Annotated in this window: 53 protein-coding genes and 1 riboswitch (1 of these 54 cut by a window edge); of the genes, 27 read left to right on the top strand and 26 right to left on the bottom strand. The window is 56.1% G+C overall.

Going from position 1 to position 56,464, the window contains the following annotated elements:
- Together BTJ39_RS16165 and BTJ39_RS16160 are read right to left on the bottom strand one after the other, a co-directional pair.
- Window positions 1-580, bottom strand: the 5' portion of a protein-coding gene (locus tag BTJ39_RS16165) for a response regulator transcription factor (RefSeq protein WP_078003726.1). 8 nt of this gene lie to the left of the window's left edge; only the first 580 of its 588 coding nucleotides appear in the window; it begins with the start codon at window positions 578-580; its stop codon lies beyond the left edge, outside the window.
- 215 nt (window positions 581-795) lie between these two features.
- Window positions 796-1,152, bottom strand: a complete 357-nt coding sequence (locus BTJ39_RS16160; RefSeq protein WP_078003725.1) for a protein YbgS — start codon at window positions 1,150-1,152, stop codon at window positions 796-798.
- A 296-nt stretch (window positions 1,153-1,448) separates the two neighbouring features.
- Here BTJ39_RS16160 and aroG point away from each other — a divergent pair, with 296 nt between their 5' ends.
- Window positions 1,449-2,501, top strand: a complete 1,053-nt coding sequence (gene aroG / locus BTJ39_RS16155; protein ID WP_078003724.1) for a 3-deoxy-7-phosphoheptulonate synthase AroG — start codon at window positions 1,449-1,451, stop codon at window positions 2,499-2,501.
- A gap of 211 nt (window positions 2,502-2,712) precedes the next feature.
- On the opposite strand, the gene gpmA is transcribed toward aroG, so the two are convergent.
- The 6 genes from gpmA to modE all read right to left on the bottom strand — a co-directional run bounded on the left by gpmA (window position 2,713) and on the right by modE (window position 9,425).
- Window positions 2,713-3,465: a 2,3-diphosphoglycerate-dependent phosphoglycerate mutase gene (gene gpmA / locus BTJ39_RS16150; RefSeq protein ID WP_078003723.1), complete on the bottom strand. Its 753-nt coding sequence runs from the start codon at window positions 3,463-3,465 to the stop codon at window positions 2,713-2,715.
- A 159-nt stretch (window positions 3,466-3,624) separates the two neighbouring features.
- The gene (gene galM, locus BTJ39_RS16145; protein ID WP_078003722.1) at window positions 3,625-4,659 is read right to left on the bottom strand and encodes a galactose-1-epimerase; all 1,035 of its coding nucleotides are present in this window, start codon (window positions 4,657-4,659) and stop codon (window positions 3,625-3,627) included.
- Window positions 4,653-5,801: a galactokinase gene (gene galK, locus BTJ39_RS16140; protein WP_078003721.1), complete on the bottom strand. Its 1,149-nt coding sequence runs from the start codon at window positions 5,799-5,801 to the stop codon at window positions 4,653-4,655. Before galK ends, galM begins: the two co-directional genes overlap by 7 nt.
- Entirely contained in the window at window positions 5,801-6,850 is a 1,050-nt protein-coding gene (galT, locus tag BTJ39_RS16135; RefSeq protein WP_078003720.1) for a galactose-1-phosphate uridylyltransferase, read from the bottom strand. The genes galK and galT overlap by 1 nt, the downstream gene beginning before the upstream one ends.
- Window positions 6,851-7,090: 240 nt before the next feature.
- A complete protein-coding gene (gene modF, locus BTJ39_RS16130) occupies window positions 7,091-8,566 on the bottom strand; it encodes a molybdate ABC transporter ATP-binding protein ModF (RefSeq protein WP_078003812.1) in 1,476 nt (491 codons plus the stop codon).
- A 76-nt stretch (window positions 8,567-8,642) separates the two neighbouring features.
- Window positions 8,643-9,425 (bottom strand): molybdenum-dependent transcriptional regulator, encoded by a 783-nt coding sequence (modE, locus tag BTJ39_RS16125; RefSeq protein WP_078003719.1) that lies wholly within the window; start codon window positions 9,423-9,425, stop codon window positions 8,643-8,645.
- Between the two features lie 135 nt (window positions 9,426-9,560).
- On the opposite strand from modE, the gene BTJ39_RS16120 reads away from it, so the two are divergent.
- From BTJ39_RS16120 to modC, 4 genes are all read left to right on the top strand, one after another.
- Window positions 9,561-9,716: an AcrZ family multidrug efflux pump-associated protein gene (locus BTJ39_RS16120; protein ID WP_078003718.1), complete on the top strand. Its 156-nt coding sequence runs from the start codon at window positions 9,561-9,563 to the stop codon at window positions 9,714-9,716.
- A gap of 145 nt (window positions 9,717-9,861) precedes the next feature.
- The gene (modA, locus tag BTJ39_RS16115; protein ID WP_078003717.1) at window positions 9,862-10,635 is read left to right on the top strand and encodes a molybdate ABC transporter substrate-binding protein; all 774 of its coding nucleotides are present in this window, start codon (window positions 9,862-9,864) and stop codon (window positions 10,633-10,635) included.
- A complete protein-coding gene (gene modB / locus BTJ39_RS16110; RefSeq protein WP_078003716.1) occupies window positions 10,632-11,327 on the top strand; it encodes a molybdate ABC transporter permease subunit in 696 nt (231 codons plus the stop codon). The genes modA and modB overlap by 4 nt, the downstream gene beginning before the upstream one ends.
- Window positions 11,327-12,385: a molybdenum ABC transporter ATP-binding protein ModC gene (modC, locus tag BTJ39_RS16105; protein ID WP_078003715.1), complete on the top strand. Its 1,059-nt coding sequence runs from the start codon at window positions 11,327-11,329 to the stop codon at window positions 12,383-12,385. The genes modB and modC overlap by 1 nt, the downstream gene beginning before the upstream one ends.
- Window positions 12,386-12,920: 535 nt before the next feature.
- On the opposite strand, the gene BTJ39_RS24895 is transcribed toward modC, so the two are convergent.
- Entirely contained in the window at window positions 12,921-13,079 is a 159-nt protein-coding gene (locus BTJ39_RS24895; RefSeq protein ID WP_176110341.1) for a hypothetical protein, read from the bottom strand.
- 35 nt (window positions 13,080-13,114) lie between these two features.
- A complete protein-coding gene (locus tag BTJ39_RS16095) occupies window positions 13,115-13,933 on the bottom strand; it encodes a pyridoxal phosphatase (RefSeq protein WP_078003713.1) in 819 nt (272 codons plus the stop codon).
- A 155-nt stretch (window positions 13,934-14,088) separates the two neighbouring features.
- Between BTJ39_RS16095 and pgl the strand changes: the two genes are divergently transcribed.
- Window positions 14,089-15,087: a 6-phosphogluconolactonase gene (gene pgl / locus BTJ39_RS16090; RefSeq protein ID WP_078003712.1), complete on the top strand. Its 999-nt coding sequence runs from the start codon at window positions 14,089-14,091 to the stop codon at window positions 15,085-15,087.
- 110 nt (window positions 15,088-15,197) lie between these two features.
- Entirely contained in the window at window positions 15,198-16,241 is a 1,044-nt protein-coding gene (locus tag BTJ39_RS16085) for a helix-turn-helix domain-containing protein (protein ID WP_078003711.1), read from the top strand.
- Here BTJ39_RS16085 and BTJ39_RS16080 read toward each other — a convergent pair.
- The 4 genes from BTJ39_RS16080 to bioA all read right to left on the bottom strand — a co-directional run bounded on the left by BTJ39_RS16080 (window position 16,180) and on the right by bioA (window position 20,370).
- Window positions 16,180-17,241, bottom strand: a complete 1,062-nt coding sequence (locus tag BTJ39_RS16080; RefSeq protein WP_078003710.1) for an alpha/beta hydrolase family protein — start codon at window positions 17,239-17,241, stop codon at window positions 16,180-16,182. The two genes, BTJ39_RS16085 and BTJ39_RS16080, sit on opposite strands and share 62 nt — an antisense overlap.
- A gap of 174 nt (window positions 17,242-17,415) precedes the next feature.
- Window positions 17,416-17,892, bottom strand: a complete 477-nt coding sequence (locus BTJ39_RS16075; protein WP_078003709.1) for a kinase inhibitor — start codon at window positions 17,890-17,892, stop codon at window positions 17,416-17,418.
- Between the two features lie 72 nt (window positions 17,893-17,964).
- A complete protein-coding gene (locus BTJ39_RS16070) occupies window positions 17,965-19,008 on the bottom strand; it encodes an NADP-dependent oxidoreductase (RefSeq protein WP_078003708.1) in 1,044 nt (347 codons plus the stop codon).
- A 42-nt stretch (window positions 19,009-19,050) separates the two neighbouring features.
- Entirely contained in the window at window positions 19,051-20,370 is a 1,320-nt protein-coding gene (bioA, locus tag BTJ39_RS16065; protein ID WP_078003811.1) for an adenosylmethionine--8-amino-7-oxononanoate transaminase, read from the bottom strand.
- 83 nt (window positions 20,371-20,453) lie between these two features.
- Here bioA and bioB point away from each other — a divergent pair, with 83 nt between their 5' ends.
- Genes bioB through bioD form a run of 4 tightly spaced genes read left to right on the top strand, consistent with a single transcriptional unit; the run spans window position 20,454 to window position 24,042 of the window.
- Window positions 20,454-21,485, top strand: a complete 1,032-nt coding sequence (gene bioB / locus BTJ39_RS16060) for a biotin synthase BioB (protein WP_078003707.1) — start codon at window positions 20,454-20,456, stop codon at window positions 21,483-21,485.
- A complete protein-coding gene (gene bioF / locus BTJ39_RS16055) occupies window positions 21,485-22,639 on the top strand; it encodes an 8-amino-7-oxononanoate synthase (RefSeq protein WP_078003706.1) in 1,155 nt (384 codons plus the stop codon). Before bioB ends, bioF begins: the two co-directional genes overlap by 1 nt.
- A complete protein-coding gene (bioC, locus tag BTJ39_RS16050; RefSeq protein ID WP_078003705.1) occupies window positions 22,623-23,378 on the top strand; it encodes a malonyl-ACP O-methyltransferase BioC in 756 nt (251 codons plus the stop codon). Before bioF ends, bioC begins: the two co-directional genes overlap by 17 nt.
- The gene (gene bioD, locus BTJ39_RS16045) at window positions 23,368-24,042 is read left to right on the top strand and encodes a dethiobiotin synthase (protein WP_078003704.1); all 675 of its coding nucleotides are present in this window, start codon (window positions 23,368-23,370) and stop codon (window positions 24,040-24,042) included. Before bioC ends, bioD begins: the two co-directional genes overlap by 11 nt.
- Before the next feature lies 1 nt (window position 24,043).
- Here the strand turns inward: bioD and BTJ39_RS16040 are convergent, their stop codons facing one another.
- Complete coding sequence (locus BTJ39_RS16040) at window positions 24,044-24,754, bottom strand: ATP-binding cassette domain-containing protein (protein WP_078003703.1); 711 nt, start codon at window positions 24,752-24,754, stop codon at window positions 24,044-24,046.
- A gap of 911 nt (window positions 24,755-25,665) precedes the next feature.
- On the opposite strand from BTJ39_RS16040, the gene uvrB reads away from it, so the two are divergent.
- The gene (uvrB, locus tag BTJ39_RS16030; RefSeq protein ID WP_078003701.1) at window positions 25,666-27,690 is read left to right on the top strand and encodes an excinuclease ABC subunit UvrB; all 2,025 of its coding nucleotides are present in this window, start codon (window positions 25,666-25,668) and stop codon (window positions 27,688-27,690) included.
- Between the two features lie 37 nt (window positions 27,691-27,727).
- Here uvrB and yvcK read toward each other — a convergent pair whose 3' ends face one another.
- Window positions 27,728-28,636: a uridine diphosphate-N-acetylglucosamine-binding protein YvcK gene (gene yvcK / locus BTJ39_RS16025; RefSeq protein WP_078003700.1), complete on the bottom strand. Its 909-nt coding sequence runs from the start codon at window positions 28,634-28,636 to the stop codon at window positions 27,728-27,730.
- Between the two features lie 212 nt (window positions 28,637-28,848).
- A riboswitch (molybdenum cofactor riboswitch) is annotated at window positions 28,849-28,983 on the top strand.
- Between yvcK and moaA the strand changes: the two genes are divergently transcribed.
- From moaA to BTJ39_RS15995, 6 genes are all read left to right on the top strand, one after another.
- Complete coding sequence (gene moaA / locus BTJ39_RS16020) at window positions 28,974-29,960, top strand: GTP 3',8-cyclase MoaA (RefSeq protein ID WP_078003699.1); 987 nt, start codon at window positions 28,974-28,976, stop codon at window positions 29,958-29,960. (Overlaps the previous riboswitch by 10 nt.)
- Window positions 29,961-29,977: 17 nt before the next feature.
- Window positions 29,978-30,493, top strand: a complete 516-nt coding sequence (gene moaB, locus BTJ39_RS16015) for a molybdenum cofactor biosynthesis protein B (RefSeq protein WP_078003698.1) — start codon at window positions 29,978-29,980, stop codon at window positions 30,491-30,493.
- 2 nt (window positions 30,494-30,495) lie between these two features.
- Window positions 30,496-30,981 carry a cyclic pyranopterin monophosphate synthase MoaC gene (gene moaC / locus BTJ39_RS16010; RefSeq protein ID WP_078003697.1) on the top strand — a complete coding sequence of 162 codons (486 nt, stop codon included), beginning with the start codon at window positions 30,496-30,498 and terminating at the stop codon, window positions 30,979-30,981.
- Window positions 30,974-31,219, top strand: coding sequence for a molybdopterin synthase sulfur carrier subunit (gene moaD, locus BTJ39_RS16005; protein WP_078003696.1), 246 nt, complete (start codon window positions 30,974-30,976; stop codon window positions 31,217-31,219). Before moaC ends, moaD begins: the two co-directional genes overlap by 8 nt.
- A 1-nt stretch (window position 31,220) precedes the next feature.
- On the top strand, window positions 31,221-31,670 hold the full coding sequence (moaE, locus tag BTJ39_RS16000) for a molybdopterin synthase catalytic subunit MoaE (RefSeq protein WP_078003695.1): 450 nt from the start codon (window positions 31,221-31,223) through the stop codon (window positions 31,668-31,670).
- Between the two features lie 123 nt (window positions 31,671-31,793).
- On the top strand, window positions 31,794-32,882 hold the full coding sequence (locus BTJ39_RS15995; protein ID WP_078003694.1) for a DUF1615 domain-containing protein: 1,089 nt from the start codon (window positions 31,794-31,796) through the stop codon (window positions 32,880-32,882).
- 136 nt (window positions 32,883-33,018) lie between these two features.
- On the opposite strand, the gene BTJ39_RS15990 is transcribed toward BTJ39_RS15995, so the two are convergent.
- Both BTJ39_RS15990 and BTJ39_RS15985 read right to left on the bottom strand, forming a co-directional pair.
- Window positions 33,019-33,840, bottom strand: a complete 822-nt coding sequence (locus BTJ39_RS15990; RefSeq protein ID WP_078003693.1) for a hypothetical protein — start codon at window positions 33,838-33,840, stop codon at window positions 33,019-33,021.
- 188 nt (window positions 33,841-34,028) lie between these two features.
- Window positions 34,029-35,978, bottom strand: coding sequence for a methyl-accepting chemotaxis protein (locus BTJ39_RS15985; RefSeq protein WP_078003692.1), 1,950 nt, complete (start codon window positions 35,976-35,978; stop codon window positions 34,029-34,031).
- 257 nt (window positions 35,979-36,235) lie between these two features.
- On the opposite strand from BTJ39_RS15985, the gene BTJ39_RS15980 reads away from it, so the two are divergent.
- A complete protein-coding gene (locus tag BTJ39_RS15980; protein ID WP_078003691.1) occupies window positions 36,236-36,946 on the top strand; it encodes a Bax inhibitor-1/YccA family protein in 711 nt (236 codons plus the stop codon).
- A gap of 57 nt (window positions 36,947-37,003) precedes the next feature.
- On the opposite strand, the gene BTJ39_RS15975 is transcribed toward BTJ39_RS15980, so the two are convergent.
- Genes BTJ39_RS15975 through BTJ39_RS15965 form a run of 3 tightly spaced genes read right to left on the bottom strand, consistent with a single transcriptional unit; the run spans window position 37,004 to window position 39,956 of the window.
- Complete coding sequence (locus tag BTJ39_RS15975) at window positions 37,004-37,957, bottom strand: lysylphosphatidylglycerol synthase domain-containing protein (protein ID WP_078003690.1); 954 nt, start codon at window positions 37,955-37,957, stop codon at window positions 37,004-37,006.
- Entirely contained in the window at window positions 37,957-39,198 is a 1,242-nt protein-coding gene (gene clsB, locus BTJ39_RS15970) for a cardiolipin synthase ClsB (protein WP_078003689.1), read from the bottom strand. The genes BTJ39_RS15975 and clsB overlap by 1 nt, the downstream gene beginning before the upstream one ends.
- Window positions 39,195-39,956, bottom strand: a complete 762-nt coding sequence (locus BTJ39_RS15965) for an endonuclease/exonuclease/phosphatase family protein (protein ID WP_078003688.1) — start codon at window positions 39,954-39,956, stop codon at window positions 39,195-39,197. Before BTJ39_RS15965 ends, clsB begins: the two co-directional genes overlap by 4 nt.
- Window positions 39,957-40,136: 180 nt before the next feature.
- Between BTJ39_RS15965 and BTJ39_RS15960 the strand changes: the two genes are divergently transcribed.
- The 4 genes from BTJ39_RS15960 to BTJ39_RS15945 all read left to right on the top strand — a co-directional run bounded on the left by BTJ39_RS15960 (window position 40,137) and on the right by BTJ39_RS15945 (window position 44,413).
- A complete protein-coding gene (locus tag BTJ39_RS15960; RefSeq protein ID WP_078003687.1) occupies window positions 40,137-40,535 on the top strand; it encodes a YbhQ family protein in 399 nt (132 codons plus the stop codon).
- 221 nt (window positions 40,536-40,756) lie between these two features.
- Window positions 40,757-42,121, top strand: a complete 1,365-nt coding sequence (rhlE, locus tag BTJ39_RS15955) for an ATP-dependent RNA helicase RhlE (RefSeq protein WP_078003686.1) — start codon at window positions 40,757-40,759, stop codon at window positions 42,119-42,121.
- A gap of 15 nt (window positions 42,122-42,136) precedes the next feature.
- Window positions 42,137-43,102: a tRNA dihydrouridine(16) synthase DusC gene (gene dusC, locus BTJ39_RS15950; protein WP_078003685.1), complete on the top strand. Its 966-nt coding sequence runs from the start codon at window positions 42,137-42,139 to the stop codon at window positions 43,100-43,102.
- A gap of 123 nt (window positions 43,103-43,225) precedes the next feature.
- On the top strand, window positions 43,226-44,413 hold the full coding sequence (locus BTJ39_RS15945; protein WP_078003684.1) for an MFS transporter: 1,188 nt from the start codon (window positions 43,226-43,228) through the stop codon (window positions 44,411-44,413).
- A gap of 21 nt (window positions 44,414-44,434) precedes the next feature.
- Here BTJ39_RS15945 and BTJ39_RS15940 read toward each other — a convergent pair whose 3' ends face one another.
- From BTJ39_RS15940 to BTJ39_RS15925, 4 genes are all read right to left on the bottom strand, one after another.
- Window positions 44,435-46,051, bottom strand: coding sequence for an inorganic phosphate transporter (locus BTJ39_RS15940; RefSeq protein WP_078003683.1), 1,617 nt, complete (start codon window positions 46,049-46,051; stop codon window positions 44,435-44,437).
- A gap of 214 nt (window positions 46,052-46,265) precedes the next feature.
- Complete coding sequence (locus tag BTJ39_RS15935; protein ID WP_078003682.1) at window positions 46,266-47,546, bottom strand: L,D-transpeptidase family protein; 1,281 nt, start codon at window positions 47,544-47,546, stop codon at window positions 46,266-46,268.
- A gap of 198 nt (window positions 47,547-47,744) precedes the next feature.
- Entirely contained in the window at window positions 47,745-49,559 is a 1,815-nt protein-coding gene (locus BTJ39_RS15930; RefSeq protein ID WP_078003681.1) for a glycoside hydrolase family 15 protein, read from the bottom strand.
- A 157-nt stretch (window positions 49,560-49,716) separates the two neighbouring features.
- Entirely contained in the window at window positions 49,717-50,307 is a 591-nt protein-coding gene (locus BTJ39_RS15925) for a DedA family protein (RefSeq protein ID WP_078003680.1), read from the bottom strand.
- 192 nt (window positions 50,308-50,499) lie between these two features.
- Here BTJ39_RS15925 and BTJ39_RS15920 point away from each other — a divergent pair, with 192 nt between their 5' ends.
- Window positions 50,500-51,087: a Yip1 family protein gene (locus tag BTJ39_RS15920; RefSeq protein WP_078003679.1), complete on the top strand. Its 588-nt coding sequence runs from the start codon at window positions 50,500-50,502 to the stop codon at window positions 51,085-51,087.
- Between the two features lie 163 nt (window positions 51,088-51,250).
- Complete coding sequence (gene pbpG / locus BTJ39_RS15915) at window positions 51,251-52,201, top strand: D-alanyl-D-alanine endopeptidase (RefSeq protein WP_078003678.1); 951 nt, start codon at window positions 51,251-51,253, stop codon at window positions 52,199-52,201.
- A 23-nt stretch (window positions 52,202-52,224) separates the two neighbouring features.
- On the opposite strand, the gene BTJ39_RS15910 is transcribed toward pbpG, so the two are convergent.
- The gene (locus BTJ39_RS15910) at window positions 52,225-52,749 is read right to left on the bottom strand and encodes a GNAT family N-acetyltransferase (RefSeq protein WP_078003677.1); all 525 of its coding nucleotides are present in this window, start codon (window positions 52,747-52,749) and stop codon (window positions 52,225-52,227) included.
- Window positions 52,750-52,936: 187 nt separating this feature from the next.
- On the opposite strand from BTJ39_RS15910, the gene BTJ39_RS15905 reads away from it, so the two are divergent.
- Together BTJ39_RS15905 and BTJ39_RS15900 are read left to right on the top strand one after the other, a co-directional pair.
- Window positions 52,937-55,393 carry a DUF3772 domain-containing protein gene (locus BTJ39_RS15905; RefSeq protein WP_422386043.1) on the top strand — a complete coding sequence of 819 codons (2,457 nt, stop codon included), beginning with the start codon at window positions 52,937-52,939 and terminating at the stop codon, window positions 55,391-55,393.
- Between the two features lie 518 nt (window positions 55,394-55,911).
- Window positions 55,912-56,340, top strand: coding sequence for a hypothetical protein (locus tag BTJ39_RS15900; protein WP_078003676.1), 429 nt, complete (start codon window positions 55,912-55,914; stop codon window positions 56,338-56,340).
- Window positions 56,341-56,464 lie beyond the last annotated feature (124 nt).

The raw sequence follows: 56,464 nt of genomic DNA, 5'->3' as shown, positions 1-56,464 counted from the left end.
GGGCTCTCCACAGCGCGGCTAAGCTGAGAAGCGAGCTGGCGCCGGTTTTTTCCATGATGTTTTTTTTATGGGTACTGACGGTTTTGTTGCTGATATGCAGCCGCTCTGCAATCTGCAAATTGGACAGGCCGCTGGCTAGCAGGGCCAGAATCTGCTGCTCTTTGCTGGTAAGCGGGCTGCTGCGGGCGTTCGTCGCGGTTTCCGGCGGGAAAACCGTTTCACCCGCCAGCACCGCCAGTATTGCTGAAACCAGCTTAGCCAGCGGCTGACGTTTAACAATATAACCTGCGGCCCCTGATTCGTGCGCCAGCCTTATCCATGAACGCTCTTCCTGCGCTGAATAGATTATCACCGGCGCGGCATGATGGCGGCGGATATACTTCAGCAGTTCAAGGCCGTTGCCGTCCGGAAGCCCGATGTCCAGAATCACCAACGCAGGCTGCTGGTCTTGCAACCACTGCTTAGCGCCGTGGCTGCTGTCAACGCAGTTCAGCGCGAAGCTAAGGGCGCTGCGCGCCAGCTCCGCCTCAAGCGCAACCTGCACCAGCGGGTGATCGTCAATTAACAGCAGTGAAATCATGTTTATCCTGCGCAGGGTTTCGCTTTACCGGGATTAAGAATAGCGGAATGCAGGCGTGAAGTAATCAGCAGAAAAGAGGGCCGTTGCGGACAAGAACGCTGAGATTCTGCAGAGATGAATAATTTGCGGGCAGTCTGAAAGCAATCTGAAAAGCAAAAAGAAGAGCCGGAGCTCTCCTTTTATATGGATCAGATAACAGTGAACCGATGTGCAAATTACTGCGTGGTGCCGTCGGTTTTGGTATCGGCGCCCGGACCTACTTTCTTATTCACGTTCGGACATTTGCCGTCTTTACACTGTGAGTTCTGGTCAATCTGATTAGCATCCATTTTTTTGCCGTGATGTTTCATCTTCTTGTGCGTTGAACTACCGGCGGTATTCTGGCTGCCTTCATTAATTTTACCGTTATCAACATGCTTCGGCGCCAGGGTCTGCTCAGAACCGCCGGACGCGGCACCAGCATCGGCTGCCTGGTTCGAAGTACCGTTGTTGCTGCCACCCTCGGCCAGTGCTGCGCCGCTACCCAATGCCATCGTTGCCGTCAAAATTGCAATTGCAAACTTATTCATCATTATGCTCCCGTTAATTAATGAAATCGTTTAGTGCTATACGAACCTGGTTACTGGGTTATAACGCCTTGCCTAACTAAGGCAAAATAAACCGCTGCATTTACTTATCTGGATGATATTTCCTTGAGGTAAATGCTTTTTTTTAAGTAGTTACGTATCAAAGTGTAGTAAGCAGCGGCGAAATATCAAATTTTCCGCGGCTAAATACGCGCGAACGATTTACACGCCCAGTCCGGACGGTTAAATTTAGACGGTTAAGCCGGGCCCATAGCCAGGTACCAAATCATGCTGGAATCGAAATGAATTATCAGAACGATGACTTAAGAATCAAAGAGATAAAAGAACTTCTGCCGCCTGTGGCGCTGCTGGAAAAATATCCATCAAGTGAGCAGGCCGCCCAAACGGTAGCGCGCTCTCGCCAGGCGATTCATCATATTCTTAAAAATAAAGATGACCGCCTGCTGGTGGTTATTGGACCTTGCTCAATTCACGATGTGCAAGCGGCAAAAGAGTATGGCGAGCGCCTGCTGAAGCTGCGTGAAGAGCTGAAGGGTGAGCTTGAAGTGGTTATGCGGGTCTACTTTGAGAAACCGCGTACTACCGTCGGCTGGAAGGGGCTGATTAACGATCCTCATATGGATGGCAGCTTCCAGATTAATGACGGCCTGCGCATTGCGCGCAAGCTGCTGCTGGAAATTAACAATACCGGGCTGCCGGCTGCCGGTGAATTCCTTGATATGATCACCCCGCAGTACCTGGCTGACTTGATGAGCTGGGGAGCGATTGGCGCCCGTACCACGGAATCTCAGGTACACCGGGAACTGGCTTCCGGGCTATCCTGTCCGGTTGGTTTTAAAAACGGCACGGATGGCACCATTAAAGTGGCCATCGATGCGATCAATGCTGCCAGCGCGCCGCACTGCTTTCTCTCCGTAACAAAATATGGTCATTCGGCGATTGTCGAAACCAGCGGCAATGACGACTGCCATATTATTTTGCGCGGCGGCAAAGAGCCTAACTACAGCGCCCATCATGTCAGTGCGGTAAAAGCCGGATTGGAAAAAGCGGGCCTGCCAGCGCAGGTGATGATCGATTTTAGCCATGCAAACAGCAGCAAGCAGTTCCAGAAGCAGCTAACCGTGGCCGACGATGTTGCCGGGCAAATCGCTGGCGGCGAAAAAGCGATTATTGGCGTGATGATTGAAAGTCACCTGGTGGAAGGCAATCAAAATCTGGAGAGCGGCGAAGCGTTGGTGTATGGCAAAAGCGTTACCGATGCCTGTATTGGCTGGCAGGACACGGAAAACGTGCTGCGCCAGCTGGCTGACGCGGTGAAAACCCGGCGCGGCTGATTCCAGTCAGTTGTCTTTCGGCTGGTCGTCAGCGGTAGTAAGAAACAGGGCAAGCCTCCGTTAGCGGGTTCTTCAGCTTGCTGACAACGGGGGCATAGCCGTTGCCCGTCGTCTGCTGCAGGAGCATTCCTCAACCGTTAAAAAGCTTTTTCAACTACGCTGCGGCAATAAAAAACGGCCCGGATGGGCCGTTTGGTCAGTCAGCGCAGGGTTACTTTGCTTTACCCTGATTGGCTACCGCAGCCGCTTTGGCGGCGATTTCGTCGGCGTCGCCGAGATAGTAACGCTTGAGCGGTTTGAAGTTTTCGTCAAACTCATACACCAGCGGTACGCCAGTAGGAATGTTGAATTCGAGAATTTCTTCTTCGCTCATATTATCGAGATATTTGACCAGCGCGCGCAGCGAGTTGCCGTGAGCGGCGATGATGACTTTTTCGCCTTTTTTCATGCGCGGCAGAATGCTGTCATTCCAGAAGGGCAGTACGCGATCGATGGTCAGCTTCAGGCTTTCAGTGGTCGGCAGCTGGCCGGCAGTCAGCCCGGCGTAGCGGGGATCGTGGCCGGGGAAACGCTCGTCGGTGCGGTCCAGCTCTGGCGGGGTAACGGCGAAGCCACGACGCCACTGTTTAACCTGTTCATCACCATATTTCTCAGCTGTTTCAGCTTTGTTAAGGCCTTGTAAGGCACCATAGTGACGTTCATTCAAACGCCAGCTTTTCTCTACCGGCAGCCAGACTTGATCGACTTCATCAAGGATGCTCCACAGGGTGTGAATAGCGCGTTTTAACACTGAGGTATAGGCGAAATCGAAGGAATAACCCTCTTTTTTCAGCAGCTGACCCGCTGCTTTTGCTTCGGTGCGGCCTTTATCGGATAAATCGACATCATACCATCCGGTAAAGCGGTTTTCGTTGTTCCACTGGCTTTCGCCGTGGCGCACCAGAACCAGCTTAGATACAGCCATAGATTCACTCCTTCCTGATTTTCGGTTTCTATAACAATATAAATATTATATTACCGACGCGCGGCAATTTGATAGTGCATTACCTTAGCGGAATTTAGTCCGGCGCGTAAGCCTGAGCATGACGCGTCGGATATTTTTCACCCGCTTTCATGATGCCTGTCAAGCGGCAGTGAAACGATAGCGGGTAATGCATTGATAGCGCTGACCGGGTTGTAACCAGCAGTCCGGCTGCGGCCAGTCGCTATGATTGGGAGAGTCAGGCAGGAATTCGCTTTCCAGCGCAATACCATTAAACGCCTGGTATGCATCCCGTTCGCGGGCAGGGGTACCCGCCAGATAATTGCCGCTGTAAAGCTGCAGCGCCGGGGCCGAGGTTTCCACTGTCAGCTGCAGTTTGCCGTCTGCTGAGGTCAAGCGCGCGGCGGTCTGACTGGCATCGCCGGCGGCGTCGAGTAAAAAGGCATGATCGTAGCCTTTCACCGCCTGCTGGTCGGCATCGGCGAGGAAATCCTGCGCCAGGGTTTTTGGCTGGCGGAAATCAAAACTGCTGCCGCTGACCGGGGTTAAATCCCGGGCAGGAATACCGGCGCTGTCAACCGGCAGATAGCGCTGAGCCATCAGCTGCAGCTGGTGCTGACGCGCATCGCCGTGAACGGCGTCGAGGTTAAAATAGGCATGATTGGTCAGGTTGACCGGGCAGGGCTTATCAACCGTCGCCTGCCAGGCGATGCTGAGCGTATTATCATCTTCCAGCCGGTAATGCACCGTTGCTATCAGGTTGCCGGGAAAGCCCTGGTCGCCGTCCGGCGAATCGATCTGGTAGGTCACTTCCTGCGGCGCCTGGCTGACTATCTGCCAGCGACGATGGCTAAAGCCTTGCGGCCCGCCGTGAAGCTGGTGCGGAGGCTGATTCGCTGCCAGCTGCGTGCCGGTGCGCGTCAGGGCGGCATTCGCAATGCGGTTGGCATAACGACCCACCGTGGCGCCGAGGTAGGCATCCTGATGTAAGTAATCCGCGGGTTTTTCACAGCCAAGCAGGGCTTCGCGCACGCTGCCGTTCGGCATCGGCACCCGGGCTGAAAGCCAGGTCGCCCCCCAGTCCATAAACGTTGCTACCATCCCCTGCGCGTTGCGCAGGGTAGTGATATGCCAGGGCTGGCCATCCGGTGCCAGCGAATCTGGTTGGGTTAGCATTGTCCGGCTCCTGCTGATGCTTTGCAGATATAGAAGGTCTCTTTCAGGCCGGTGGCCGCTTCATACTGGCTGGCAACCGCCTGTTTAACGCTGTCGACCCGATCCAGCGGCATCAGCGCGACGATACAGCCGCCAAAACCGCCACCGGTCATGCGCACGCCGCCCTGTTCGCCGAGAACCTCCTTCACGATTTCAACCAGGGTATCAATCTGCGGCACGGTGATTTCAAAATCGTCACGCATTGAGGCATGAGATTCCGCCATAAGGACGCCCATGCGGGCCAGGTCGCCGTTAGCCAGCGCATCGGCGGCTTCCAGCGTGCGGGCGTTTTCAGTCAACACGTGACGTACGCGCTTGGCAACCAGCGGATCCAGCTCGTTTTCCACCGCGCGGAACTGGGCGATATCGACGTCGCGTAGCGAGCTTTGCGTAAAGAAGCGCGCGCCGGTTTCACACTGCTGGCGGCGGGTGTTGTATTCGCTGCCCACCAGGTTACGGCGGAAGTTGGAGTTAATAATCACTACCGCAACGTTGTCCGGCATCGGTACCGCGCGGGTGCTGAGGGTGCGGCAATCGAGCAGCATGGCATGGTCTTTTTTGCCGAGGGCAGAAATCAGCTGATCCATGATGCCGCAGTTACAGCCGACAAACTGGTTTTCCGCTTCCTGACCGTTCAGGGCGATTTCTGCGCCGTCCAGCGGCAGGTGATAAAGCTGCTGGAATACGCTGCCCACGGCCACTTCCAACGAGGCGGAGGAGCTAAGGCCCGCGCCCTGCGGCACATCGCCACTAATAACCATATCGACGCCGCTAAACGCCGGGTTGCGTTTTTGCAGATGTTTTACCACCCCGCGCACGTAGTTTGACCACATCTGGTCCGGATGGTTAAGGATTGGCTCATCGAGCGAGAAGCTGTCCTGCTGGTTATCATAGTCCGCCGCCACCACGCGAACGGTGCGGTCGTCGCGCTTAGCACAGCTAATAACCGTTTTGTAGTCGATAGCGCACGGCAGCACGAAACCATCGTTGTAATCGGTATGTTCCCCAATCAGGTTGACCCGGCCGGGCGCCTGAATGGTGTGGGTTGGGGCATAGCCGAAGATGTCATTGAAAAGGGTTGTCGTGGTTTGTTTTAAGCTCATTATTCTGCTCCGGATTCACGGAAATGCACATCGCTGACGGCGCGCAAACGCTCCGCCGCCTGTTCGGCTGTTAAATCGCGCTGGGTTTCCGCCAGCATTTCATAGCCGACCATAAATTTACGTACGCTGGCCGAGCGCAGCAGCGGCGGATAAAAATGGGCATGTAGCTGCCAGTGCTGATTTTCCTCGCCGTTGAAAGGGGCGCCGTGCCAGCCCATGGAATAGGGGAAAGAGCACTGGAAAAGGTTGTCATAGCGGCTGGTGAGTTTTTTCAGCGCCAGCGCCAGGTCATCGCGCTGGGCGTTGCTCAGATCCACTAAGCGTTTAACCGGCGTTTTCGGCAGCAGCAGGGTTTCAAAAGGCCAGGCCGCCCACCAGGGCACGACTGCCAGCCAGTGCTCGGTTTCTACGACGGTACGGGCGCCGTCCTGCAGCTCACGCTGGGTATAATCCACCAGCATTGGTGAGCCGTGCTGCTCAAAATAGCGGCGCTGAAGATCGTCTTCACGCTTTGCTTCATTAGGTAAAAAACTATTGGCCCACACCTGGCCGTGGGGATGCGGGTTAGAGCAGCCCATGGCTGCACCCTTATTTTCAAATACCTGTACCCAGGGGTAGTGCTGTCCCAGATCGGCGGTCTGCTCCTGCCAGGTGCGGATCACGCCGGTAAGCGCCTCCAGGCTCAGCTCCGGCAGGGTCTTGCTGTGATCGGGCGAAAAGCAGATAACCCGGCTGGTGCCGCGCGCGCTTTCGCAGCGCATCAGCAGATCGTCGCTTTGCGGCGCATCGGGGGTATCGGTCATCAGCGCGGCGAAGTCATTGGTAAAAACGAACGTCCCTTTGTAATCGGGATTTTTATCGCCGGTGACGCGCGTATTGCCGGGACAGAGAAAGCAGTCCGGGTCGTGGTTGGGTAAGGTATTTTGCGCCGGCGTTTCCTGCGCACCCTGCCACGGGCGCTTAGCCCGATGGGGGGAAACCAGTACCCACTGATCGGACAGCGGGTTATAGCGGCGATGCGGATGATCGACCGGATTAAATTTTTGCATACTGAGTCCTGATAACCTGCTTAGCGGTTTCTATCTGTAAAAAGTAGCACAGCCTTAAATGAGAAAGCGTGATCAAGTCTGGATAAATGGAATCGTTTACACAAGATGAAAAATCCTAAGTGTAGGGGAAAGATACGAGGTTAAGCAGCGAAAGCAGACAAACAGGCTGATAATTTGAAAGCGGTTACACGAAGTCTTTTTTTTTATTAACGGGGCGCGACGTTGCCGCGCCCGTGCCGATCAGCGGATAATCTTTTCTAACTGATAATGATAAATCTCGCCCGCCGGAATAAAGCTCAGGCGATCGGTGATGCAGTCAGGCGCATCTTCGGCATGATGCGAAACGAATAGCAGCTGAGTACGTCCTTCGCCAATCAGAATATCGACAAACCGGCGCACCAGCTGGCGATTGATCGGATCAAGACCTTGCAGAGGCTCATCAAGGATCAGCAGCGTGGGGTGCTTCACCAGTGCCCGTGCGATAAGTACCAGCCGCTGCTGACCCCAGGAAAGGCTCTGGAAGGGGGCATCGGCGCTGGCAGCATCAAAACCCAGCAGGGAAAGCCAACGTTGCGCCAGCATTTTTTGCCGGTCTGAAACCGCCTGATAGATGCCGATTGAGTCGAAGTAGCCGGAGATTATCACGTTACGCACGCTGGTGCTGACGCGATACTCCAGATGCAAACTGCTGCTGACGTAGCCAATATGCTGCTTAATGTCCCAGATGGTTTCGCCGCTGCCGCGCCGCCGACCAAACAGCGTCAGATCGTTACTGTAGCCCTGCGGATGGTCGCCGGTCACCAGGCTTAGCAGCGTCGATTTCCCGGCGCCGTTAGGACCGACAATTTGCCAGTGCTCGCCAGGTTTAACCTCCCAGTCTATGCCGTGCAGAATGCGCTTATCGTTCCATGACACGATGCCCTGCTTCAGCACCACCGGCGAGGTGCCGGCAGCCAGCTGCGGCAGCGCATCGGGTTCGTCGGCCTCCGGCAGCGCGATTCCCGCCAGTTTTTCACTGTGGGCCAGCTGCGCGACCAGCGCTTCCGCCAGAATCGCCTGACGTTCACCGGTATGGGTGAGGGTGCATTCCGCCAGCACGCCGACGTGCTGAGTAAAGTCAGGGATATCATCAAAGCGGTTGAGCACCATGACCAGGGTATAGCCCTGCTGGTGCAGCTCGCCAAGCAGCGTTGCCAGGCTGGCGCGGGAGGCGACATCCAGACCGTCAAAAGGCTCATCAAGAATTAACAGGTCTGGCTGCGCCATTAGCGCACGGCATAGCAGCGTCTTACGCGTTTCGCCGGTCGAAAGGTATTTAAAGCGGCGTTCAAGTAAGTAGCCGATGTCGAACTGTTCGGCGAGTCGGGCGCAGCGTTGTGCATCCTGAACGTCTTCCTGAATAATCTGCGCGGCGGTGCGTCCGGTGTCATCCTCATCGGCGCTGAGCAGGTCGGTATTGTTGCGCTGCCACTCATCGCTGACCAGCTTTTGCAGTTGCTCAAAAGAGATGCGGGCAGGGTGATGAAAACGGCTGTTAACCGTACCGGTGAGCGGCGCAAGCTCACCGGACAGGGCGCGGGCCAGCGATGATTTTCCGCTGCCGTTGGCGCCGACGAAAGCCCAGCTTTCACCAGCATTAATCTGCAGATTTTGCAGGTTGAGTACGCGAGTGTCGCTAAGACGAAACGTGCCTTGCGAAATTTGCAACGATGACATAGTGCATTCCATTTTTTGCATTTGTCGTTCCATAACTAAGCCTGATGGCGCGCAAAGTCAAATGCCGAGGTACGGATCAGAGCAGCGTGGCGATAATTGCCTGGTCAGCATTAAAATGTGCTGTTACTTCGTCGCCCGGCTGCAGATTTTTCTGCTGCAGCCGTTGGCGATCCAGCGTCGCGCACAGCTGCTGACCGTCCGGTAAATCAACCAGCACCTCGCTGTGGCTTGCGCTGTGTTCAATACTCTGTATGCGGCCTTTAAGGTTGTTTTCCGCCGTACTGTCTCCGGTTTCCAATGCGATCCACGGCGCCTTAATCAATACCAGAACCTGCTTGCCGTTCTCCAGTTGCAGCCGTCTGGCGCTGGTTTCGGTCACCGCAATATTCAGCCGGGTGACGCCATCGGCCAGCAGAACCTGAATATGCTGACGCACATGCTGCTCATCGCGTCCGGTGACGGTACCGGACAGCTGGTTGCGCGCGCTGGTCTGCAATGAGATGCGTGCGATGGCGCCCAGCAAGCTGTCCAGCGGAACCCGATCGTCTTGCAGCACATCAAAGGCTTTTTGCTGAATTTGTTCCAGCAGGTCAAACAGCTGGATCAGGCGCTCGCCGTAGGCCGTCAAGGCGGCGCCGCCGCCGCCTTTGCCACCGGTTGCCCGGTCAACCAGCGGCCAGTCGGCCAGCTGGTTCATATCGTTAACCGCATCCCAGGCGCTTTTATAGCTAATGGCAGCCAGCTTAGCCCCCTGACTAATGGAGCCGGTGGCTTTAATCTGGCGCAGCAGTTCGATGCGCCGCGAATCGGCAAATAAGCGCTGTTGCATTTTAATGATCAGGGAGAGTTCGCTCTGCATGTCGCCTCCGGTAAAATAATCATTTTAGGCCGGACGAGCGGGCTTTGTCAGCAAAGGTAAAACGCACGAAAGGCGAGTGCATTTTTTAACTGAATGGATACAATGTTTTTTTGAGCGAATTTCAGTGGGGATTAGATGCTGGAACTGATTAAAAGCCTGCTGGTTGCCATTCTGATGGTGCCGGTGGTAATGGCTATCATACTGGGCCTGATTTACGGCCTCGGTGAATTTTTTAACATTATCTCTAAATTTGGTCATGCTAAAGACCGCCCGGCCAACGAGCGCCGTTAATCCCTTTTCCTGCTAAACCCGACGTCCGGTCGGGTTTGTTATTTGATCCTCCTCAATTTTATTCTCCTGTTGCCGATAAACGCCATGACAGGAATTGTTGCTGCGTTATATGATTTGTTACATAGCGCAATAACAGGAGAATGAAATGAAATCCACTTGGGGTAGCTGGGCCGCCGGTGCGGCGTTGAGCATCACGCTGGTCGGTAATGTCGCTGCGGCAGAAAATATTACGGTATTCGCCGCCGCATCCTTAACCAATGCATTACAGGATATTGCCCATCAGTACGAGCAAGGCAAGCCGGTAAAAATTGTCTCTTCTTTCGCTTCGTCCTCGACGCTGGCCCGCCAGATAGAGCAGGGCGCACCCGCCGATCTGTTTATTTCTGCTGACCAGCAGTGGATGGATTATGCCGTAGAGAAAAAGAGCATTGATACCGGCAGCCGCTATACTCTGCTGGGCAACGACCTGGTGCTGGTCGCGCCGAAGGCGGAAAAAGCCCAGGCGGTTACTATCAATAAGCAAACCAACTGGAAAAGCCTGCTAAAAGGTCAGCGACTGGCGGTTGGCGATCCCGATCACGTGCCGGCCGGCCTCTATGCAAAAGAAGCGCTGCAAAACCTTGGCGCCTGGGAGACGGTAGCGCCAATGCTGGCCCCCGGAAACAGCGTGCGTGCGGCTCTGGCTTTAGTTGAGCGTAACGAAGTGCCTTACGGTATTGTCTATGGCTCCGATGCGGTCGCCAGCGATAAGGTGGCGGTGGTGGGCAGTTTCCCTGAATCAAGCCATAAGCCGGTTGAGTATCCGATGGCTATCGTCAAAGATCACGATAAGGCCGATGTGCAGGCATTTTATAACTATCTGAAGGGACCGGAAGCTGCGGCCATCTTCAAAAAATATGGATTTACCCCGCGTAAATGATCCTAAGTGAACCCGAATGGCAGGCGCTGACCCTGAGTTTAAAAGTTTCTACCGTGGCGGTTGTTTGCAGCCTGCCTTTTGGGATCCTGATGGCCTGGATACTGGCGCGCTGCCGGTTTACTGGCAAAGCGCTGCTTGATAGCTTAATTCATCTGCCACTGGTGCTGCCGCCGGTGGTGGTTGGCTATCTGCTGCTGCTTGGCTTTGGCCGTCGCGGCCTGATAGGCCAGTATCTGTATGACTGGTTTGGTTTTACCTTCGCCTTCAGCTGGCGCGGTGCGGCGCTGGCCTCGGCGGTGATTGCTTTTCCGCTGATGGTCAGAGCTATCCGCCTGGCGCTTGAGGGGGTCGATACCCGTCTGGAGCAGGCTGCCCGCACTCTGGGCGCCGGACGCTGGCGGGTTTTTTTCACCATCACCTTGCCGTTAACGCTGCCTGGTGTGATCGTCGGCACCGTGCTGGCTTTTGCCCGCTCGCTGGGTGAGTTCGGCGCCACTATTACCTTTGTTTCCAATATTCCCGGTGAGACGCGTACGCTTCCCTCAGCGATGTATACCCTCATTGAAACGCCGGGCGCGGAAGGGGCTGCTGCGCGCTTATGCGTAATCGCCATCGTGCTGGCGCTCAGTTCGTTGCTGATCTCCGAATGGCTTAGCCGCTGGGGACGCAAAAAGTTGGGAGAAGCGGTCTGATGCTGGAGTTAGCGTTTACCCAGCGTCTTGGCGAGCATATTCTGACGCTGGATCTGAAGCTGCCCGCCCGCGGAATTACCGCCGTTTTCGGCGTTTCCGGCGCGGGAAAAACCTCACTGATTAATGCCATTGCCGGGCTGACAACGCCGCAAAGCGGCAGGGTTGCGCTCAACGATCGGGTGCTGTACGACAGCGAGCAAAAGATTAATTTGCCGCCGGAAAAGCGGCGCGTTGGCTATGTTTTTCAGGACGCGCGCCTGTTTCCTCATTATCGGGTGCGTGGCAACTTGCTGTATGGCAGCAATAAGCGTCAGCGCAATCAGTTCGATGCGTTGGTTGCCCTGTTGGGGATCGCTCCGCTGCTTGATCGCTATCCGCACTCCCTGTCCGGCGGTGAGAAGCAGCGGGTAGCAATTGGCCGCGCGCTGCTGTCGGCGCCGGAAATTCTACTGATGGATGAATCGCTGGCGTCGCTTGATTTGCCGCGTAAGCGCGAACTGCTTCCCTGGCTGCAGCGTCTGGCGCGGCAGGTAGATATCCCGCTGCTTTACGTCAGCCATAGCCTGGATGAGATCCTGCAGTTGGCCGATAATGTGCTGGTGCTGGACAAAGGCGAGGTGAAAGCGTTTGGCCCGCTGGAAAAGGTCTGGAGCAGCAGCGCGATGCGGCCGTGGCTGCCGCAAGCCGAACAGAGCAGCGTGCTGCGGGTACAGGTGCTGGAGCAGCACCCCGATTATGCTATGACGGCGCTATCGCTGGGCGATCAGCATATCTGGGTAAGCCGTATCGATTTGCCAGCGCGCACGCCACTGCGTATTCGTATTCAGGCGACTGACGTGACTCTCAGCCTGCAGCCGCCGCACAACAGCTCGGTTCGCAACGTTATTCCCGCCCAGGTTGAAGAGCTGCTTGATATTGACGATCAGGTTGAAGTTAAGCTGCGTATCGGACAAAGCGAACTGTGGGCGCGCATTACCCCATGGGCGCGGGATGAACTGATGATCAAGCCCAAAATGTGGCTGTTTGCCCAGGTCAAAGGCGTCTCGGTCAGCCACTAATTCGCTGTAAATCCGCAACCCAACTAAGATGGGTAAGTCAGCCTGCACCCGGCTGGCTGGCAAACGGCATCCCTCATTGCTGCAAGCCCGGAGCACAGGTCACAGAAGGCCCGGCTGCTTTCCGCACCGGCACAAGCACATCCGTGTGGCCTGGCGCACGGCCATCCCTGGCCGCGAGTCTGCTGAAATCAGCCGGGCATTCTCCTCCCCCGTAAACATCCTCATCGCTTTAAGTAAAAAAACCATGTCTGCGCCGGGCTGGATGCCCGCAACCTGGTTTTGCTTTTTAATAAAAAACGAATGCCATTTTCAGCAAACCTGCGCCCAACGCCGTTATCGATTAAAACGGATGCCGTTTTAGCAACCCTGCGCCAACAGGCTTTTCTGCGCCGAGCGAATGAAGCCCGCCAGGGTGAGCCGCAGGGAAGCGGCGAAAGTAAGCGCTGCGTCGGGAACGCATCGCGAACGGCCCGTACGGCGGGCTACATGCGTGAGGGAAGGGCGCAGCCACGCAGAAACTGCCGGAAGTCCGGGGTCAAGGGGCCATGACGTTTGATGGCCCCTTGCCGGTCGCCCGCAGCGGCGGGCAACGATGGCCCTGGCCGTACAGGCGAACGGAACAACCCACCATGGGTGAAATAAACAGCTCACCGTACAGGCGAACGGAACACCCCACCATCGGTGAAATAAACACCCATCGCGCCGGCGAATGCAACAACCCTTTACCGACTACAACACTTCCTGATAAATGATTTCGGCAATAGACGGTTCCTGATTGCTGCCGATAGTCCGTGCAACCCGTTCTTTAATCGTCTCATCGGCATTACCCATGGCGATGCCGAGGCCCGCCTGCTCAAGCATGCTGAGATCGTTATAGTTATCGCCGAAAGCGATAACGTCATCCATCGTCAACCCTTGAGAAGCGACCCACTGCGCCAATCGTTTACCTTTGCTGTTGCCAGCACGAGTGATATCCACCTGATCGTGCCATGACCATTCGCAGGACAGGCCCATTTCGTGTTCGACCACGTCGGCAAAATGCTGCAGAGCGCGGGTATCAGGATGTGACAGGGCGAACTTCCAGATAGCATTCGCCTCTCGGGCCGCCTGGCTCAGCGAAGGCACGCGCACAAACAGCGGGCGCTGATGCTCCGGCAGCGACTGGGCCCAGTTTTGAGTACGAATAACGTGGCCGGTTGGTTCCTGATAAATCATGGCATCATCGACATACAGCAGCCCATGGATGCGATGTTCGTCCAGCAGCCGGATAACCTGGTGAGCCTGCTCTACGGGCAGCGGATCGGCTGTCAGCACTTTTTTTGCCTGATAATCATACAAATAAGTGCCGTTACAGCAAATTGCGGGTGTATCAAGCTGCAGCGCCTGATAAAAAGGGTGTATAGCGCAATGATGGCGCCCGGTGACGATTAAAACCTGTACTCCGGCGGCGCGAGCTTTGGCCAGCGCCTCAATGGACTCTGGTAATATGGTTTTTTCCGGCGTCAGCAGGGTGCCGTCAAGGTCGAGTGCAATAACGCGATAGCGCATAAAAAATTCCCAAAGGCGTTGGCAAAAGCCTGAGTTTACACGGCACTGATAGTCTGACCAACAGGTCATCGCCAGAAAAGTGAGCCTCTGGCGTGGAAATCCTGTCATGATTAGTCATCGCCATATTTACCGATATCACGGAAAAAGGAGCCTTCATGAAACAAGTTGTCTACACCGCCAGCCCGGAAAGCCACCAAATCCACGTCTGGCAGATGGATAGTGCAGGCGCGTTGAAGCTGCTACAGGTGGTTGAAGCGCCGGGGCAGGTACAGCCGATGGTGGTGAATCCCAACGGCGGCTGGCTGCACGTTGGCGTGCGGCCGGATTTTCGCGTGGTGACCTACGCCATTGATAAAGAGGGTAAGCTGACTCATGAGGCGGAAGCGCCGCTGCCGGGCAGCCCGACCCACATATCAACCGATCGTCAGGGGCGTTTCCTGTTCTGCGGTTCATATAATGACGCCTGCGTTAGCGTCAGCCCGATGGATAAGCGCGGGGTGCCGCAGGCGCCTTCGCAGGTTATCGGTGAATTAGCGGGTTGCCACTCGGCTAATATCGATCTGAATAACCAGATGCTGTTGGTGCCGGTGCTCAAGCAGGACCGTATATGCCTGTTCACGCTGAGTGACGGCGGCGAGCTTACGCCCGCAGCGCAGCAGCAGGTGGAAACGGTAGAGGGCGCCGGGCCGCGGCACATGGCTTTCCATCCCGATGGCCAGTACGCCTATTGCATCAACGAGCTGGACAGCACTGTTGACGTCTGGAATCTCAATAACGTTCACGGTAAGGTTGAGCGGGTGCAAAGCCTGGATATGATGCCTGCCGGCTTCAGCGATACGCGCTGGGCAGCCGATATCCATCTGACGCCCGACGGTCGCTTTCTGTACAGCTGTGACCGTACCGCCAGCACGATTGCCATTTTTAGCGTCAGCGAGGACGGCGGGTTGCTGACGCTGGAAGGCCATCAGCCAACTGAAACGCAGCCGCGTGGTTTTAATATCGATAACAGCGGCAAGTTCGTGGTTGCTGCCGGACAGAAATCAGACCATATCGAGGTGTACGGCATTGAGCCAACGCGCGGCCTGCTGCAACCGCTGGCGCGCTACGCCGTCGGCAAAGGGCCGATGTGGGTGGTTATCCACGCGTTGAAATAGTCGCGCGTTGCCCGGGGATGCGCTGGCATTCCCGGGACGATTATTCGGCGCTTTTTTTTCAGCATTATGTAACAATCAGCTAACCTTTTTTCTCGCTGACAGCCTTCCTCATGCCATCCGTGCCGCTGCCGTTTATCACACTGTTTATCCTGCTGCTTTTATTGTTCACCGTTTACCATCAGCACCGATGGGAATACCGCCGCGCGCTCTGTTTTATCGCCGCCTGCGCGCTGCTGCTTTTCGTCAACGCCCTGCGCTGGGGAGGCGGGATCGACAGCCTGCATGGTTTTCAGTCTGCGCTGGCCACCTTGCTGCCGCCGCTGGCGTGGCGCTGTTTTGCCACGCTGAGCGTGCAAACAAAAATGCCGCGTTTACTGGCCAGCGCGATACCCGCCTGCTCAGCTATCGTCGTACAGCTGTGCTGGCCGCCAGCAACCGACGCTGTGCTGTTTATACTTTACGCGGGCTATGGCGTTAGTTTGATGCTCGCCGCCCGTCAGGGGGCGGATGCGCAGATTTTTACCCGCATCAGCGAGGCGCCGACAGCGCTGCGAATGCGCATTGCTGCCGGTATTTTCCTCTGCTTTTCCGGGCTGAGCGACCTGATCCTCAGCCTGGACTTTAGTTTTTATCACGGCCAGCAGGCCCCGCAGCTGGTGGCCATGTTGCAGCTTGTGTTGTTGCCTTTCCTTTGCCTGGCGATTATCTCGGCCGGTAAAACGCGACCGCCGCTGGTACAGCCCGGCGCGCCGCAGGCGGAACGCGCTCTGGCGGCTGGCGATAGTGATGACGCTTCAGAGGAGGCGCTGGGCGCACTCTGCGTACATATTGAAGCGTTGATCCGTGAGCGCCAGCTATTCCTGAATGGCGACCTCACGCTGGATCTGCTGGCGCGTAAAGCGGGCGTACCCGCGCGTAATATTTCCAGGGCGGTAAATAGTACGCGCGGTTGTAACGTTTCTCAGTGGATCAACGGGTTCAGAGTTGAAAAAGCCCAGCAATTGCTGCGTACCACCGGACTGCCGGTTAGCGAAGTTATGTTAGCGGCGGGCTTCAGCACCAAGTCAAACTTTAACCGTGAATTTTTACGCATCAGCGGGATGGCGCCGGGCGAGTATCGCCGGACTGCCAGTGATAGTTCAGCGCCTTGCTAAGAAAACGGCTGATTTGCCCGATGAGCCGCTGGTGGATCTCCGCTCTACTGCTATGGTCGCCATCAAGGCAGATAATACCTTCTCCCGGTGCATTCTGGTTGATTATGGCTTCAGCGCCGGGTTTGCAGCTCTGCATAAAGCTGAAGTGGGTTGCGCCCGCTACGCTGACAAACTGAACGCGCTGCCGGGGGAGTGCGGCGGCTAGATATTCCGACTCCAGCTGGGCGGAAACCTCAGGGCTGTCGGCCTGGGCGGCCATGACCAGCACCGGTTTATCAATGGCTGCCAGACTGGCTGGCGTAAAGCCTCTTGCCAGACCGAGATCGAGAGAGACCACCGCCTTAACCCGCTGATCCTCATTGCTGACGTTTAACTTTGCATAATTGTGTTGATTGCTTACGCCAAGCTTTGCTGACAGCTTGCAGCCCGCCAGATTTGGGTGTTGCCGGCAGTCGGTTTTGAAACGAGCAGCATCAAACCGCGCGCCAGCGAGTTCCATCACCGTCCAGCCTCCCAGCGAATGACCGATCGCGGCAATACGGCTTTCATCTACCCGGCCGCCTGCGTTGGGATGGGCTATCAGATAGTTAATCACTTTTTTCACATCGACAGGCCTCAGCCACAGCTGCTGCGCATCGGCGGGATTCTGGTTGAAGGTGGTCGTGCCGGGGTGATCGACGACGGCAACAATATAGCCTTGCTCCGCCAGCGCGGCGGCCAGCCAGACAGCGTTACGCCAGCTGCCATTGTAGCCATGAGAAATGGCGACCAGTGGATGGATGCCAGCGCTAGGCGGGGCATCACGCATCGCCGCTACGCCGCTAAAAACCTTATTATCACCCACCTTTTCCGCCTTGCCGCCGTCGGCTGCCGGATACCAGACTGCCACGTTCAGCGCCCGGTAATTTGCCGTATTCATGGTGAGCTGATGAAAACCGATGCTGGCAAAAGTTTGCAGGCTCAGCAGCAGGCCAGCGCACAGTGCGACTAATCGAAACATAATGATAAAACCCTCAGCGTTGATTAAACAGCCTGTTTTATATCAACAAAAAACGGTCGCTGGCGTCCTGAAACGCGATCGAGGTCCGGTGCCGTAAAATAATTTAGCGAAAAAAGCAGGGGATAATGAGGGCAGGGCGCCAGCCGCTAATAAGACTGACGCCGGTAACATTTACTAGCTGTAGACAGCGGTGATAGACGCGCTGTCAAGCTTATGGAAGTGAACATTGAAGCCCAGCAGCGCGCCGCTGGATTGTTGATCAACCTCGAGATGGTCGACGTCGAGTGCATAAACGGTAAATACGTAGCGGTGGCTTTCGCCTTTTGGCGGCGCCGCGCCGCCGTAGCCGCTACTGCCGAAATCGGTGCGGGTTTGTACGCTGCCGGTTGGGAGATCGGCGGTGCCGGAACCGGCGCCCTGCGGCAGTACCCGCGTATCTGCCGGCAGATTCGCTACGCCCCAGTGCCACCAGCCGGAACCGGTCGGCGCGTCGGGGTCGAAACAAGTTATAACGAAACTTTTGGTGCCGGCTGGAACCTCATCCCAGGCCAGATGGGGAGACAGGTTATCTCCCTGATAGCCCATGCCGTTAAAGACATGGCGCTCCGGCATCTTGTCGCCGTCGTTGAAATTGTGGCTGTAGAGCTTCATAGCTTCTCCCTTCAAGGATAAATAAAGTCGAAAGGTTAATTCATCCGAACGCCGCCGGACTTCGCTGCCGACTCAGGGCTGATCCGGTGCAACCCGAACCACAACCTTACCAAAGTTACGCCCCTCTAACATCCCGGCGAAAATTTCCGGCGCGTTATCCAAACCGTCATAGATATCTTCGCGCAGTACGATGCGTTTTTCCGTTACCCACTGGCCCATCTGACGGACAAATTCATCAAAGCGGTGCGGATAGTCCTGAGTAATGATAAAGCCCTGCACCCGCAGCCGTTTGCGCAATATCGCCCCCTGCAGCTGCGGCAGTCGGTCCGGTAAGGTTGACGGCGCGCTGGCGTTATAGTCGGCTATCAGGCCGCAAAGCGGAATACGGCCGCGTGGATTCATCAGCGGCAGCACCACGTCGAACACCTTACCGCCGACGTTTTCAAAATAGACGTCGATCCCGTCCGGGCAGTAGCTGCGTAGCTGCTCAGCCAGCGACGGATCGCGGTGGTCGAGGCAGCGATCGAAGCCCAGCATCTGCTCGGCAAAACGACATTTCTCTGCGCCGCCAGCAATGCCAATCACGTGGCAGCCTTTAAGGCGGGCAATTTGCCCGACAACCGATCCCACCGCGCCGGTTGCGGCGGCCACCACGACCGTTTCCCCCGCCTGCGGCTGACCGATATCCAGCAGCCCCATATAGGCGGTGAAGCCGGTCATTCCCAGCAGGCTCAGCCCCCATGAAGGATGCTGGCGCGCGGCCTCAGGCAGACGCTGCAGGTCGCGCCCGTCGGACAGGGCAAAATCCTGCCAGCCGTTCTGGCTTACCACCCATTCTCCCTCCATGAAGTCGGCGTGGCGTGATTTTTCCACTCTGGCGATGGTGCCGGCGCCCATTACGGCGTCAATCGCGATCGGCGGCACGTACGAGGGGGCATCGCTCATGCGTCCGCGCATATAAGGATCGAGCGACAACCAGACGGTGCGCAGCAGGACCTGGCCTTCAGCGAGCTGCGGCAGATGTTGAGATTCAAGACGAAAGTTGGCTTCGGTCGGCGCGCCGTGCGGCCGGGAAGCCAGCACGATGCGGCGATTGGTATCGCGTTGCTGTGACATATTCTTTCCTCTGTTAGCAGTCATCCTGTAACTGTAGTGTATTCACGCAGCGCCTGTCGGAACGCATTGTGCAGCCAGAAACAGCGCGGCATCCTGTACCGCCGCTGCCACCGCCTGCGTCAGCCGGCTTAGCGCCTCAGAGGAAATAATATAGGGCGGCATCAGATATATTAATTTACCAAACGGGCGGATCCAGACGCCGCGCTCGACGAAGAAGCGCTGGAGTGCGGCCATATTAACCGGCAGGTGAGTTTCCACCACGCCAATCGCTCCCAGCACCCGTACGTCCGCCACCAGCGCTTCGGCGCGCAGCGGCATCAGCGCTTCACGTAGCTGCCGCTCAATGGCGGCGACTTGCGCCGGCCAGTGATTTTCCTGTAGCAGCGCCAGACTCTCGCAGGCCACCGCGCAGGCGAGAGGATTGGCCATAAAGGTCGGGCCGTGCATAAAGCAGCCTGCCTCGCCGTTGCTGATAGTCTCCGCAACCTGCCGGGTGGTGAGGGTGGCCGAGAGCGTCATGGTGCCGCCGGTCAATGCCTTGCCGAGACAGAGAATATCCGGGGTTACCTGCGCGTGCTCACAGGCAAATAGCTTGCCGGTGCGGCCAAAGCCGGTGGCGATTTCGTCGGCGATTAGCAGGATGCCGTACTGCTCGCAGGCGGCTTTAACCTGGCGCAGATATTCCGGATGATAGAAACGCATGCCGCCAGCACCCTGCACGATAGGTTCGAGGATCACCGCCGCGACCTGGTGATGATGCTGCTCCAGCAGACGGGCAAAGGGGGTGAAATCCTCCTGCTGCCAGGCATCATCAAAGCGGCATTGTGGCGCCGGGCTAAACAGATGCTGCGGTAAATAACCCTGCCACAGGCTATGCATTGAGTTTTGCGGATCGCATACCGACATGGCGGAGAAGGTATCGCCGTGATAGCCCCGCTTCAGCGTCAAAAAGCGCTGACGCTTCTCGCCCCTGGCCTGCCAGAACTGCAGGGCCATTTTCATCGCGACCTCAACGGCAACCGACCCGGAATCGGCGAGAAAAACACACTGCAGTGCGTCAGGCGTCATGGCGACCAGCTGGCGGCACAGCGCGATGGCCGAAGGATGGGTAATGCCGCCGAACATCACGTGGGACATCTGATTAATCTGCGCGCTCATTGCCTGGTTCAGGCGCGGATGATTATAGCCGTGAATTGCCGCCCACCATGACGACATGCCATCCACCAGCTGGCGACCATCCGCCAGCTGCAGCATCACCTGCCGGGCACTGACCACCGGATAGCAGGGCAGCGGGTTAGTCATTGAAGTGTAAGGATGCCAGATGTGCTGGCGGTCAAAGGCGAGGTCATCGGCAGATATCATAGTATTGTAAACCAATTAAAAAAGATTTAGTTTACAATTATAACCATACCTCATTAGCAAACGACAGAATTTTGGAGCGCCGCATGGCAAACCGTTGGACAGTGTCGCAGGCCCAGGCTTTATTTGAAAAACCTTTTCTCGAACTGCTGTTTGAAGCACAGCAGGTTCATCGTCAGCATTTTGACCCGCGCCAGGTTCAGGTCAGCACGCTGCTGTCGATCAAAACCGGTGCCTGCCCGGAGGACTGTAAGTATTGCCCGCAGAGCGCGCGTTATAAAACCGGGCTGGAGTCCGAAAGGCTGATGGAAGTGGAGGCGGTGCTGGAATCAGCGCGCAAAGCCAAAGCCGCCGGCTCCGGTCGCTTTTGCATGGGCGCGGCATGGAAAAACCCGCACGATCGCGATATGCCCTATCTTGAAGCGATGGTCAAAGGCGTCAAGGAGATGGGGCTTGAAACCTGTATGACGCTGGGAACGCTCAGCGATGAGCAGGCCCACAGGCTAGGTGATGCCGGGCTTGATTTTTACAATCATAATCTCGATACCTCGCCGGAATTTTACGGCAATATCATCACAACCCGCAGCTATCAGGAGCGGCTGGACACGCTGGGTAAAGTGCGTGATGCCGGAATTAAAGTCTGTTCCGGCGGTATTATCGGCCTTGGCGAAACGGTGCGCGATCGCGCCGGCTTGCTGGTTCAACTGGCCAACCTGCCGGTGCCGCCAGAGAGCGTGCCGGTTAACATGTTGGTGAAGGTTAAGGGAACGCCGCTGGCGGATAATGAAGACGTCGATCCCTTTGATTTTATTCGTGCCATCGCCGTGGCGCGCATTATGATGCCCAGCTCGCACGTGCGTCTCTCCGCCGGACGTGAACAGATGAACGAACAGACCCAGGCAATGTGCTTTATGGCCGGCGCCAATTCCATTTTTTACGGCTGTAAGCTGCTGACCACGCCTAACCCTGAAGAAGATAAAGACCTGCTGTTATTCCGCAAGCTGGGTCTGAATCCACAGCATAGCCAGACGCAGCATGGCGATAACGCCCAGCAGCAGGCGTTGGCTGAGCAGTTAGTTCACGCTGACACTGAACAGTTCTATAACGCGGCGCTGTAATGGGCTGGCAACAACGTATTACCGAGGCCTGCCAGCAGCGGCGGGCGGCGGGCCTGTGGCGCGAACGTCATCAGGTCAGCCAGCGCGGCGCCAGTCAGATCGCGATCGACGGCAAAAGCTATCTCAACTTTTCCAGCAACGACTACCTCGGACTGAGCCAGCACCCGCAGCTGCTAACGGCCTGGCAGCAGGGCATCGCGCGCTACGGCGCCGGCGCCGGCGCCTCAACTCATGTTACCGGCTATCACCATGTGCAGGCTGAGTTTGAGCAGCAGCTGGCGGACTGGCTTGGCTACCCCCGCGCGCTGCTGTTTATTTCGGGCTTTGCTGCTAACCAGGCGCTGGTTGCGGCGCTGATGGCGTCCGGCGATCGTATTCTTGCCGACCGTCTGATGCATGCGTCCTTGCTGGAAGCGGCCGCGCAAAGCCCGGCCAGCCTGCGGCGTTTCGCCCATAATCAGCCTCCGGCGCTGGCGCGCTTGCTGGCATCGCCCTGTAGCGGCGAAACGCTGGTGGTCAGTGAAGGGATCTTCAGTATGGACGGCGACTGTGCGCCGCTGGCGGATTTACAGCACCTGACCCGCCAGCATCAGGGATGGTTGCTGGTTGACGATGCCCATGGCATCGGCGTGTCAGGCGAAGGAGGACGCGGCAGCTGCTGGCAGCAACAGGTTCAGCCGGATTTACTGGTGGTCACTTTTGGTAAAGCCTTCGGCGTCAGCGGTGCGGCGGTGTTGTGCAGTGAGGCGCTGGCGCAATATCTGCTGCAGTTCTGTCGCCATCTGATATACAGCACAGCAATGCCGCCGGCGCAGATTTGTGCGCTACAGGCCGCGCTGTTGCTGGTACAACAAGGTGATGAATACCGTCAGCGCTTGCAGCATAACATCCGCTATTTCCGCCAGCGGGCGCTGACGCTGCCGGGCAGCTTAATGGACTCCGACAGTGCAATTCAGCCCTGGGTGGTCGGCGATGATGACAGGGCGTTGGCACTTGCCGCGGCGCTGCGTCAGCGTGGATGCTGGGTGGGCGCTATTCGTCCGCCAACGGTGCCCGCCGGTAGCGCCCGTTTGCGTATTACGCTCAGCGCAGCCCATGACGAGCGGCAAATAGACAGTTTGCTGGAGGCGCTTAGCGATGCAGCAGGTGGATAAGCTGGCGGTGGCGCAGGCGTTTGGCCGCGCGGCGCAAATGTATCAGCAGCATGATGCCTTGCAGCGACTGTGTGGCGAACGCCTGCTGGCGCTTGGCGCGCTTAATGCGCCCGGTCACTTGCTGGATGCCGGCTGTGGACCGGGCGGCTTTAGCCGTCATTTCAGCGCCAGGGGCTGGCAGGTGACCGCTCTCGATCTCTCGTCGGCGATGCTGGCTGAAGCCGAACGCCAGGCGTCGGCGTGGCGCTATGCCTGTGGCGATATCGAAGCCTTGCCTTTTGAAGCGGACAGCTTTGACCTGAGCTGGAGCAACCTGGCGGTGCAGTGGTGCGCTAATCTGCCTCAGGCGATTGGCGAACTGCTGCGCGTGACGCGTCCTGGCGGGCAGGTGTTGTTTTCCACGCTAGGTGCGGAGTCGCTGCAGGAAATGCGTCAGGCATGGCGTGGACTGGATGCGCGGGCGCCGGTCAATACATTTATGACCTTCAGTGAGATGCAAAGGCAGTTATCAGGCCTGCCGGTACGCTGGCGCCGTGAGGCGCTGACGCTGCATTTTAGCGATATTCGCCAGGTTTTGCAGTCGCTGAAGGGTATCGGCGCTACCCATTTACATCAGCTGCCGGATCGCCAGCCGCTTACCCGCAGCAAGCTGGCTATGCTGGCGCAAGACTGGCCGCGCGATGCGGCTGGCTTTGCGCTGACTTATGACATTATTCTGGGGGTTATTGATGGCGACTAAACGCTTTTTTGTCACCGGTACCGATACTGAAACCGGTAAAACAGTGGCCAGCTGCGCGCTGCTACAGGCGGCAACGCTGGCCGGATATAGCCCGGCAGGTTACAAGCCTGTCGCCTCTGGTTGTGAAATGACGGCGCAGGGATTGCGTAATGAAGATGCGCTGGCATTGCAGCGTAACAGCGCAGTTGCCGTGCCTTATGAACAGGTGAATCCGCTGGCGTTCGCTGAGGCAACCGCACCGCATATTGTCAGTGAAGAACTGCGACAGCCGATTACCTTCGCCGCGCTCTCCGCCGGATTGCAGCAGCTTGAACGGCAGTCTGACTGGGTGCTTACCGAAGGCGCTGGCGGTTGGTATACGCCACTGTCTGCATCCCATACCTTTGCCGACTGGGTCGCAGCGGAGCAATTGCCGGTGATTCTGGTGGTCGGCATCCGTCTGGGCTGTATCAATCATGCCATGCTGACCGCCGGCGCCATTCGCGCGCGCGGGCTGAGGCTGGCCGGCTGGATTGCCAACGACGTGGTTGTGCCGGGAAGGCGCCACGGCGAATATCTGCAGGCCTTACAGAGCTGGCTACCTGCGCCGCTACTGGGCGAATTACCGCATCTGTCGAATCCTTATCATCAGCGCGATCTGGGCGGCTTTCTCACCTTACCCTGACTCATAGCGCAAGCCAGGTACTGACCATGCTTTCATCCAACTGTGCCATGCGCCCCTGCGCCACGTTGCGCCCGCAGTGCAACAGCAGGAAATAATCGGCAACCCGGCGGATAAAGCTGATGCGCTGCTCCAGCAGCAAGATGGTCAGGCCGAAATCGCGATTAAGGCGATGGATCAGGTTACCCATTTCTTCCTCCAGCCAAGGCGACATGCCCTCGGTGGGTTCATCAAGAATAAGCAGCTGCGGCTGCAGCACCAGCGCGCGCGCCAGCGCTAACTGCTGCTGCAGCGCGGCTGGCAGCTCGCCGCTGCGCTGATGACGCAGCGCGAACAGCTGCGGAAACAGCTGATGGAGCATCGCTGGCATGATCCGCTGGCGATCGTCGCAGGCCAGCAGGGCAATCAGCAGATTCTCTTCCACCGTCATTTGCGTAAAGATCTGTCCTCCCTGCGGCAAATAACCGATACCCATTGCCGCCCGGGTTTCGCTGGGCTCAAGCAGCAGATTAGCGGGGGGCGAACCGGCCTGTTGCCATGTGATTGAACCGCTGTTAATCGGTAAACGCCCCATGATGCAGTTAACCAGCGTGGTTTTGCCCGTACCGGTACGCCCGACGATGGCGGTGCAGGTTCCCGGAATCAGATCGAGGTCGATATCCCACAGGGTATGATTTTTGCCATAAAACTGATTAATTGAACGCAAACTAAGCATGGCGCTTCCTCCGCAAAGATTAAACCTGATTGCGCACGCTCTGCGTCGTCTGGCAAACGGCAATTAACGCTGGCACCGGCGCGGCTGAAGCCTCGCCGGTGCTTTCCACGACCAAACCCACTTTCCCCACCATCGATAAAGCAATTAGCAGGCCAGATTATTTATCGGCGCGGCAAAGATAAGTAAAAGGGCCGTTGCCGCGCAGTAAATCGGCCGAAAGGTCAGAAAGAATTAATAATCAGATTGCTGAACTATATGGCTGCACATTTTTAGTGCCGCAGTAAAACGCGGCTGGTGCAGTTGCCATCGGGTGGGGCACCGCGGCGGCGGCTGCTGGATAATCTATCGCCAGCGCCAGCTGATGAATTGACTTTTAACCCATTTTCGCCGGGCTTTTTCACCCTGACCGCAGTGAAAAAAAAACAAAAAAATTTATTTAGTCGGCGTTGCGCAAGCAGAAGCAGGTTTATGCACATCAGATGCATCAGGCGCTGTCACCAGTTATCCACCATTCCTGTGGATAACCATGTGCATTAACGAGTGAAAACCTGCGGCAAGCGAGAGCGGACGCGGGTTTGGCTTGAGATGTTGCGAAAGCCGCCTTTATTTAATTAAATTTAATAATCAAATAGTTAAATAAAAGCAAGCCGGCAACGGAGTACGTATTATCTGACATCGCTGCGGCTTTTATCAGGCTTGACAATTGTTAAATCAGTTCGGCCGTTGGGGATAACCCTGAAAGCGATGAGCATACTGCTGTCACAAAGATCGCTGAAAGTGCAAAAGCGCACTATCAATGATAATTATTGGCAGTAACTGGATATTTGTCCAGTAAAAGAGATTGGTAAAAAACCGACTGCAGAGTAGAATAATTGTCTTATTACGCTTTCCATCCAGCAGGCGGCGCGCAAATGAGTAAAGATTTTAAACTGAATTCTGCTTTCAAACCGGCTGGCGACCAGCCAGAAGCTATTCGCCGGCTGAAAGAGGGACTGGAAGATGGTCTGGCTCATCAGACGCTGCTGGGCGTAACGGGGTCCGGCAAGACCTTTACGGTCGCTAATGTGATTGCCGATTTACAGCGTCCGACCATGGTGCTGGCGCCAAACAAGACTCTGGCCGCTCAGCTGTATGGCGAAATGAAAGAGTTTTTTCCGGAAAACGCCGTTGAATACTTCGTTTCTTATTACGATTATTACCAGCCCGAAGCCTACGTGCCGAGTTCAGATACCTTTATTGAGAAAGATGCCTCGATAAATGAACATATTGAGCAGATGCGACTTTCTGCTACCAAAGCGCTGCTTGAACGCCGCGACGTGGTGGTGGTGGCATCGGTTTCCGCCATTTACGGTCTGGGCGATCCGGACCTCTATTTAAAGATGATGCTGCATCTTACCCGCGGCATGATTATCGATCAGCGTTCTATCCTGCGCCGGCTGGCTGAGCTGCAATACACCCGCAACGACCAGGCTTTTCAGCGCGGCACCTTTCGGGTACGCGGTGAAGTTATCGATATTTTTCCGGCAGAATCCGATGAAGTCGCGCTCCGCGTCGAGCTGTTTGACGATGAGGTTGAGCGTCTGTCGCTGTTCGATCCTCTGACCGGCCAGATAGAAACCAATATTGCCCGCTTTACCGTCTATCCAAAAACCCACTACGTGACGCCGCGTGAGCGCATGCTGCAGGCGATGGAAGACATTAAAATTGAGCTGGCGGAGCGGCGTAAAACGCTGCTGGCGAATAACAAGCTGCTGGAAGAGCAGCGCCTGTCGCAGCGCACGCAGTTCGATCTTGAAATGATGAACGAGCTTGGCTACTGCTCGGGAATCGAAAACTATTCGCGCTACCTTTCCGGGCGCGGACCGGGCGAGCCGCCGCCGACGCTGTTTGATTACCTGCCGGCGGACGGACTGCTGATTATTGATGAATCACACGTCACCATTCCGCAAATCGGCGGTATGTATCGCGGTGACCGGGCGCGTAAAGAGACGCTGGTTGAATACGGTTTTCGCCTGCCTTCGGCGCTGGATAACCGCCCGATGAAGTTTGAAGAGTTCGAATCGCTGGCGCCGCAGACGATTTATGTTTCTGCGACGCCGGGCAAATATGAACTGGAGAAATCCGGCGGTGAAGTCATCGATCAGGTAGTTCGTCCTACCGGTCTGCTCGATCCCCTGCTGGAAGTGCGTCCGGTCAGTACTCAGGTGGACGATCTGTTATCGGAAATTCGTAAGCGCGTGGCGATCAATGAGCGCGTGCTGGTAACTACCCTGACCAAACGCATGGCGGAAGATCTTACCGAATATCTGGAAGAGCACGGTGAGCGCGTGCGCTACCTGCATTCGGATATTGATACCGTTGAGCGTGTAGAGATTATCCGCGATCTGCGCCTCGGCGAATTTGACGTGCTGGTTGGCATCAACCTGCTGCGTGAGGGGCTGGATATGCCGGAAGTATCGCTGGTGGCGATACTTGATGCCGATAAAGAAGGTTTCCTGCGTTCAGAACGCTCGCTGATTCAGACCATCGGACGCGCGGCGCGCAATATCAACGGTAAGGCGATTCTTTACGGCGATAAAATCACCCCCTCAATGGCGCGTGCAATTGAGGAAACCGAGCGTCGTCGTGAAAAGCAGCAGCGCTACAATGAAGAAAACGGCATCGTGCCGCAGGGTCTGAACAAAAAAATCGCCGACATTCTCGAATTAGGCCAGGGCGTCAGCAAAAACAAAAGTGGCCGGTCGAGCGGAAAAAACAAAGTTGCCGCAGAAACGGAAGCCAGCTATCAGGCGCTTACGCCGCAGGCGCTGCAAAAAAAGATTCATCAGCTGGAATTGCAGATGCAAAAGCACGCGCAGAATCTGGAGTTCGAAGAGGCGGCACAGACGCGCGATCGGCTGCATGAGCTGCGCGAGCTGTTTATCGCCGCCTCTTAACCCGGACATTATTTTCCCGGCCTGTCCGGCTCTGCTGCTAGCCCATGGCCTGGATAGCGTGCTCCAGCGCGATATGCAGCAGGTGGCGGTCGTGGCGATAAGTAATATCACCCGCCTCCAGCGGCTCCTGCACCACGATCCGCTGCTTAATGGCCGCCGCGTTGGCGTGTGGGCCGACCACCAGCGCGTCAATGACTTTTTTACCGATAGCGTGCTCCATGATATCCAGCTTATCGGCCAGCGTCAGGCTGGCCGCCGCCGGGCTGAGTTCCTTCCCCAAATTATCAATAAACACCATGGTCGCCGGCGTCCGGCGAAGCGCCTGGGCAATTTCGGCAATCAGCAGCACCGGCATCAGGCTGGTATAGAAGCTGCCGGGACCAATCAGGATCAGGTCGGCCTCGTTGATCGCCTCGGCGGCTTCGCGCGTTGCCGCCACCCTTGGCAGCAGCATCAGCTCCTGGGGGGGCTGCTTCATCTGATCGATGGCCGTTTCACCGTACACGGTGTTGCCTTCATCATCGACGGCGACTAAATCAACCGGCTGCTCTGACATCGGAATGAGAAAGGCATCGACCTTCAATAAATTACGGATAAGGTTGATGGCTTCCAGCGGACGAACGCTCAGATGATCGAGCGCTTTAAGCATCAGATTTCCCAGATTGTGGCCTGCCAGCTCGCCGTTACCGGCAAAACGGTATTCAAACATCGCTGAGGCCACGCTGGGTTCGGTAATCAGCTGATTCAGGCAGTTGCGCATATCACCCCAGGCTATGCCGCCTTCGGAACGCCGGATGCGGCCCGTCGAGCCGCCATTATCGGTGGTGGTGACAATGCCGGTAAGCCGAGAACCCAGCGATGAAAGGGAAGACATCACACGACCCAAACCGTGCCCGCCGCCTAGTGCTACAACTCTGTCGAGATCGGCTAATGAGCGATTACGCATAAATTTCCTTTAAAGGCTGCCGGTAAAAAGCGGCCGGCAGCGGCTGAAACTGAAGTTATCTCTGCCTGAAGGCAGCGTTAAATTGTCGCCAATGTTAGCGTATCTGGCGACGAAAATGCGGCGAAAAAACGTTATATATCAAAATATATATCGAAATCGTCATTTGGCAAAGTCGAGCGTTTAGCGGTAGAATTGGCAAAACTTATCACCTGCGGGTGTGATGACACTTAAGCCTTGATACCTACGTCCAACGGATAGGGTGTCCTGGCCGCAACCTGAGGTTGCCAGGGTGCAGGAAGAAATGACTGCATCTCCCGATACTGGAAAGGTGTTCCTTTTGCCACAATTTACCGATAGCTTCGACCGCCGGTTTTATTACCTGCGCCTGTCGATCACCGACGTTTGCAATTTTCGTTGCACTTACTGCCTGCCTGATGGTTACAGGCCCAATGGCCACGCGCAAAAATCTTTCCTGTCGCTGGATGAAATCCGCCGCGTAACCCGCGCATTCGCCGCTTCCGGCACTGAAAAAGTGCGGATCACCGGCGGTGAACCTTCTATGCGGCGCGACTTCACTGACATCATTGCGGCGATTGACGACAATCCCCGGATCAAGCAAATCGCCATGACCACCAATGGTTACCGGCTGGCGCGTGACGTTGCTGAATGGCGCAACGCCGGGCTGACCGCGCTGAACGTCAGTATCGACAGTCTTGATCCACGTCAGTTCCATGCCATTACCGGCCAGGATAAATTACAGCAGGTTTTAGCGGGAATTGACGCGGCGTTTAGCGCGGGATTTAGCCAGATAAAAGTCAACACTGTGCTGATGCGTGACTTGAACCATAACCGGCTGCAGCAGTTCCTGGACTGGATCCGCCACAGACCTATCCAGCTGCGTTTTATTGAGCTAATGGAGACCGGGGAGGGCAGCGAGCTGTTTCGCAAGCATCACGTTTCCGGAGCGGTAATTCGCGATCAGCTGCTGGCTTCAGGCTGGACCAGCCAGCCACGGCAGCGCAGCGCCGGACCGGCGCAGGTGTTTTCGCATCCTGATTACCAGGGTGAGATTGGCCTTATCATGCCCTATGAAAAAGATTTCTGTGCCAGCTGCAACCGACTGCGCGTTTCCGCAGCGGGTAACTTGCATCTCTGCCTGTTTGGCGACGGCGGCGTGCCGCTGCGCGATTTGCTGGCAAGCGATGAACAGCAGCTGGCTTTGCAGCAGCGCATTGCCCGCAGCCTGCAGCAGAAAAAACAGGGGCATTTTTTGCATCAGGGCAACACCGGCATAACGCAGAATCTCTCATTTATCGGCGGCTGAATCTAAGGGGAAATAAGATGGGAAAGGGCAGTGAAGCATTTACAGCGCTAAACGTGGCGGTGCTGACGGTTTCGGATAAACGCGATGCCAGCAATGACACCTCCGGCGATTATTTACGTGAGGCGATCGGCGAGTCTGGTCACCTGGTGGCCGATCACGCCATTGTGCCTGATAACCTTTATCGCATTCGCGCCGTGGTATCTAACTGGATTGCCAGCCGCGACGTACAGGTGGTTATCGTTAACGGCGGCACCGGATTTTATGACAAAAACTGTACCCCTGAAGCGCTGTTACCGCTGTTCGATCGCCAGGTGGAAGGCTTCGGCGAGCTGTTCCGGATGGTCTCCTGGGAGGAGATCGGCAGCGCGACCCTGCAGTCACGGGCGGTAGCGGGTCTGGCAAATCAGACGCTGATCTTTGCGGTGCCGGGGTCATCCAGCGCCTGCCGTACGGCCTGGCAGCGGATTATTTTCGATCAGCTGGACGCCCGCACCGCGCCCTGCAATTTTGTCTCACACCTGAAGAAAGTTTAATCATGACGCGGTTAACCCATATTAATCAGGCGGGTGAAGCCCATATGGTTGACGTTTCGACCAAGGCTGAAACCGTACGTGAAGCGCGCGCCGAAGCGCTGGTCGTTATGCACCCGGAAACGCTGCAAATGATTGTCGATGGCAAACACCATAAGGGCGACGTGTTTGCTACCGCGCGCATTGCTGGCATTCAGGCGGCAAAGCGCACCTGGGAACTGATCCCCCTTTGTCATCCACTGATGCTGAGCAAGGTCGAGGTAACGCTGGAGGCTCAGCCGGAGCAGCAGCGCGTGCGTATTGAATCACGCTGTCGCCTGAGCGGGAAAACCGGCGTTGAGATGGAAGCGCTGACGGCGGCCTCGGTCGCCGCGCTGACCATTTATGATATGTGTAAAGCAGTACAGAAAGATATCGTCATTGAACGGCTGCGGCTGCTGAGTAAAAGCGGCGGTAAGTCGGGTGACTTTGAGGTAAATAGCAATGATTAACGTTCTGTTTTTTGCTCAGGTGCGCGAGCTGGTCGGCACCGCATCATTGACGCTGGAGGCACGCTACCAGGACGTCGCCGCGTTGCGTGATGCGCTGGCGGCGCGCGACGAGCGCTGGGCGCTGGCCCTGACCCCAGGTAAGCTGCTGGCGGCGGTCAATCAGACGCTGGTTGCGCCGGACCATCCGCTGAGCGCGGGCGATGAAGTGGCATTTTTTCCACCGGTTACCGGGGGCTGAGATGAACACCCGCATTCGCGTCGGCGAGGCGCCGTTTTCACTGGCTGACGAATACAGCTGGCTAAGCCAGAACGCGGAAGATGGCGCCATCGTGACCTTTACCGGTAAGGTGCGCAATCATAACCTCGGCGACAGCGTTGCGGCGCTGACGCTGGAGCACTATCCGGGGATGACCGAAAGGGTGCTGAGTGAACTGGTTGATGACGCTCGCCGTCGCTGGCCGCTTCAGCGGGCGGTGGTTATCCACCGCGTTGGCGCGCTCTATCCCGGTGATGATATCGTGCTGGTCGGCATCAGCGCCGCCCACCGCAGTGCGGCATTCGCCGCCGCTGAATTTCTGATGGATACCCTAAAGACCCGCGCTCCGTTCTGGAAGCGTGAAACTACCGGGCAGGGCGAACGCTGGGTCGAGGCCCGCGATAGCGACCAGCAAGCGGTACAGCGCTGGTAATGACCTGAGAATCTGATTTTCGCTGGCGATGCGGCAACCCATGCAAAAGGCGGTCAGATCTGATAGCGGTTCCAGCAGCGGCGGGGTAAGGTAGGCGCTTTCATTTTTTGCCACGGACTGACCATGAAAAATAAACTGACGCGCCGCGCTTCGCTACTGGCGCTGCTGATACTGGCCGGCTGTAGTAGTCATAAGCAGGAAGAAAAGGTGGCTAATCCACAAACGGTGGAAGCGCGCATCGCCCGACTGCTGCCGCCAGGGACTCAGGACCGTGCGGGCTGGTCGCGCGATATCTACATTGCCTTCAATACGCAGCATATTCCGCCGCAGACCGGGAACCTGTGCGCGGCCATTGCCGTTGCCGGGCAGGAATCGAATTTCAACGCCGATGCGCCCGTGCCGGGTCTGGGTAAAATTGCCTGGAAAGAGATCGATCGCCGCGCCTCGGCCTTGCATATTCCGGCCTTTGTGGTGCATACCGCTTTGCTGATTAAGTCACCTGACGGACGCAGCTACAGCGAACGGCTGGATAAGGTGCGTAGCGAAAAAGAGCTGAGCGCGGTTTTTGATGATTTTATTGATATGGTGCCGCTGGGACAAAAACTGTTCGGCAGCCTCAACCCGGTGCATACCGGCGGGCCGATGCAGGTCAGCATCGCCTTTGCCGAGGCGCACGCCGAAGGCTATCCCTGGCCGGTGGATAAAACTGTTCGCCGCGAAGTATTTACCCGCCACGGCGGCATGTATTTCGGCATTATGCATTTGCTGGGCTATCCGGCGGACTACAGCGAGCCGCTTTATCGCTTTGCTGACTACAACGCGGGCTGGTATGCCAGCCGTAACGCGGCCTTTCAGAGTGCGGTAAATCGACTGACCGGCATGAAGCTGGCGCTGGATGGCGATCTTATTCTGTATGGATCGGACCGCGCCGGGGCAACCGAAAAAGCGGTGCGCACGCTGGCCGGACGGCTGGATATGAGCAATGCTGCCATTCATGACGCGCTGGAGCAGGGCGAAGAGGCGGCGTTTTCCGACAGTAAGCTGTATCAGCGGGTGTTTGCTCTGGCCGATAAGCTGGGCCATGGCAAGGTGCCGCGAGAAATGCTGCCGGGCATCAGGCTTGAAAGTCCGAAAATTACCCGTAATCTCACCACCGCCTGGTTTGCTCAGCGGGTGAACAGCCGTTATCAGCAATGTCTGAAGCGGGCATAGCCGTTAGCCTGGCAGCAGCCTTCAAGCCGGGCGGTAACGCTGCCCGGCTTGAAGGTTGATAGCATCCTCTGATCAAACAGGATGGCGCTGGTTGGCTTTGTTATTGTAATGCGCCGGTATAAGACTGCGGGCGCTTTTAGGACCGGAACTCTTCGACGACGCTTTTCGCCTGCTTACCGACGCTAAGTAATCGCGGATACAGCGACGCGCATGCCGCAATCTCTTTTTTCTCTATTTTATTTGGTGGATTTTCATACCAGTAATTTTTAAGTTCGTCCGCAAGGCGGGCGACGATCAGTCTTTCTGCGCCGGTTTTCTCATTAAATACCTGGTTGAAAACGGCAAAAATCTCCGTCAGCGTAGTGGTATTCATTTCTTCATGCGGAATGACAATTCTGCTGAGCCATAAAGCGTCGGGGAACCCTTCCCGGTCGAAGCGCAAGTATTCACCCGAAGGACGCAGGGTGGTCATTTTATCTATGCATGCGCCTATTACGGCATCTATACGGGTATCATCCTCCTCATAAATGCTTGACGGAAGATAATTGGTGTCAACGTAGGTGAGGTCTCTTGCATGAAAGTAGGGCGCCGCTGCTTTGGCATTTTTTAAACCCAGAATAACGTCCTGCTGACTGTCTTTCTTTAGCAGGCTTCTTACTAACCTGTCGCTGTCGATTCGCCTGTAATCCGGGGAAAGAGTCTGCCGGCTTTGGTTATTGGTCAGCTGAGCGTGAATGGATTTAAAACTGTGCAGGCTGTTTTTTATGTATTTACACGTTAGCTGAAAGCTGGCGTAGTCTTTAGCATTAAGTCCTAACGCGATTTCTTGTATCACATGTTCAGGCTGGTTACATATATCTGACTTTGCGTTAAAAACAGAATGACTGTTGGCTATAGCAGAAGGCGAGGTGTCAGCTAAATGGTGAGCGTTATTATATCGTGATGTCGGGATAACCATTTCATTTCTTCCTTATTTTTATATTGCGAGCATAAACCGTCCTGTCAGCGTGAATCGCATACTATAAATAAGATGGGTAATGACCACTTGCAAAAACTGATTAAGCTCCGGTCTGGCGATAACCTTCGCGTCCTGTGACAGACGCCCGCGCCTGGCGAGCGTCTGTCCAGTATAAACAAACCCGTAAACTAAACGTCGTCCGCCAGCCGGAAACGCTGCACGGTTTGCGACAGCTGCTGCGCCTGACTTTCCAGCGAGCCGGCAGCGGCTGACATTTCCTGTACCAGCGATGAGTTTTGCTGGGTGGCGCCGTCCATTTCGTTAATCGCGATCGTTACCTGCCCGATGCCGCGCGCCTGTTCATCGGAGGCGGCGACGATCTGGCCGATAATGGTTTGTACCGAATGCACGGCCTGGGTTAATTCGCTCATGGTGCGGCCGGCATCGCGTACCCGACGCACACCCCCCTCAACCCGCTGGCTGGACTCTTCAATCAGCGCGGCAATATCTTTCACCGCGCTGGCGCTGCGCTGCGCCAGGTTGCGAACTTCCGACGCCACCACCGCAAAGCCGCGTCCCTGCTCGCCGGCACGGGCGGCTTCCACCGCCGCGTTGAGCGCCAGAATATTGGTCTGGAAGGCGATGCTGTTGATGATAGCGGTGATATCGCCGATCTTCTTCGCGCTGTCATCAATTTGCGACATGGTTTCCACGACTTCGCTGACCAGGCCTTCGCCACGGCGTGCAGTGTCGCTGGCGTTTTCGGTCAGCGTCGTCGCCTGATGGGCGTTGTCAGCATTGTGCTTAACGGTGGAGGTCAACTGCTCCATGCTGGCTGCAGTCTGCTCCAGCGCGGCGGCCTGTTGCTCAGTGCGCGCGGCCAGATCGAGGTTGCCGCTGGCAATCTCTTCTGCGCCTTGCCGCACCGATTCACTGGCGATTTTGATATGACTCACCATATCGCGAAGCTGGTTCTGCATTGTGTGCAGGGCGTAAAACAGGCTGGCGCGATCGCCATTTTTAACCGGTATATCCGTGGTCAGGTTGCCCTCGGCGACCGCCATCGCGATAGCGGTAGCGTCAGCGGGTTCACCGCCCAACGGGCGCAGAACGCGGCGGCTGAACAGTACACCCAGTACGGCGCTAACCAGCAGGATACTGAAGGCCATCAGCATCAGTGCGTTATTGCGCTGATGGGTTGCCGCCGCCATGACCATACTGACCGGTGCGACTACGCCGAGGTACCAGGACTTATCGCTGTTGCCGATGGTGATCTTGCGCCAGGTAACCAGCGCGGGTTCGCCGAGCACCTTATCATCGCGTTGGGTGATGCCTTCTGAATAGCCATCGGTCGGGCCTTTAAACACTTTACCTGCCAGCGACTTATCCGGATAGGAGACCACTTTACCATCAGAGGACAGCAACATTGCGTAGCCGCCGCCCTGCCAGGGGCGGATTTTACCGACGCGCTGCTGTAGCGAGGCCAGCGAGATATCGGACGTAACCACCACTTTAAGCTGCCCGTTATCCAGTACCGGCGAGACCACCGAGGTCAGTAAGGTTGGCACGCCATTGTAAGCGTAGCTGTAAGGCTCAATCAGGGCATCTTTACGGGTTCTTTGCGGTACGAGGTAGTAATCGCCGTCACCCGGTTTAAGGTATGACAGCAGCGCATGCATATTGTAATTACCCGCAGCATCGCGATCGACAAACCAGGCGTAGCGCCCTTCAGGGGCCTGGCCAGGCTTGCCGTTAAATTCAGCATCGCGGCCATCAAAAGCGTTAGGTTCGAAAATTACCGAAACCGAGAGATAGTTGGGATTATCACGCAGTGCATATTCGGTTAGCTTATCGACCACTTTACGGTCGGTAATGCCGACGCCGGGCAGGGCGATCAAAGACAGGCCGAGGTTGTGGGCTACGTCGCGCGCATAGTCGAGTTCACGCTGCATTTGTAGCGCGCTGGTCTGGGCGATTTCCCCAAGGTATTTTTCCGCCAGCATTTTTTGCTGGCTGCTGGACTGCCAGCTGAGCAAGCCGATGGTGACGGTAAAGCCCAGCGTAATAGTCAGCGCACCCGCGATCAGCATCTGCGCGCGGGTACTCAGTTTGCCTTTGCGGCCAGACAGGATGGGCATAGCATTCTCCCGGATAGGTTGCTAATAGTGAACATCCTGTGATGTAAGGCTCCTGCTATCTGTATCGGCAGGGCGAGCGGATACTTTATCGCCAGAAAAAGGCAAAGCGCGCTGCAGTTAAACGAAACTTATCATTACTGACAAATATGCGGCAGCTACTGGTCAGTGGGGTAGCAAGTGTGCCAGACTTAGCGGGGGATGGCGGGTTTCTCCCGACGTCAAGATTGTCACTCTCACTGAAGAAAAAGGGGACTATCATGGATCGATTTTCACGATCGGATGACTCGCTGTTGCGCCAGACCCGCAGCGGTATTCAGACTTACATGGCCCAGGTTTATGGCTGGATGAGCAGCGGTCTGCTGCTGACCGCTTTCGTCGCCTGGTTCGCTGCACATAACAGCAGAGTGCAGGAGTTTATCTTTTCCAGCCAGATAACCTTCTTCGGCCTGATTATCGCTCAGCTGGCGTTGGTTTTCGTGCTGTCGGGCATGGTGCATCGCCTGAGCGGCGCGCTGGCAACCACGCTGTTTATGCTCTATTCGGCGCTGACGGGCCTGACGATATCCAGCATATTCGTGGTCTACACCGGCGTCTCAATCGTCAGCACCTTTGCGGTCACCGCCGGCACCTTCGGGGCGATGAGCCTGTGGGGATATGTCACTAAGCGTGATTTAAGCCGCTTTGGCAGCATGCTGTTCATGGGGCTGATTGGTATTGTGCTGGCATCGGTGGTCAACATCTGGCTGAAGAGCAGCGGACTGACGATGGCGATAACCTACATTGGGGTTCTGCTGTTTGTTGGCCTGACGGCGTATGATACCCAGCGTCTGAAGAGTATCGGCGAAAATATCGACAGCCGCGACAGCGAAAACATGCGGCGCTATTCGATTATGGGCGCCCTGACGCTTTATCTCGATTTCATCAACCTGTTTTTGATGCTGCTACGTATCCTCGGCGATCGTCGCTGATTGATTGTTAGGGTTAGCGCATAGAAATCAGGCTGCCCGCGGGCAGCCTGATTTTTTTTACGCCTGCTGCTGTAAGTTGCGCCTGCGCAGGCGTCTGGCGCGGGCCTCCAGCCAGAGATAGAGCACCAGCGCCAGCAGCAGCGGCAGAATAAAGTAGATAACCCGGTAAGCCAGCAGCGCCGCCAGCACGGTGCTGTGGCCAATGTGCTCGCCGGCAAGCAAGGTGAGAAACACCGTTTCAAGCACGCCGACGCCTGCCGGGATATGAATAATTACGCCAGCAATACTGCTTATTAGCAACACGCCGAAAACCGCCGGCCAGGCCACCTGCTGCGCCATTAATAGCCAGATAATGGTGCCCATAACCATCCAGTTAGCGCTGGAAACCACAAACTGGATAAGCGCCATACGCAGTGAGGGCAGTGCGAGGGAGTGGCCTTTTATCGTCCATTCACGCCGCGACGAAAAAGCGCAAAGCGCCAGGTAAATCACTGAGAAAGACAGCAGCCCGATACCGATAATCTGTAAGGTTTTCTCACCAATAAACCAGCCTTCAGGCACCGGCGTCAGGCCGGAAGCGTAAACAATCCCCGCTACCAGCACGTAGCCCAGCCAGTTAGTGGCGATGCTAAGACTGAAAATGCGCGTAATCGTATCGGCGGCTAATCCCAGCCGAGAATAGAGCCGGTAGCGCATTGCCACGCCGCCGACCCAGGTGCTGAGCGTCAGGTTAAAGGCGTAACAGATAAACGACACCAGCATCACCTGGCGTTTTTGCAGCTTATGGCCGCAGTATGCCTGACCTACCAGGTCATAAACGCCGTAGGTCAGATAGCTGACAACCACCAGCGCCAGCGAGCCGAGTATGGCCGCGCGGTCATAATGAACAATGACCTGCCAGACATCCGCCCAGTTGACCTTGCGCGCATACAGCGTCAGCAGCACGATGACCGCAATAAAAAACAGCGCAGTAAGTATTTTTTTTATCCGTTTCCAGCGGGTGGATGCCATCAGGGTTTTCCCCCCGGATTATCAGAGTCCACGCGGTCCTGGGTTTCCATTTGCGGCTGTTCAGGCGGTTCGACCTCGGCCAGCCTGGGAGTATGAGCCGGCAGCCAGCCGGCGATAGCGGGGAAATGGCGTAAAAAGTGAAATGCCACCACGCTTTTACTCAGTTGCCACCAGCTGCGCGCCGGCAGATGGCTCTCCTCAATGCGCAGGCAGTCTTCGTTCAGCAGCTGGTTAAGATTTTCGCGCATCAGGTGATTAAACGCACGGTCATGGATAAACAGATTGGCCTCCAGATTGAGCGACAGGCTAAGAGGATCGAGGTTACTGGAGCCGACGGTTGACCAGTATTCATCCTGCACGGCGATTTTGGCGTGCAGCGGGCGGCGGCGGTATTCGTAGATCTCAACGCCGGCGCTGATGAGGTAGTTATACAACAGCTCAGCGCCCACTTTAACGATGGCCATATCCGGCTTCCCCTGCACGATAAGCTGCACGCGCACGCCGCGCTGGGCGGCATTGCGCATCTCGCGCAGCAGATGGTAGCCGGGGAAGAAGTAAGCGTTGGCGATGATGACGTCGCGGCGGGCGCTGCGCAGCATTTCCATATAGCCATGCTCGATATCATCACGGTGCTGATGATTATCGCGCCAGACAAAGCGCGCCTGCGCGTCGCCGGGCTGAACCTGCGCGCTTTCCCGACGGCGGCGTCCCCAGCGGCGGCGCGGCGGCGGCTGGTCGCTCATCGCCGCCTCGGTATAGCGGGCGATATCATCCACAATCGGCCCTTTCAGCTCGACGGCATAGTCCTGCTTTGCCTGCGGACCGTAATCGCTCAGGTGTTCATGAGAAAAGTTAATCCCGCCGACAAAAGCGATATCACCATCGCAGACCACCACTTTTCGATGCAGGCGGCGGAAAACGTTGGTGCGCACGCCTAAAAACAGCGGGCGCGGGTCGTAGTAAAGAAAGCGCACTCCAGCGGAAGTCAGGCTGCTGACAAATTCTTTCGGTAAACCGGCACTGCCGTAACCATCAACCATCAAGGTAATGCGCACGCCGCGCTTTGCGGCTGCCAGCAACTCGCGCTGTAGCGCTTTGCCAACTTTGTCGTTAAACAGAATAAAGGTTTCGAGCAGCACCCGCTCGCGCGCCCGTTGCAGTGCGCCATAGACCCTCGGGAAAAACTGCTCGCCGTTTTCCAGCAAGCGAATCTGATTGCCCTCTCGCCACGGCATATTCACAGGGTTATCTCCACCGCCAGCGGTGCATGATCGGAAAGATGCGACCACGGGCGCACCGGCAGCGCGTAGGGATGGCTGATACCGGCGTTGCGGACATAGATACGATCGAGTCGCAGCAGCGGGAAGCGTGCCGGGAAGGTGCGCGCCGGACGGCCTTTTTTACGGCTGAATACTTCATCCAGACCGGCGCCCTTTTGCAAAATGGCATTCGCGCGCCCCTGCCAGTCATTAAAATCGCCGGCAACCACCACCGGCGCGTCCGCTGGCAGCTGGTTGATCATCTCACACATCATTGCTAACTGCGCCTGGCGGTGCGCTTCGCGCAGGCCAAGGTGGACGCAAATAACGTGCAGCGTCTGCTGGCGCTCGGGTAGCTGTAGCGTGCAGTGCAGCATGCCTCTTTTTTCCGTTCCTTCCACCGAGATATCGCTATTTTCCCAGTGACTAATCGGAAATCGTGACAGGACGGCATTACCATGATGGCCTTCCGGGTAAACGGCGTTACGCCCGTAGGCATAGTCATTCCACATGGTATCGGCGAGAAATTCGTAGTGGGATTGATTGGGCCAATTTTCCACCTGGAGCGGATGGATAGCCTGGGTGCCCATCACTTCCTGCAGAAAGACAATATCAGCGGAGGTAGCGCGTACTGCATCCCGTAATTCGGGCAGTATAAAACGACGGTTGAAGCTGGTGAATCCTTTATGGGTGTTAATGGTCAGGACTTTAAATGAAAATTTTTCATCGTTTTGTGGCATACTGGGCGCGCTCTCCTTTTCAGCAAATGAAAAGTAAAGTGTAGTCTCAGTCACAAAAGGGCGCAGTAGCACCCGGCTATTTGCGGTTTTTTCCGAAAATTACGTTAGTCTGAGGAAATCCATTGCGACGTTGTCGTAAACCACTTGGGCGCTCTTTGTTTGAGCTGCCAGGAGAAACGAATGAGATGGTCTAACCGTGTTCAGATAGTTACTGGACAGACTTGCCTGCACATTGTCGTGCATCTGGCGCTTATCGGTGCGCTGGTATGGGGGTGGAGGCACCAGACGCTGATGCAGGTTAGCGGCGCGCTGTTAGGGCTGTATGCGCTGATTTTTGCCTGTATGCTGCTGACCCAACGCGTCGCGTCTTTACGTCGCTTTGGCGATTTTTTTGAAGATTTCACCACCACCTATTACTTCGGCGCGGCAATGCTGGCGCTATACCAGATTTCCCGGATTGTGCATAACAATCTGCTGCTGGCCTGCCTCGGTATTGTGGTATTGGCCGGTCCCGCGCTGCTTTCGCTGCTGGCGAAAGATCCGCAGCCCCAACCGCGACATCAGCGTCGTCATCGCTGAACAGCGTCGGCTAGCCCGATGGCATTGAGTCAACGCCATCGGGCTAGCCAGCCTGATAAATAAATCCCCGTATTCCTTTCAATCTGCTACACTGCGCAGCTAACGCACTGTAGTTTGTGCATCTATTCAAGCGTCAGGATATGGTTTCCTGGCGATCATTGTTCCCCCTGGAAACTACGCTGCCATTTGCAGACAGGGCGGATCCGGAGTCAGTCAACTTTATGTCATTTGATACTCTCGGCCTGAGTGCCGATATTCTGCGTGCGGTGGAAGAGCAGGGCTATCGTGAGCCTACGCCGGTACAGCGTCAGGCGATCCCCGTGGTGCTTGCAGGTCGCGACCTGATGGCCAGCGCGCAGACGGGGACCGGTAAAACCGCCGGTTTTACCCTGCCTTTGTTGCAGAAACTGAGCGCCAACGCCGGCGCGGCAAAAGGCCGCCGCCCGGTACGGGCGCTGATCCTGACGCCAACCCGCGAGCTGGCGGCGCAGGTGGGCGATAACGTCCAGGACTACAGTAAATATTTATCGCTGCGTTCGCTGGTGGTGTTCGGCGGCGTGAGCATTAATCCGCAGATGATGAAGCTGCGCGGCGGCGTTGATATCCTGATAGCCACGCCGGGGCGCCTGCTGGATCTGGAGCACCAGAATGCCGTCGACCTGTCGAAGATCGAAATTCTGGTGCTGGATGAAGCTGACCGCATGCTGGATATGGGCTTTATCCACGATATTCGTCGCGTGCTGGCTAAGCTTCCGGCCAAACGACAAAATCTGCTGTTCTCCGCCACCTTCTCTGATGACATCCGGGCGCTGGCGGAAAAGCTGCTGCATAATCCGGCGCAGATAGAAGTTGCGCGCCGCAACACCGCTTCGGAGCAGGTCACCCAGCACGTCCATTTTGTTGATAAAAAGCGTAAGCGCGAGCTGCTTTCTTATCTGATTGGCCGCGATAACTGGCGTCAGGTGCTGGTATTTACCCGTACCAAACACGGCGCTAATCATCTTGCCGAGCAGCTGAATAAAGACGGCATTACCGCCGCCGCGATTCACGGCAACAAAAGCCAGGGCGCACGCACCCGGGCGCTGGCTGATTTTAAAGCCAATACCATCCGCGTACTGGTGGCGACCGATATTGCCGCGCGCGGCCTTGATATTGAAGAGCTGCCTCACGTGGTGAACTACGAGCTGCCAAACGTGCCGGAAGACTATGTCCATCGTATTGGTCGCACCGGTCGTGCGGCGGCAACCGGTGAAGCGCTGTCGCTGGTTTGCGTCGATGAGCACAAACTGCTGCGCGATATTGAGCGTCTGCTGAAGCGTGAGATCCCCCGCATTGCCGAACACGGTTTCGATCCCGATCCGAGCATCAAAGCCGAGCCTATCGTCAACGGGCGGCAGGCGCGCGGTCAGGGTGGTCGCGGAGGCCAGGGCGGCGCCCGCAGCGGTAACCGTGATGCCGGTGCCAGAAATGACAGGCCGCGCGCGGCGCGTCAGGGCGGACGGCCGCAGGGTGATAGCGCTGCGCCGGGTAACGGTCAACCGCGTCGTTCACGTCCACCGCGCCGTAAGCCGGCCGGTAACGCCTGACGGAAAAACGTTGAGATGCGCGTTTTACTGGCGCCGATGGAAGGGGTGCTTGATTCGTTAGTTCGCGAGCTGCTCACCAGCGTCAACGACTACGATCTTTGCATCAGTGAGTTTCTGCGGGTGGTTGATCAGCGTCTGCCGGTAAAACTGTTTTATCGGCTCTGCCCTGAATTACACCATGCCAGCCGCACGCCTTCAGGTACGCCGGTGCGTATTCAACTGCTGGGGCAATATCCCGAATGGCTGGCGGAAAACGCGGCCAGGGCGGTAGAGCTTGGTTCCTGGGGCGTGGATCTGAACTGCGGATGTCCTTCGAAAACGGTCAACGGCAGCGGCGGCGGCGCGACCCTGCTGAAAGATCCTGAGCTTATCTATCGCGGCGCAAAGGCGATGCGCGCTGCGGTACCGGCGCACTTGCCGATCACGGTGAAAGTGCGGCTGGGATGGGATTCCGGCGCGCAACGTTTTGAAATCGCCGATGCGGTACAGCAGGCCGGCGCCAGCGAGCTGGTGGTGCATGGCCGTACCAAAGAGGATGGTTACAAAGCCGAGCGGATTAACTGGGCGGCGATCGGCGAAATTCGCCGCCGCCTGAAAATACCGGTGATCGCGAACGGTGAAATCGTCGACTGGCAAAGCGCGCAGCACTGTTTGCAAACTACCGGCTGTCAGGACGTTATGGTTGGCCGCGGGGCGCTTAACCTGCCTAACCTTAGCAAAGTGATTAAGGACAATGCGCCGCCGATGCCCTGGCCGCAGGTTTTGCAGCTGCTGCACCGCTATGTTCAGCTGGAAAAGCAGGGTGATACCGGCATGTACCACGTTGCGCGCATCAAGCAGTGGCTGGGCTATTTGCGCAAGGCCTATGGCGAAGCGACGGAACTTTTTACCCTGATCCGCGCGCTCAATAATTCCACGGATATCGCCAGAACTATTGAAGGCGAATATGCCCGACAGATAAGCCGTCAGCCGGTAATGTAACCGGGTTACGACTGCCGCTACGGCACCGATATTTGAGATAAATTCCCGCGATTCTGCGCGGGATCTCTGCCTCCACCCGGTGTAAGATGTGATAAAAATCACATTACTTGCTTTGGTTTTATCATGACCGTCAGCCAGACCCTGAGCAGCGCCCAGCTTAATAAGCGCATTTTCTCCGTCGTTATCTTCACCTTCTTCTGCTATCTGTCGATAGGTCTGCCGCTGGCAGTTCTGCCTGGTTACGTACATAACACCCTGGGATACAGCTCTTTTATTGCCGGACTTATCATCAGCTTACAATATTTCGCTACCCTGATAAGTCGTCCTCAGGCCGGGCGCTATGCGGATTTGCTTGGGCCGAAGAAAGTGGTGCGTGTGGGGTTGCTGCTGTGCGGCGCCAGCGGATTATTTACCGTTCTGGCGATGCTGTTCTCCACGCAGCCGCCGATCAGCCTGCTGCTGCTGGCGGTTGGCCGCGTGCTGCTGGGGTTTGGCGAAAGTCTGACCGCAACGTCCTCTATTCTCTGGGGAATTAATATGGTCGGCAGCACCCAGAGCGCCAGGGTGATATCCTGGAATGGCGTCGCGACCTATCTGGCAATGGCAATTGGCGCACCGCTGGGGGTGATGCTGAATCAGGCGTTTAATATTGCCGGCTTTGCGCTGCTGATTATGCTGATGGCGGCTGTGGGCTTCTGGCTGGCATCGCAGCGCTCTGACGTCAATGTTACCGTTGGCGAGCGTATTCCCTTCAGCCGGGTGTTTTCCCGCATCTGGATCTTCGGCTTTTGCCTTGGCCTGGGAACCGTGGGATTCGGCACCATCGCGACCTTTATCACCCTTTATTTTTCCAGCCACCAGTGGCAGGGAGCGGCTTTTTCACTGACGCTTTTCAGCCTGGGTTTCATTATGGTGCGGCTGGTATTTAGCTCTGCCATTCCGCGTTTGGGCGGTGCGCGGGTGGCGCTGGTCTCTTTTGCCGTCGAAGCGCTGGGACTGCTGATCATCTGGCAGTCCGGCAGCGTATGGCTGGTGGATCTTGGCGCCTTTCTTACCGGCATTGGCTTCTCGCTGGTATTCCCTGCGCTGGGCGTAGAAGCGATCCGCCAGGTTGCGCCGCAGAGCCAGGGGTCGGCGCTGGGCCTTTATTCCGCGTTTCTCGATTTCGGCCTCGGTATCACCGGGCCGCTCGCCGGGCTGATGATCGGCCACTGGGGCGTTGACGCTATTTATCTGGCGGCTTCGGCGGTGGTCGCGCTCGCCTGCCTGCTGACGGCTCGCCTGCGACCGGCGAGCGTGCGTCAGAATTAAACAGTCTGCGTGCCAGCCTGATTACAGCCGGGTAAACAGCCAGTAAAGCAGGGCAGCCAGCAGAATCGATACCGGTAATGTCAGCAGCCAGGCAACGGCCAGGTTACGCAGGGTAGCGGCCTGCAAACCTGAACGATTCGCCGCCATCGTACCCGCGACGCCGGAAGAGAGCACGTGGGTGGTCGATACCGGCAGTCCAAAGGCATCCGCCGCGCCGATGGTGGCCATCGTAACCAGCTCGGCGCTGGCCCCCTGAGCATAGCTCAAATGGGTTTTCCCTATTTTCTCCCCGACGGTAATCACGATGCGCCGCCAGCCCACCATGGTGCCGAGGCCGAGAGCTATAGCGACGACCACTTTTACCCAAAAAGGTATGTAGCGAGTGGCATGGTCCAACTCACCTTTTAGCGCGGCGAGATTACGCTGCGTATCGGCATTCAGCCTGACCTGCTCGTTGGCTTTTAGCGTGTGAATGCTCTCAGAGGCCAGGTACATATCATTACGGGTATTTTGCACGGAACGGGCAGGGATGCGATTAACTGAACCATACTGTCCAATTTGCTGACCAATGGTTGCCGAAAGCTGCGCCAGAGCGGGTATCACCAGCGGATTAAGTTCGCCGGTGCGTACAAACGCGGTCAGCACCCGGCGATTTGCGCTGGTCTCTGACCGCTGCTGCGCTGGATATTGCTGGAGCATTTGCTGGCTGGTGACGGTTGCCAGCGCGGCGACGCGCGGGCTTTCTGCTGGCGGTGACGCGCGGTTCAGGGCGTAAGCGATGGGCATGGTCCCCACCAGAATCAACATAATCAGCCCCATTCCTTTCTGCCCATCGTTGGAACCGTGAGCAAAAGAAACGCCGGTGCAGGTCAGTATCAGTAACCCACGGATCCAGCCGGGTGGGGGGTTATTTCCTTCAGGAGCGGTATACAGCTGGCGATTTTTAATCATTGCCTTCATGGCGAGCATCAGCAGCGCCGCGCAAATAAAGCCGACCAGCGGCGAAAGCAGTAACGCATAGCCCACCTTTAGCGCCTGATCCCAGTCAACCCCGCTGATGCCGCTACGGCCATTCAGCAGGGCGTTAGCGATGCCGACGCCAATGATAGAACCTATCAGCGTATGTGAGGATGAGGACGGCAGTCCAAACCACCAGGTGCCGAGGTTCCATATAATCGCTGAAAACAGCAAGGCATAAACCATCGCAAAGCCGGTGGAGGTGCCTGCCTGTAAAATCAGTTCAACCGGCAGCAGAGAGATAATACCGAAGGCGACGGCGCCGCTGGAAAGTATCACGCCGAGGAAATTAAAAAATCCCGACCATAATACGGCGACCGTTGGCGTCAGTGAGTGGGTATAAATCACGGTAGCCACTGCATTCGCCGTATCGTGAAAACCATTAACGAACTCAAAGCCAAGCGCGATCAGCAGCGCCAGCCCCAGCAGTAGAAAGGGGGTATAGCTGGTTACCTGGGCGCCGGAGTCGGCGACGTCCTGAAACAGATTGACCCCAGCAAAGGCAATCCCCAGCGTGAGCAGCAGCCAGAATATCCTCATGGCGGCCCGGCTGTTCTTGTGCTGCAAAATGGGTAGCGATGAGGCGGTGGAAGAACGGTTTTGCCAGATAGTGTCGCTCATAAAACCTCTTTACCGATGACGTCAGGTTAAATGGAAAGCCCGTAATCAGGTTTATAAGGGTAGAGTGACGGTGATACGCAGCTTAGATGACAAACAGATGACGATATCGGCGCTTAAGGCCAGGCTTTTTAGAGTGAAGAGGCGGGCGTCTGCGGACGAGGGGATAAATAATAAAGGCCGCAATGGCGGCCTTTAAGCGAGTAAAGCAGCAACCTTAACCGACGTTTGCTGCCGCGTTACCATTACCGTTAACCGGCGGCTGCGGCGCGTTGATCTGCTGCGGCTGCTGACCGTTATTATCAGACGGAGCCTGTGGCTGCTGACCGTTGTTATCAGACGGAGCCTGTGGCTGCTGGCCGTTGTTATCAGACGGAGCCTGCGGTTGCTGGCCGTTGTTATCAGACGGAGCCTGCGGCTGAGTGCCTGGCGCCTGGTCGGCCGGGGCATCTGCCGCCGGACCCTGGCCTGGCTGCACTTCATTGATGCCCTGCGGCGTAACTGGCGTCAGCGGCTCTTCTTTGGGCTGCGCGTTGCTGTTTTCCGGTACCATTACCGGCTGTGCGGCGCTGTCCTGGCCATTAACGTCAACCGGCATGCCGCTGCGACGCTGCAGCGCCTGATCAACCGTCTGGGTGTTGACGCTGTTGTCGGAGATGATTTTATTCACCGCCGGCGTAATATCCAGCGGCACCGGGGCGCGTGAGTTAAATTCTTCTTCGTTGGCCGACAGCGGGTTGTGTACTTCTACCCAGCGTGAACCGTCCGGCTCAACGGTGGCCTTAATCGGCTGGTTGATAAACTGTACGCGCGTGCCGACCGGGACGTTATCGAACAACCATTTAATATCATCGGCGCGCAGGCGTACGCAGCCATGGCTGACGCGCAGGCCGATACCAAAGTTAGCATTGGTACCGTGAACGGCATACAGGCGGCCGATGTAAAGCGCATACAGGCCCATCGGGTTATCGGGACCGGCCGGTACCACTCTCGGCAGCGGCGTGCCGGCGGCCACATACTCCGCATGCATTTTTGCCGTTGGCGTCCAGGTGGGGTTGGCGCGTTTGTTTTCTACTTTTGTCGTCCAGTTCATCGGCGTGTCTTTACCCAGCTCGCCGATGCCGATCGGCAACACCACCACGGTATGGGTGCCTTTAGGATAATAATAAAGACGCATTTCGGCGCTGTTGATAATAATGCCTTCACGCGGTGCGTCCGGCAGAATCAACTGCTGTGGGATAATCAGCTTTGAACCTGGTTTTGGCAGATAAACATCGGTATGCGGATTCGCTTCCAGCATGTTGCTAAGCCCCATCTGATACTGGGCTGCAAAAGCTTCAAGCGGTAATTTGTTGTCCTGCGGAACGGTAATTTCCAGGTTCTCGCCAACCAGACGGCTGTTCGCCGGCGGCAGAGGGTAAACCACAGCCTGAGCTGTCTGACTCCAGGCCGCCACTACCAGGGCCACGGTGACAATTGCGCGAATGCTCTTTTTCATAATTCTCTGGTTAAAGCCTTTTTAGGCAGTTAATGGACTGTCGGACGCCGGGCCTTGGCCCGAGGCTGCACATTATATGTGCATAATGCGCCGGGAATAAACCCGCATTTTGTTTGTTTGAATTATCTTTACGTATTATCACCTTCAGACAGCACGATTGGCTGGCCGGCGCCGCTGCACAACCGGGCCCGGCCTTACTCAGGGCTGCCAGAGAGGATCGTCACCGCTCAGCTTACGGTCGAGAAAAAACGCGGCGCTGATCAGCGCCAGATGACTGAGCGCCTGAGGAAAATTGCCAAGGGCGAAACCGCGAACGGTAAACTCTTCGGCATACAGCCCCAGCGGATTGGCATAATTTAATAGCTTTTCAAATTCAAAGTGCGCTTCGTCAATGCGGCCGGCGCGCGCCAGGCATTCGACATACCAGAACGAGCAGGCGACGAACGAGCCTTCTCCGCCGTTCAGCTTGTCTGACGGGGTTTCTTTAATATCGTAGCGCCGCACCATGCCATCATTAACCAGCTTGGCTTTAATCGCATCCAGCGTGGCCAGCCAGTCGGGATCGGTGGCGCCGACAAAGCGCACCAGCGGCATTAGCAACATCGAGGCATCAAGATAATGACCGTGGCGGGTCGAGGTAAAATGTCCCAGCTCGGGGTTCCAGAAGTTTTGCCAGATATCGCTGCGAATCTGATTGCGCACATCGCTCCAGCGTTGATAAGGCATCGCCAGTGAGCGCTTTTCACCCAGGCGGATCGCCCGGTCCAGCGCTACCCAGCACATTAATCTGGAGTGCAGGAAATGTTCTGGCTCACCGCGCATTTCCCAAATCCCGGCATCGGGCTGCTGCCAGTTTTCGCACAAATAGTCGATCATCTTGCTAACGTGCATCCAGCCGCGATTGGAAATCGCTTCGCCATATTTATTGGCGAGGTAGATGGCATCCATCAGCTCGCCGTAGATATCCAGCTGCGACTGGCGCCAGGCGTCGTTGCCGATACGCACTGGCTGCGATCCGGCATAGCCGCTGAGGTTATCCAGCGTGCTTTCCTGTAGGTCGGTGCCGCTATCCAGTCGGTACATCACCTGCAGCTTTTCCACATCCTGATGGCTATTTTCAACGCAGCTTGCCACCCAGTGGGTAAAGTGCCGGGCTTCATCAACATAGCCGAGGCGCATTAAGGCATACATGCTGAAAGACGCGTCGCGGATCCACGAGGCCCGGTAATCCCAGTTGCGTTCGCCGCCTAACTCTTCCGGCAGGCCAAAGGTTGCGGCGGCGGCGATAGAACCATGTTGCCATGAGGTGAGTAACTTCAGCACCAGCGCCGAGCGGTTGACCATTTCGCGCCAGCGTCCTTGATAGGTGCTTTGCTGACTCCAGCGTCGCCAGGCATGTAGCGTGTCGTGAAAACAAAGGTCGCTGGCGTCGTTCGCCAGCGCCGGATCTTCCGCCGCGCCGAAGACAAACTCTGCTGATTCTCCGGCTTTTAGCGTAAAGCGTGCCGTTGCAGCCTGGCCGTCCTGGCTCAGCTTAACCGGCGATTGCAAGCGTAGCGTCGGTTGACCGGGGGTGGCGAAATCAGCGTATTCCTGCGTTAAACTCAGTTTAGTCGCTGCTCTGGCGTAATCATGCACCGACGCACAGCGCAGGGTGATATGCGCCTCGCCCTGAACCATCTTAATCCGGCGGACAATGCGCGGTAGCCGGTCTTCCCGCTGGCACAGCGGCATATAATCGGTCAGCTCGGCCACGCCCTGTTCCCCTAACCAGCGCGTTTGTAGAATATTGCTGTCCGGCAGGTAAATTTGCTGGCGGCGCGCGCTGTCCCATTCGGGGGCGATGCTAAATAGCCCGGCATTATCGCTGTCCAGCAGCGCGCTGAACACCGACGGGCTGTCGAGATCCGGCCAGCAAAGATAATCTATGGTGCCGTCGTTGGCGACCAGCGCGCAGGTGCGTAAATCACCAATCACGCCGTGATCGCCAATATGACGTTTTACCTCACTCATTCCGTGCCCCTTAGCGCGTTGCAGATGATTTATCTCAATTAACTATAGACAGACCGCATTGACGCGTTTCGCTAAAACCGGCATCGGGGCGATACTTTTCAGCCGACCTGCTGGCGCATAATATTCTGGCGCCACTCAGTGGCGCCGATGCGCTGCGTTAATCGTCCTCTTCGGCGTTAGCGTTATTATTTCGACGATCGCGCCACAGCCAGCGCAGTATCAGCGCGATGATAATCACCAACACCAGCCAGAAAAGATATTTCAGCTGGTGGTCGAATTTATGCAGCCAGGGACCGATGAACTCCCCCCCGGCGTAACCGAGGGAGACGAAAATAAATGCCCAGATGATAGCGCCGAGTACGTTCAGCGGCAGAAAGCGCCGCAGCTTGAGGTGGCTGGCGCCGATGATTATCGGGCCAACGATGCGCAGGCCGTACATAAAGCGTACGCCGATAACAAACCAGGTGGGATACTTATGTATCAGCCGCTGCGCTTTGCGTATTTTTAGCCGATGTTTTTTGAAGCGGCTCAGGATGCGATCACCATAGTGACGGCCGACGAAATAAAGCACTGTATCGCCGATAATGCCGCCAATTATTGCTACCAATATCGTCCAGCCGTAATGAAGTAATCCTTCATGGGCGGCCACGCCGCCGAGTAAGGTAAAGGTTTCCCCTTCGGCAATGCAGCCTAAAAAAAGTGCCAGATAACCATATTGTTCAATTAGCTGGCTGATATTGAAATGCATCCATCCTCCGTTCGTTCTGCTGTCAGAATACCGCTGCGGCCGATCGGTTTTTTCTTCCCTTATGTTAATCAGTTAGCACAAAAAACAGCCAGAAAGACACGTAATCGATTAACACCATTATACTTAAAGAGTTCACATCATGCTGTCGATGGTGATAAATGCATTCCGGTGTTTGTTGGTAAGGAGCGTTTTATGAACCATGTCTGGGGTCTTCTGGCGCATCCGGGTCGTGAGATGCGCGACATCAAACAAGAGAACGAATCGGTTTCACATCACTATACTCACCATGTTTTGCTGCTGGCGGCGATTCCGGTCGTTTGTGCGTTTATCGGCACCACTCAGCTGGGTTGGGATTTAGGCGCCGTGCAGACGGTACGTTTAGAATGGCTCAACGCGCTGGCGCTGGCGGCGCTGTTTTATCTGCTGATCATGGCCGGGGTAGCGGTGATGGGGCGAGTTATCTACTGGATGGCGCGCGACTATCCGCAGCGCCCTGATCTGGCGCGCTGTACGGTTTTTGCCGGCTACACCGCAACGCCGCTATTTATCAGCGGTATCGTGGCGCTTTATCCGCTGGTGTGGCTGTGCGTTCTGGTTGGCGCCGCGGCGCTGATCTATACCGGCTATCTGCTGTTTGTCGGCATCCCGCTGTTTCTTAACATTGATCGGGAAGAGAGCCTGCGTTTCTCGGGTTCGACGCTGGCGATTGGCGTGCTGGTGCTGGAAGTGCTGCTGGCGCTAACCGTGGTTATCTGGGGCTATGGTTACCTGTTGATGTAATTCGATTTGCCGCCGCCCGGCGGCGGCAATTGAGCTGACGAGTGAAAATATTTTTGCGGGGAGGAAAACCGCCGGAGAACAGGATATGATGCAAAGCCTGCCGTTACCGAGGGTAAAGTGCGGCGCGTATCTGATCCCTAATTGATGCTAACCGGTTAATTTAATGTCTGCAAAAAGTCGCTTTTCGCTAATCGCTCTGACGCTGGTGCTTTCTGCACCGGCCCTGTTTAACCCGGCAGCCGCCCGCACTAAACTCGAAGATGTTGCCCCTGTTGCGCAGCCGCAAATCGCGTCGGGCAGCGCGATGGTGGTCGATACCAACAGCGGCAAAGTGCTGTTTGAAAGTCATCCCGATCGCATTCGTCCCATCGCTTCACTTACCAAGCTGATGACGGCGATGGTGGTGCTTGATGCGCGCCAGCCGCTGGATGAAATGCTGACCGTTGATATCAGCAATACGCCGGAGATGCGCGGCGTCTTCTCTCGCGTTAAGCTCAATAGCCAGATCAGCCGCAGAAATATGCTGCTGCTGGCGTTAATGTCCTCGGAAAACCGGGCGGCCGCCAGCCTTGCGGCGCACTATCCCGGCGGCTATGCGGCGTTTATCAACGCGATGAACGCCAGGGCCGCATCGCTTGGCATGACGCGTACTCACTATGTTGAGCCTACCGGCCTGTCACTGCAGAATGTCTCAACCGCGCGCGATTTAATCAAACTTCTGCAGGCCACCAAACGCTATCCGCTGATTGGTCAGCTAAGTACCACTCATGAAGACACCGCGACCTTTAGCCATCCGGCTTACCAGTTGCCGTTTCGTAATACCAATCATCTGATTTATAACGAGAAATGGACTATCCAACTGACTAAAACCGGTTTTACCAATGAAGCGGGGCACTGCCTGGCGATGCGCACGGTGATGAATCGTAAGCCGGTGGCGATGGTGGTGTTGGATGCGTTCGGTAAATATACGCATTTTGCCGATGCCAACCGCATTCGCGACTGGATGGAAACCGGGAAAGCCGCGCCGGTGCCGGCGGCGGCGCTGAGCTATCGTAAATCGAAAGCCGCCGAGGTGCTCAGCGCCCGTAGCGCAGGCGCGCAGGCGGTGGAGTAAGTTTCAGCTTCCGGGGGCGGGCGTTAGGCTGTTGCCAGCGCCCGCTGCATAATTAAGGTATCGCGCCAGTCGCCGAGCTTGAAGCCGACGTCTTTTAGCGTGCCGACCGTGACGAATCCCATCCGCCGGTGCAGCCCTACCGAGGCTGCATTCTGCTCGCCGTTGCCAATCACTGCCAGCATCTGACGCCATGGCCCCCGTTCGCAGTGGGCGATCAGCTGGCGCATTAGAGCCAGTCCGATACCGCGCCCGCCAAGATCGGCCGCCACGTAAACCGAGCTTTCAACGGTAAAACGATACGCCGGGCGCGGACGATATTCCGCAGCATAGCAGTAACCCACCACCCGGTTATCTATTTCCGCCACCAGCCAGGGAAGACCTAATCCCAACACCTTTGCCACCCGCGCCTGCATTTCATCGACGCCGGGAGGGATTTCTTCGAAAGAGGCGCAGCCGTGACGAACGTGCCAGTCATAGAGGGCGGTAATGGCCGGAATATCTGCCGCAACCAGCGGGCGGACGAGGGTATTTATTGCAGAGGTGTCCATGGCGTTTCCGTATTAATCTTTCAGCGTAATGTGACACACTGCGCCGCCCCGTGCATCATAGGAAAACGCGATGATTTTTTAGCTGATTTCATCAAGAATTCTTATAGCACTGCTGACCGGAGCGGCATAAACTAGCGCGCAAAATTTATTCGCGATACGGTTTGTCACGGGGTCGCGGATGTCAGCAATGGGAAATAACGCTATGTCCTGGTGGTTAGGGTTTCTTCGGGTATCTCTGCTGGCGTTGGTAACGCTCACGCCGCTGGCTGCGCTGGCGGATGATAGTGATAATACTAATGCGCAAAGCAGCGAACAGGCAGTGAAAGTCAACCCAACGGTTGAACTGCCAAAAATGCAGAAAGTGCTGGATAAGATTAAGCAGCAGGTTTCGGCGGAAAATAGCGAAGGCAAGCTCAGCGCGCTTAACGAACTGACGCTGCAACTTTCGACGGATGCGGATACCCTGGGGCAGGCTTTACAGCCGCAAAAAGCCCAACTGAAAACTCAGCTTGGCGTGCTTGGTCCGGCACCGCAGGCGGACAGCGGCGTGAAGGAAACCGCTGAGGTTACCAGCAAGCGTAAAAAGCTGACCAACCAGATGCAGCAGCTTGACGATCAGATCAAGCAGGCTGAGGCGATTAAGAGCGGTGCTATTAACCTTTCGACCCAGATCGTTAACCTGCGTCGCGATGCGTTAAAAACCCAGCTGGCACTGAATGCCGGCAGCATTTTCGGCGCTAAATTTTGGGCGCCGCTGTTTAATGCTCCGCAGGAAGACAGCAGTAAAATCAGCGACTTTGTTGACGAACTGAAAGCAACGGCCGCGCTTTCCTGGGAGCCAGGCTGGCGCTTCGGGACGACATTATGGCTGGTGGCGGGCCTGCTGGTCGCGTCGTTTGGCCGTCGCTACATGGAGCAATTTCTCGCGTGGGTCGGCATTCACAAGCTGCCCGAAGGACGCCTGCGCCGAAGTTTTCTTGCAGCCGCCGTGGCACTGACAACGCTGGCGACGCTGGTGGTTGCCTTCAGCTGTCTGGAAATGGCCTTTACCCGTCGTGGCGAGGTGTCAGATGACGTGCGGGATTTTGCTGAGCGCCTGGTGCGGCTAAGCATTCTCTGCGGTTTGATTGCCGGACTGGGGAGGGCGTTTTTATCAACCCGCCGGCCTTCCTGGCGCTTGCCATCGATATCTAACCCGGTGGCGCTGGCGTTAAAGCCGTTTCCGCCGCTGACGGCCGCGCTGGTTTTCGTTTTCCAGACCATCGAAAGCTTCAATATCAGCGCTAACGCCAGCATTAATACCACGGTTTTCGCCAACGGTCTGACTGCGTTGCTGATCGGCTGGACGGCGCTTTCCATTAGCTTTCGCAGCAACCGCGTGCGCCGACGTATGGTGCAGCAGGGAGAGACGCCGGAAGCGCGCTCAACGCTGGTTGGCCTGATCCAGATGGCCATCACCCTGGTGGGTATCGCCATCCTGGCGACTCTGGTTATCGGCTACGTCACCCTGGCGCGCTTTCTCAGCTATGAGCTGGTGTGGTTTGGCATTGTTTTTGGCTCGTTCTATATTCTCAGCCAGCTGGTGGTCGATGGTTGTGAAAGCCTGTTCTCCACCCATAACCCCAGCGGTAAGCGTATTCAGGCCTCGCTCAATATCGACGAACGCTATCTTGGCCAGGCAGCATCGCTGCTCTCCGGTCTGGGTAAAACGCTGCTGGTGATGATTGCCGCCATGGCGGTGCTAAACGGTACTTTCAGCAGCTCAACGCCGATTGAGCTGGTGCAAAAAGCCATTGAGTTCTGGGGCGGTAAGGGACTGGAGTCGCTGGATATTGTCCCGGCTCACGTGGTCAACGCGCTGATTTGCCTGGTGGTTGGCATTTACGTGCTGCGTTCGCTGCGACGCTGGCTGGAGCATGACTTCCTGCCAAAAACCTCGCTGGATATCGGCATGCGGGTTTCGCTGATTACCCTGATGAGCAATATCGGCTATGTGCTGGTGATCCTGTTGACGCTGTCAATTATGGGATTGCAGTGGAATAAGCTGGCGTGGATCGTCAGCGCACTGTCGGTGGGTATCGGTTTTGGCCTGCAGGAGATCGTTAAAAACTTTATTTCCGGCCTGATCCTGTTAACCGAGCGGCCGGTGAAGGTGGGCGATCTGGTCAGCATCAGCGGCATCGAAGGGGATATCCGGCGTATTAACGTGCGCGCTACGGAAATTCAGCTGTCTGACAAATCCACGGTGATTGTGCCTAACTCACAGCTGATCTCACAAAACGTGCGCAATGCCACCATGGGTAATGCCCAGGGCGTGGCGACCATTACCCTGACTTTTCCGCTGGATATCGACCCGGCGCAGGTGCGCCAGCTGCTGCTGGATGTTTATAGCGAAAACGAGCGGATTCTGGAAAATCCGGAACCGTCGGTTTCATTTAAAGATCTGACGCCTTCCGGTATTACCCTCAGCGTGACCGGCAACGTGTCAACGCCGCGTCAGGTTTCAGGCGCTAAAAGCGATCTGCTATTTGATATTCTGACTCGCTTGCGTAAAGAGGGCATTGCACTGTCAGCGCCGCAAACCATGATCATTGAACGGCGCAATGGTAGCCTGGTGGTACAGGATCCGGCGGAAGAAGGTTAAATGTAAAGTAATGGGCCGTTGCGTTACGGCCCATTATTGCTTGCGGGCATCAGGTTCAGGCTTATCTACACTGACTCCGTAATGAATGTTTTGCGACTGGACGCATCTGATGAAGGAGAAACGCCCTTTTCAGACGGCGATATTCTGCACCCAGGCTGTATCTCACACTCACTATTCTCACGCCATAAAGCTTTTTCTCATTTTTTTATTGGTTACCTCTCTGCGTTGCCTCTCTGAAACTGCTTTATTTTTTATGATCAGATTAAGAAATGAATGCTGAATTATTAAAAAAGATCGCTTTTATCATGAGTAAATTCATCTTTACAAATTAAAATTTCATATATTTCAAATGGTTAAATTAATCAGTGAAATTTCAAAACAAAATGTAGCAACTCTGGGTAGTATGCCAACCCATGACAGACGGTAAGCAAAAAAATAAATGCAATATCGTTGTTACAAGTAAATGTGAATAACGCATTTCAACGAAAAATTAATTTAACCAATCAGGATTGATTATTATGAATACCTTTAATGAAATGAAAAAAATCTCTCTGGCTATTATGTTAGTAGCAGGCAGTATCAATGTCGCTCAGGCGGCGGTGATTGATGGCAGCATTAATACTGCTACTGCCGATCTGGTTTTTAATGAAACGGTAATTTCAAGTGCAGCCATTACGCCAGAAACGAATCTGTTTGCCGGGCAGTTAAATGGAGACGCACGTGTTGCTACTGCCAGGGTTAGTACTGAAGGCGCGAATGTGGCATGGAGATGGACACCTGCTTCAGGTATTGTCGGTATTGCCCCTGCTTCTGCACGTAATCATATCGTTATTTCCGGGAAAAACTCTCCGGATAATAAGCTTGAGCTTTATATTCCTTATGCCGAAGGGGTGGTAAATGCCGGTGAAGAAGAAAGTGGTGGCTGGATGCGTATGGATGATAATTGATCTTACCCACCATTAGTGGACACGCGACTAAGTGAGTAAACTCTCAACCAGAGGTAGCTCACATGACAAAATCCGTATCAACCAGTAAGAACCCCCGTAAGCAGCATTCGCCTGAATTCCGCGA

It is taken from the genome of Izhakiella australiensis (assembly GCF_002006995.1).
Taxonomy (GTDB): domain Bacteria; phylum Pseudomonadota; class Gammaproteobacteria; order Enterobacterales; family Enterobacteriaceae; genus Izhakiella; species Izhakiella australiensis.
This window is presented reverse-complemented; position numbering and strand designations above follow the sequence as displayed.

Bases quoted from the DNA above. Each gene is read 5' to 3' on its own strand.
- moaB (WP_078003698.1), top strand. From the start codon at position 29,978: ATGGGAAAGGGCAGTGAAGCATTTACAGCGCTAAACGTGGCGGTGCTG.
- bioF (WP_078003706.1), top strand. From the start codon at position 21,485: ATGGGCTGGCAACAACGTATTACCGAGGCCTGCCAGCAGCGGCGGGCG.
- BTJ39_RS16080 (WP_078003710.1), bottom strand. From the start codon at position 17,241: ATGTTTCGATTAGTCGCACTGTGCGCTGGCCTGCTGCTGAGCCTGCAA.
- modC (WP_078003715.1), top strand. From the start codon at position 11,327: ATGCTGGAGTTAGCGTTTACCCAGCGTCTTGGCGAGCATATTCTGACG.
- modB (WP_078003716.1), top strand. From the start codon at position 10,632: ATGATCCTAAGTGAACCCGAATGGCAGGCGCTGACCCTGAGTTTAAAA.
- uvrB (WP_078003701.1), top strand. From the start codon at position 25,666: ATGAGTAAAGATTTTAAACTGAATTCTGCTTTCAAACCGGCTGGCGAC.
- modF (WP_078003812.1), bottom strand. From the start codon at position 8,566: ATGTCATCGTTGCAAATTTCGCAAGGCACGTTTCGTCTTAGCGACACT.
- galM (WP_078003722.1), bottom strand. From the start codon at position 4,659: ATGCTAACCCAACCAGATTCGCTGGCACCGGATGGCCAGCCCTGGCAT.
- BTJ39_RS15925 (WP_078003680.1), bottom strand. From the start codon at position 50,307: ATGCATTTCAATATCAGCCAGCTAATTGAACAATATGGTTATCTGGCA.
- bioD (WP_078003704.1), top strand. From the start codon at position 23,368: ATGGCGACTAAACGCTTTTTTGTCACCGGTACCGATACTGAAACCGGT.
- BTJ39_RS15940 (WP_078003683.1), bottom strand. From the start codon at position 46,051: ATGAGCGACACTATCTGGCAAAACCGTTCTTCCACCGCCTCATCGCTA.
- gpmA (WP_078003723.1), bottom strand. From the start codon at position 3,465: ATGGCTGTATCTAAGCTGGTTCTGGTGCGCCACGGCGAAAGCCAGTGG.
- BTJ39_RS15935 (WP_078003682.1), bottom strand. From the start codon at position 47,546: ATGAAAAAGAGCATTCGCGCAATTGTCACCGTGGCCCTGGTAGTGGCG.
- BTJ39_RS15985 (WP_078003692.1), bottom strand. From the start codon at position 35,978: ATGCCCATCCTGTCTGGCCGCAAAGGCAAACTGAGTACCCGCGCGCAG.
- BTJ39_RS15975 (WP_078003690.1), bottom strand. From the start codon at position 37,957: ATGGCATCCACCCGCTGGAAACGGATAAAAAAAATACTTACTGCGCTG.
- modE (WP_078003719.1), bottom strand. From the start codon at position 9,425: ATGCAGAGCGAACTCTCCCTGATCATTAAAATGCAACAGCGCTTATTT.
- BTJ39_RS15995 (WP_078003694.1), top strand. From the start codon at position 31,794: ATGAAAAATAAACTGACGCGCCGCGCTTCGCTACTGGCGCTGCTGATA.
- BTJ39_RS16120 (WP_078003718.1), top strand. From the start codon at position 9,561: ATGCTGGAACTGATTAAAAGCCTGCTGGTTGCCATTCTGATGGTGCCG.
- BTJ39_RS15920 (WP_078003679.1), top strand. From the start codon at position 50,500: ATGAACCATGTCTGGGGTCTTCTGGCGCATCCGGGTCGTGAGATGCGC.
- BTJ39_RS16095 (WP_078003713.1), bottom strand. From the start codon at position 13,933: ATGCGCTATCGCGTTATTGCACTCGACCTTGACGGCACCCTGCTGACG.
- galK (WP_078003721.1), bottom strand. From the start codon at position 5,801: ATGAGCTTAAAACAAACCACGACAACCCTTTTCAATGACATCTTCGGC.
- galT (WP_078003720.1), bottom strand. From the start codon at position 6,850: ATGCAAAAATTTAATCCGGTCGATCATCCGCATCGCCGCTATAACCCG.
- BTJ39_RS16070 (WP_078003708.1), bottom strand. From the start codon at position 19,008: ATGTCACAGCAACGCGATACCAATCGCCGCATCGTGCTGGCTTCCCGG.
- pgl (WP_078003712.1), top strand. From the start codon at position 14,089: ATGAAACAAGTTGTCTACACCGCCAGCCCGGAAAGCCACCAAATCCAC.
- BTJ39_RS16160 (WP_078003725.1), bottom strand. From the start codon at position 1,152: ATGATGAATAAGTTTGCAATTGCAATTTTGACGGCAACGATGGCATTG.
- moaE (WP_078003695.1), top strand. From the start codon at position 31,221: ATGAACACCCGCATTCGCGTCGGCGAGGCGCCGTTTTCACTGGCTGAC.
- BTJ39_RS15910 (WP_078003677.1), bottom strand. From the start codon at position 52,749: ATGGACACCTCTGCAATAAATACCCTCGTCCGCCCGCTGGTTGCGGCA.
- BTJ39_RS15990 (WP_078003693.1), bottom strand. From the start codon at position 33,840: ATGGTTATCCCGACATCACGATATAATAACGCTCACCATTTAGCTGAC.
- modA (WP_078003717.1), top strand. From the start codon at position 9,862: ATGAAATCCACTTGGGGTAGCTGGGCCGCCGGTGCGGCGTTGAGCATC.
- BTJ39_RS16040 (WP_078003703.1), bottom strand. From the start codon at position 24,754: ATGCTTAGTTTGCGTTCAATTAATCAGTTTTATGGCAAAAATCATACC.
- BTJ39_RS15900 (WP_078003676.1), top strand. From the start codon at position 55,912: ATGAATACCTTTAATGAAATGAAAAAAATCTCTCTGGCTATTATGTTA.
- moaC (WP_078003697.1), top strand. From the start codon at position 30,496: ATGACGCGGTTAACCCATATTAATCAGGCGGGTGAAGCCCATATGGTT.
- BTJ39_RS15930 (WP_078003681.1), bottom strand. From the start codon at position 49,559: ATGAGTGAGGTAAAACGTCATATTGGCGATCACGGCGTGATTGGTGAT.
- BTJ39_RS16085 (WP_078003711.1), top strand. From the start codon at position 15,198: ATGCCATCCGTGCCGCTGCCGTTTATCACACTGTTTATCCTGCTGCTT.
- BTJ39_RS15905 (WP_422386043.1), top strand. From the start codon at position 52,937: ATGGGAAATAACGCTATGTCCTGGTGGTTAGGGTTTCTTCGGGTATCT.
- aroG (WP_078003724.1), top strand. From the start codon at position 1,449: ATGAATTATCAGAACGATGACTTAAGAATCAAAGAGATAAAAGAACTT.
- dusC (WP_078003685.1), top strand. From the start codon at position 42,137: ATGCGCGTTTTACTGGCGCCGATGGAAGGGGTGCTTGATTCGTTAGTT.
- BTJ39_RS15960 (WP_078003687.1), top strand. From the start codon at position 40,137: ATGAGATGGTCTAACCGTGTTCAGATAGTTACTGGACAGACTTGCCTG.
- rhlE (WP_078003686.1), top strand. From the start codon at position 40,757: ATGTCATTTGATACTCTCGGCCTGAGTGCCGATATTCTGCGTGCGGTG.
- yvcK (WP_078003700.1), bottom strand. From the start codon at position 28,636: ATGCGTAATCGCTCATTAGCCGATCTCGACAGAGTTGTAGCACTAGGC.
- moaD (WP_078003696.1), top strand. From the start codon at position 30,974: ATGATTAACGTTCTGTTTTTTGCTCAGGTGCGCGAGCTGGTCGGCACC.
- pbpG (WP_078003678.1), top strand. From the start codon at position 51,251: ATGTCTGCAAAAAGTCGCTTTTCGCTAATCGCTCTGACGCTGGTGCTT.
- BTJ39_RS15980 (WP_078003691.1), top strand. From the start codon at position 36,236: ATGGATCGATTTTCACGATCGGATGACTCGCTGTTGCGCCAGACCCGC.
- BTJ39_RS15965 (WP_078003688.1), bottom strand. From the start codon at position 39,956: ATGCCACAAAACGATGAAAAATTTTCATTTAAAGTCCTGACCATTAAC.
- bioB (WP_078003707.1), top strand. From the start codon at position 20,454: ATGGCAAACCGTTGGACAGTGTCGCAGGCCCAGGCTTTATTTGAAAAA.
- bioC (WP_078003705.1), top strand. From the start codon at position 22,623: ATGCAGCAGGTGGATAAGCTGGCGGTGGCGCAGGCGTTTGGCCGCGCG.
- BTJ39_RS15945 (WP_078003684.1), top strand. From the start codon at position 43,226: ATGACCGTCAGCCAGACCCTGAGCAGCGCCCAGCTTAATAAGCGCATT.
- bioA (WP_078003811.1), bottom strand. From the start codon at position 20,370: ATGATATCTGCCGATGACCTCGCCTTTGACCGCCAGCACATCTGGCAT.
- BTJ39_RS16075 (WP_078003709.1), bottom strand. From the start codon at position 17,892: ATGAAGCTCTACAGCCACAATTTCAACGACGGCGACAAGATGCCGGAG.